The sequence below is a fragment of the Nocardia glycosmidis genome, from assembly GCF_052545115.1.
In genome coordinates this window covers 1-49,759 of the sequence record NZ_JBQWRH010000029.1, presented here as the reverse complement: position 1 = coordinate 49,759, position 49,759 = coordinate 1, and the positions used below count along the sequence as shown (strand labels likewise).

Genomic DNA, 49,759 nt, shown 5'->3' with positions numbered 1-49,759 from the left:
ACCCCCTACACCTACCTGCGCGCGGCCTGAACCATTGGACGGCTCAGACCAGGCGGGCGGAATCGGTGCCGCACGTGAGTATGCGCTGCCTCTCAGACGGCGTGACGGTCCAGATACTCCGAGACGGCACGTCGAATGACCTCGCTTTGAGAAGCATCCTCGCGCTCGGCTTGAACGGCCAGACGCTCTCGCAAGCTGTCTGGCAGCCGTACCGAGTGCCCCGGTGTTTTCCCCTTGCGAATACCGGCTGGCCGGCCCTTGCGGAGGACGGTGATGCCGACCTCTACAGGCCCAACGACTTCTGTCTCCCGAACAGGGTGCGCAGCGTAGTCATCGGACATGCGCTCGTATTCGGCGGCCGTCAGCCGCTTCGGCGTTTCCTTCTTCCTGCTCATAGGTCATCTCTCCTCTCCGGTCGTTGTCGGGCGATGTTGTCGAGATCGAGGTCGTCCACTACAAGCTCGAGCCCAAGGTTCTGAATCGTTGATGCCCGCAGCATCATGGCGTGGAACGCTACCCACTCGTCCGATTCGACGAGGTCTGCGATGACCTCCAGTAGTGGCTCATTCTCGTCATAGCTTCCGATGAAAAGGTATGGGTCAGTACCGTCCTGGCGTGGTGCTATCCGCATGCGGAGCACTGGATACGACAGCGCGGCTCGGATCTCGTCTTCCATGACACCGTGCCGTTTGGCGCACTTCAGGATGGTGATCCGCACGATAAAAGTGTATTACACTTTCTGAAACCCGTCGATAGTACTGACCTGTGACTTCTTCGTCAGGTGGGCTAACTGAGCCTCATCAAAACCGGCCGGACGCCGGGGCCTGACCGCCGGTAACGTCCTTATCGGCGGTCGGGAATAGTACGGATGTTCGAGTATTCTACGCCTCGATCGCGTTTCGGCTTCCGAACATCGCGACCTGTCGGGGGCTGGGCGTATGGTGCCCCACCATGCCCTACTGGCTGCCTCACTGGGCAGAATCGCATTTGCGGGGTGTGACCCGCGAGGAAGTCGACCAGGTCCTCACGGCACCACACCCAACTGGGGTTGCTCGGCGGCCTGGCAGGGTGTCCGCCGTCGTAAGCGCGATGTGGTCGACGCGACCCGCGCCGCGCGTTCGACCGACGGCCGCAAAACTCATGTATTCGACCCGCAGGGCGTCGCGGCCGAGCCGTGCGAGTGGTTCTGGAGCCCCTGCGACTGGGTCCTTGGTGAGGACGGCGGCGCGGGCGTTCGCGCGTGGGTGACCAAGCTCGACGCAGCTCCTCGCAGCCATCGCCGAGGGCCTCACGATCTATCTCGGCGAAGGCGAAAAGGACGCCAAGACAGGCGAATCCGCCGGTCTGCCGGCCACGACCAACGCCGGTGGTGCGATGGTCTGGTCCGCCCGATCACGCAGGCGTTACCTACTGCGCTTCGGTTTCCGCCCCGAGACCACCGAGAGCAGAAAGCCGAGGTCCTCGCGATGATGCGGCGTACCGCTTCGGTGGAGTCGGTGTCGTTCTCGACAGTCGGCCAGAATCTGGGCGACGCGTCCGAAGGCCTGACCCAGGCACTGCATGGCAGCGAAGATCTCGACGCGCTGGAGCGCTACATGCACGATCCGGTCCACTTGGAAGGCGATCCGCGGATCATCCCGTACATAGCGAAGATCGTGATCGGCCCCGACGTCTCCGATCAGCCCGATCCGAGCTACGCGAGAAGATCATGGCGCTGAACGCGGTGAAGCCCGCGAAGTACCCGGACTGGGCTGCGCTCATGGAAACCATCCCGGAGGTGCGAATCGTCTGATGACTCGGCGCCTTCCGCTCCTCACACGTTGCGGCGGTACTGCCCGCCCACGCGGAAGAAGGTGTCGGTGATCTGTTGCAGTGTGCACACACGGGCGGCGTCCATCAACACCGCGAAGATGTTGTCGTCGGTGCGGGCGACTGCCTCCAGGCGGGCGAGCGCGGTGTGGGCGTCGTCGCGGTGGCGCTGCTGGAACTCGCGGACACGTCGCAGCTGGGACTGCTTCTCCGCCTCGGTGCCCCGGGCGAGCTCGAGGACCCGTTGCGGTTCGCCGTGCGAGTTGCGGAAGGTGTTCACCCCGATGATCGGCAGTGAACCGTCGTGTTTGCGCTGCTCGTAGCGCATCGATTCGTCCTGGATCTTGCCGCGCTGGTAGCCGGTCTCCATGGCCCCGAGCACGCCACCGCGTGCACTGATCCGGTCGAACTCGGTCAGCACGGCCTCCTCGACCAGGTCGGTGAGCTCGTCGACGAGAAAGCTGCCCTGCAGCGGGTTCTCGTTCATCGCGACGCCCCACTCGCGGTTGATGATGAGCTGGATGGCCAGCGCGCGGCGCACCGATTCCTCGGTGGGGGTGGTCACGGCCTCGTCGTAGGCGTTGGTGTGCAGGCTGTTGCAGTTGTCGTAGATCGCGATCAGCGCCTGCAGGGTGGTGCGGATGTCGTTGAAATTCATCTCCTGCGCGTGCAGCGACCGGCCGGAAGTCTGCACGTGGTACTTGAGCTTTTGCGACCGTTCGTTAGCGCCGTAGCGATCCCGCATGGCGACGGCCCAGATGCGCCGGGCCACCCGACCGATGACGGAGTACTCCGGGTCCATCCCGTTGGAGAAGAAGAACGACAGATTGGGCGCGAAGGCATCGATGTGCATGCCGCGTGCGAGATACGCCTCCACATAGGTGAATCCGTTGGCCAGGGTGAAGGCCAGCTGGCTGATCGGGTTCGCACCCGCTTCGGCGATGTGGTAGCCGGAGATCGACACCGAATAGAAGTTGCGGACGCCGTTGCGCACGAACCACTCCTGGATGTCGGCCATCATGCGCAGGCTGAACTCGGTGGAGAAAATGCAGGTGTTCTGCCCCTGGTCCTCCTTGAGAATGTCCGCCTGCACCGTGCCGCGCACGGTGGACAGTGCCCGGGCGCGGATGTCGGCCGCCTCGGCGTCGGTCGGTTGGCGTCCCTGCTCGGCCGCGAACCGATCCAGCGCCTGGTCCATGGCCGTGTTGAGGAAGTACGCCAGGATGGTCGGCGCTGGTCCGTTGATGGTCATCGACACCGACGTGGTCGGCGCGGTCAGCTCGAAGCCGTCGTAGAGGACCTTCATATCCTCGAGCGAGGCGATCGATACGCCGGACGTGCCGACCTTGCCGTAGATGTCGGGCCGTTCGGCGGGGTCGTGTCCATACAGGGTCACCGAATCGAACGCTGTGGACAATCTTTTCGCGTCGGAATGCTCGCTCAGTACCTTGAACCGGCGGTTGGTGCGGAACGGGTCGCCCTCGCCCGCGAACATTCGCGCCGGGTCCTCGGTGTCGTGTTTGAACGCGAACACCCCGGCCGTGAAAGGGAATCGGCCGGGCAGGTGCTCGGCCCGCAGGAAGCGCAGTAGCTCACCGTGATCGGTGTAGCGAGGCAGAGCGACCCGCGGCACCGAGTTGCCGGACAGCGTTTCCCGGCGTAGCCGGGTGTGCGTCTCGCGGTCGCGCACGCGCACCACCTGCTCCTCGCCCTGATAGGACTCGAACAGCGCGGGCCATTCGGCCAGCAGTGCGGCATTCGCCGGGGAGAGGTCCGCGCGTGCGCGTTCGGCCAGGTCCGCCACTGCGCTGTCGTCGGGCAGCTCGGCGGCCACCTGTTCCAGGCGTTGCACACGTTGCGCCGCGACGACTTGCGCGGCGGTCTCGGCGTGGTAGGCGCGCACGGTCTCGGCGATCTCGGCCAGGTAGCGGACCCGTGCGGCGGGAATGATCTGCGCGAAGCGGGTGGACACGCGGGCGCCCACTTTCGGCAGCGCGCCGGGCTCCAGCGGTAGACCGTGCTCGGCGAGCAAACCGGTCAGGTGCTGGTAGAGCGCCGTCACGCCGTCGTCGTTGAACGTCGCGGCGCTGGTGCCGAAGACCGGCATATCTTCCGGCGTCGCCTGGAACTGCTCCCGATTGCGGATCAGCTGCCGGGCGACGTCGCGCAACGCGTCCTCGGCGCCGCGGCGTTCGAACTTGTTGATCGCCACCACGTCCGCGAAGTCCAGCATGTCGATCTTCTCCAGCTGGGAGGCTGCGCCGAACTCGGGCGTCATCACGTACAGCGACACGTCGACGTGATCGGTCACCGCCGCGTCGCCCTGGCCGATGCCCGGCGTTTCCACGATGACCAGGTCGTACCCGGCCGCTTTGCAGGCGGTGACGATCAGATCGATGTTGTCCGGCAGTTCCCGTCCGCCGCGAGTAGCCAGCGAGCGGAAGAAGATATGTTCGCCGTCGAGCGCGTTCATGCGGATGCGGTCGCCGAGCAGCGCGCCACCGCCGCGTCGCCTGGTCGGGTCCACCGCGAGGATCGCGACCCGAAGCTTGTCCTGCTGGTCCGAACGCAGCCGACGCACCAATTCGTCGGTGAGCGAGGACTTTCCGGAGCCGCCGGTACCGGTGATGCCCAGCACCGGCACGCCGCGCGCCGCGGCTGCCTCGACCAGCTGCTGCCGATCGCTCGGCGGCAGGGTGTTTCCTTGTAGACAGGTGATGACGCGGGCCAGAGCGGCTCGCTCACCGGCGAGAATCGCGTCCAGCGCGGGCGGCTCGGCCGCCGGATCGACGTCGCAGTCGCGGATCAGCTGATTGATCATCCCCGGCAGGCCGAGCCGCTGCCCGTCCTCCGGGGAGAAGATGGTCACTCCGGCTTCGGCCAGCCGCGCGATCTCCTCGGCGACGATCACGCCGCCACCGCCGCCGAAGATCCGGACGTGCTCGGCGCCGGCCTTTTTCAAGGCGTCCGCGAGGTATTCGAAGTACTCGACGTGGCCGCCCTGGTAGGAGCTGACCGCCACGCCTTGCGCGTCCTCGGTGAGCACCGCGTCGACTACCTCGCTGACCGCGCGGTTGTGCCCGAGGTGGATCACTTCGGCGCCCTGGCTCTGCAGGATCCGGCGCATGATGTTGATCGCCGCGTCGTGCCCGTCGAACAGGGCGGCGGAGGTGACGAAGCGAACGGGATGGATGGGCGTGTAGAGCGCGCTGCTGTCGGCCACGGAAACCCCTCCGGCGAGTCCATTGGCGCCCGATACTAGGACGTCAAACTAATTCTACGGTGATAGTGGTCACATAGCCATAGTCGATCCGGTATCGCCACGACGGAGCCGGCGCTGCCGTATGGGCGTGGGATGAATCACATCGTGGGGTGTAGTGGTCAATACTTGGACATCCAACTATAGGATGCCCGTATACCGCACCGCGGTGTTCCGATCGGCTACGAGAACAGGACTGGCATGGTTCGCGAACTCACCCATTTCATCGGCGGACAGCATGTGCCGGGCACATCCGGCAACTTCGGCGACGTCTTCGACCCCAATCTCGGCCAGGTGCAGGCCCGGGTACCGCTGGCGAGCAAGTCCGAAGTCGAGGCGGTCATCGCGAATGCCGCAGCGGCGCAGCCGGTGTGGGCCGCATTCAACCCGCAGAAGCGCGCGCGTGTGCTGATGAAGTTCCTCACCCTGGTGCAGGACGAGATCGACTCGCTGGCCGCACTGCTGTCCTCCGAACACGGCAAGACCATCCCCGACGCCAAGGGCGACATCCAGCGCGGACTGGAGGTCATCGAGTTCGCCACCGGCATTCCGCACCTGCTCAAAGGTGAATACACCGAAAGCGCGGGCACCGGCATCGACGTCTACTCGATGCGCCAACCGCTCGGTGTCGTCGCGGGCATCACCCCGTTCAACTTCCCGGCCATGATTCCGCTGTGGAAGGCCGGTCCCGCGCTGGCCACCGGCAACGCGTTCGTGCTCAAGCCCTCCGAACGCGACCCCTCGGTGCCGCTGCGGCTGGCCGAACTGTTCCTCGAGGCCGGGCTGCCCGCCGGTGTGTTCAATGTGGTCAACGGGGACAAGGAAGCCGTCGACACGCTGCTGCACGACCCGCGGATCAAGGCCGTCGGCTTCGTCGGCTCCACCCCGATCGCGCAGTACATCTACGAGACCGCGACCGCGAACGGCAAGCGCGCCCAGTGCTTCGGCGGCGCCAAGAACCACGCGATCATCATGCCGGACGCAGACCTGGACGACGTTGCCGACCAGCTGATCGGCGCGGGCTACGGCTCCGCGGGCGAACGCTGCATGGCGATCTCGGTGGCGGTTCCGGTCGGCGAGGAGACCGCCGACCGCTTGCTGGCCAAACTGACCGAGCGGGTGCACAAGCTCAACGTCGGCCGCTCCGACGACCCGGGTGCCGACTTCGGCCCGCTGGTCGGCCAGGACGGGGTGAATCGGGTGAACAGCTACGTCCAGATCGGCATCGACGAGGGGGCCGAGCTGGTGGTGGACGGTCGCGGGCTGGTCGTGGAAGGCGCCGAGGACGGCTACTTCGTCGGCGCGACCCTGTTCGACAAGGTCACCCCGGACATGCGGATCTACCGCGAGGAGATCTTCGGCCCGGTGCTCACCGTGGTCCGTGCCAAGGACTACGAAGAAGGTTTGCGGTTGGCCAACGAGCACGAGTACGGCAACGGCGTCGCGATCTTCACCCGCGACGGCGACACCGCCCGCGATTTCGCCTCGCGCGTGCAGGTCGGGATGGTCGGCGTCAACGTCCCGATCCCGGTGCCGATCGCGTACTACACCTTCGGTGGCTGGAAGCGTTCCGGCTTCGGCGATCTGAACCAGCACGGGCCGGATTCGATCCGCTTCTACACCAAGACCAAGACGGTGACGCAGCGCTGGCCCTCCGGCCTGAAGGAGACCAACGCGTTCGTCATCCCGACGATGGATTGACGCGGATGTTCGATCTGGATGACGACGAAAAGGCGATCCGCGACACCGCGCGCGGCTTCGCCGACGAATACCTCGCGCCGAACGCGCTGGAATGGGATGAGCAGAAGCATTTCCCGGTCGACGTTCTGCGGAAGGCGGGCCCGCTCGGTCTCGGTGGCATCTACGTCAACGAGGATCTGGGCGGTTCGGGCCTGCGCAGGCTGGACGCCGTGCGGATCTTCGAGCAGCTGGCCACCGGCTGCCCGGCCGTTGCCGCCTACATCTCCATCCACAACATGGCGACCTGGATGATCGACTGCTACGGCAACGCCGAACAGCGCGATCGTTGGCTGCCTCGCCTGACCATGATGGAACTGCTGTCCAGCTACGCGCTGACCGAGCCGGGTGTCGGCTCGGACGCCGCGGCCCTGGCCACCAAGGCCGTTCGCGACGGCGACGACTACATCTTCAACGGAGCCAAGCAGTTCATCTCCGGAGCGGGTGCCACCGACGTCTACATTGTCATGGCACGGACAGGAGACACTGGGGCGCAAGGGATCTCGACCTTCATCGTGCCTGCCGACACACCCGGCGTCTCGTTCGGCGCCAATGAGCGGAAGATGGGCTGGAACGCGCAGCCGACCCGGCAGGTGATCTTCTCCGACGCGAGGGTTCCGGCGGCGAACCGCCTCGGCGCGGAGGGCGACGGCTTCCGCATCGCGATGAACGGGCTCAACGGCGGCAGGCTCAATATCGCCGCGTGCTCGGTCGGCGGCGCGCAGGCGGCGCTGGACAAAACGGTGCCGTATCTCGCCGAGCGACACGCGTTCGGCAAGCCACTGTTGAAGAACCAGGCGCTGCAATTCGAACTCGCCGATATGCGTACCGAATTGGAGGCCGCGCGCACCTTGCTGTGGCGAGCGGCGGCGGCACTGGACGCCGACGCGCCGGATAAGGTCGAGCTGTGCGCCATGGCGAAACGATTCGCGACTGATGCCGGATTCGAGGTGGCCAACCGGGCGCTTCAACTGCACGGCGGCTACGGGTACCTGTCCGAGTACGGCTTGGAGAAGATCGTCCGGGATCTGCGGGTGCACCAGATTCTGGAGGGCACCAATGAAATCATGCGGCTGGTCGTCGCCCGCTCGGTGGTAGGAGCGGCATGAGCGCGGAAAGTATGACCGAACCAGAAGTTCTGGTCGAGCGGCGCGACGGACTGGGTCTGATCACACTGAACCGGCCGAAAGCCATCAACGCCCTGAATCACTCGATGGCCCTGGTTATTACCGACACGCTGCGAGCTTGGGCCGAAGACGACGCGGTGCGCACCGTGGCCGTTACCGGCGCGGGTGAGCGCGGACTGTGCGCGGGCGGCGATATCGTCGCCATCCATGCCGATGCGAAAAACGGTGCGAATACCGCAGCTTCGGCAACCGGCCGGTTCTGGCGCGACGAGTACATCCTCAACGCGCTGATCGGCCGCTACCCGAAGCCGTACGTGGTAGTGATGGACGGCATCGTGATGGGCGGTGGCGTGGGCCTTTCCGGGCACGGCAGCCACCGCATCGTCACCGAACGATCCAAGATCGGCATGCCGGAAGTGGGCATCGGCTTCGTTCCCGATGTCGGCGGCACCTATCTGCTCGCACGTACCCCGGGCGAGATCGGCACCCACGTCGCGTTGACCACCGCGCGAATGAGCGCCGGTGACGCCATCGCGGCGGGCTTCGCCGATTACTTCATCGCCTCGCAGGATCTGCCCGCCCTGCTCGAGACGCTGCGCTCGGAGAGCGCTGACATCGCGATCGCCAAGTTCGCCACGGACGCACCGGAATCCGCGCTGCTCGCCGGGCGGGACTGGATCGACGCCTGCTACCGCGCCGACTCGGTCGAGGAGATCGTCGCACGCCTGCAGGCGCACGAAGCACCCGAAGCGCGGGCGGCCGCGGCGGAGATTCTGGCGAAATCCCCGGTCGCGCTGAAGGTGACGCTGCGTTCGCTGCGCACCGCGCGCACCGCGCCGAGCTTGGAGGCAGTGCTGAACGAGGAGTACCGGGTCTCGATCGCATCGCTGTCGTCGCATGATCTGGTCGAGGGCATCCGCGCACAGGTGATCGACAAGGACCGCACGCCCCGGTGGTCGCCCGCGACCCTTGCCGAGGTCACGAATGTGCAGGTAGATACATATTTCGCCGACTTGGTCGACGAAGAGCTGGGCCTGCTGGCCCCGGAGGTGCAGTGATGAGCAAGCGAATCGGATTCCTCGGCCTCGGCCACATGGGTGCGCCGATGGCGGCCAACCTGGTGCGCGCGGGCTACACGGTCCTCGCCTTCGATCCGGTGCCCGCGGCGCGGGAACAGGCCGCGCGCGACGGTGCGACGGTCGTCGACACGGCTGCTGAGACCGCCGCGGCCGACATCGTGATCACCATGCTGCCCAACGGCAAACTGGTCCTCGACGTGTACGCCGAACTGCTCCCGGCCGCTGCGCCGGGCACGCTGTTCATCGACTGCTCCACCATCGACGTCGCCGACGCCAAGACCGCCGCCGAACGGGCCGTCGCCGCCGGACACCGCCCGCTGGACGCGCCCGTTTCGGGTGGCGTGGGCGGTGCCGCGGCGGGGACGCTGACCTTCATGGTCGGCGGCGCCGCCGAGGACTTCGGTGCCGCGCTCGCCGTGCTCGAGGTGATGGGCGGCAAAGTCGTGCACTGTGGCGGTTCCGGCGTGGGGCAGGCGGCGAAGATCTGCAACAACATGCTGCTGGGTGTCTCGATGATCGCGCTGTCGGAGGCATTGGTGCTCGGTGAGAAGCTGGGGCTGAGTCATCAGTCGTTCTTCGATGTGGTGTCCACCGCCTCCGGCCAGAGTTGGGCGCTGACCAGCTACTGCCCGGTTCCGGGCCCGGTGCCGACCAGCCCGGCCAACAACGACTACCAGCCCGGCTTCGCCACCGCGCTGATGACCAAGGACCTGGGTCTGGCGGCGAACGCGTTGCGCGGGAACAACGTCGACGGCCGGCTCGGGTTGCTCGCCAACGAGATCTACACCCGGTTCAACCAGACGGACGCCGGGCGGGACTTCTCCGCTATCGTCACCGATGTCCGTAACCGTTCCGACCACGAGGGTACCGAGTGACACACTTCGAGACGATTCTGCTGGAACGCAAGGGCCGGGTCGGCTGGATCACGCTGAACCGCCCGAAGGCACTGAACGCGCTGAACGCGCAGGTCCTCGACGACATCATCCTGGCGCTCGACGAACTCGAGCGCGACGACGAGATCGGCGCCATCGTGATCACGGGGTCGGAGCGGGCCTTCGCGGCGGGCGCCGACATCAAGGAGATGCAGCCCAAGTCGTACATGGACATGTTCCTCGACGACTACTTCGCCCGCTGGGACCGGCTGGCGCAGTTCCGCAAACCCACCATCGCGGCAGTCGCGGGCTACGCGCTGGGCGGCGGCTGTGAACTGGCCATGATCTGCGACATCCTGCTGGCGGCCGATACCGCGAAGTTCGGGCAGCCGGAGATCAAGCTGGGCGTCATACCGGGTATCGGCGGGTCGCAGCGCCTGACCCGCGCGATCGGCAAGGCGAAGGCGATGGACCTGGTACTCACCGGTCGCAACATGGATGCCGAGGAAGCCGAGCGCGCCGGTCTGGTCTCGCGCGTCGTGCCCGCCGCGGAACTGCTCGACACCGCACTCGAGGTCGCGGAGACCATCGCGTCGATGTCGTTGCCGGTCACGATGATCGCCAAGGAGGCGGTGAACCGCTCGTTCGAAACCACCCTCGCCGAGGGCCTGCGGTTCGAACGCCGAGTCTTCCACTCGCTGTTCGCGATCGAGGACCAGAAGGAAGGCATGAGCGCGTTCGTCGAGAAGCGCTCCGCGAAGTTCACCAACCGCTGACTGTCGGCGGACGGCCAGGTCTCCCGCGCGGATCAGGCCCGTGGTGGTCGATCACGGGCCACGCCGTGCTGTCGGATATCTGCGCTGGCTGGTCATCTGGTGAGAACGCCTGGCCTCGGGCACGGAGTGCGGTCGCCACGTGTCCGGGTCTGTGTCGCGGAGCGCGCCCGCAATGAGGGGCTCGATACCCCGGGCTCCTTGGCATAAATGTTGTCCGGGTCCTTCGGATACGCGGCACTCGGCCGGCCGATGTCGCTGCGGTGGATCATCCGAAGGATCTGGATGTCGGAGCGACGATTTCGGCTGGTCTCGGGTTGCTGCCGTTTTCCGGCCGGGGCGAACCCTTGTCGGTGGCGAGCAGTCCGGCGATGGTGGCGCCGAGGGCTGCGGTCACCGCGACCGCGGCGATGAGTTTGCGTCGGTCCGCTGTGGGTGCGATCGAGGTGGCTCCGGCGCGCAGGCGGGGCATCCGCAGGTCACCGCCGCGCCGTTCGGCGGCCAGCAGGACAGCGCCGCGTGCCGAGACCAGGTCGGGTTCCGGGTCGTAGATGATCGGCAGGTCGATGAGTTCGGCCAGTTCTGCCCGGATGATCGGACTGCGCGTGCAGCCGCCGAGCAGCGCCATGGCCTCGGGTCGCACCCCGGTTTCGTCGATGATCTGCCGCACGAACGACGCGGAGTGGTGGATGCCCGCGGCGCAGAGCTCGGCCAGGTCGCTGCGAGTCAGCACGACCCGGTCGCCGGTGTCGGTGTTGATCGCGGTCACCACCCTGGTGTCGCTCAACTGCTCGCGATGACGCCTGCTGGTCGGCTTGTCGGTGAGCACGCCGCCGCGGGCCAGCCGCCAGCGCAGCAGCGCGTCGTAGCCGTCGCCGCCGAGTACGGTGCTGCGTTTGCTGGACAGAATCGTGTCGGTGCGGCAATCGGCGTGGGTGATGGTCAGCCCGGAACTGCCCAGGTCGTACAGGATCACCGAGCCGTTGTCCGGAAGTTGCCCGGTGAAACGCAGATAGCGCAGCTGGGCGAGCGGTTCCTCGACGATGGTGAGCCTGCGCTCGCCGGCACCGGCGCGGATGGCCTCGGCATGCAGGGGACAGCGGCAGGTGACGGCCGTTCCGGAGACGAGTTCGTCACGCGTGCCAGCGGCGCCCATCATCTGGTGGATCGCCTCGAAGACCGACTCCTCGACACCGCCGCCGGCCCGCCGGGGCACCTCGCAGTGATCGATGGGGGGTAGGTGCGGCTGATCGGAGTGTGTCAGCATCGCGTGTGCGCCGCCAGCGCCCGCCGATACCCCCAAGAGCAGCACCATGGATTCCATGGTGGACCTTTTCGCTGCCGCTGCCAAGACGACGGGCCAGGCATTCGCGGGTTGGATGCCCGTCGGGCACGTACCGCTCGGATCCAGTGATTATGCGACCGACCGGTACGTGTCGCTTACATCGCCGTGCTGGTCGACCAGCGCGCCGTTCCCTCGCTGGTGTCGAAGTCGCCTGCGGCGTGGCGGAATTCGGCCAGCAGTTGCAGCAGGGTGTGCAGCCGCTCCGGTGGGAGCCCGGGCACCGCGAAGACCTTCGCGTTGAGCTCCTTCGTCGCCTTCGCCACCAATTCTCTTCCGGTATCGGTGATTTCGATCAAGGTAGCGCGGCGGTCGCTGGGATGTGGCACGCGCGCTACGAGTTTCGCCGCCTCCAAGCGGTCGACGGTGTTGGTGACGCTGGTGGGGTGCACTTGCAAGCGCGCGCTGGCCTTGGCCATCGGCAGCGCGCCACTCTTGCTGAAATTGAGCAGCATCAGCAGCTCGTACCGCGAGAAAGTCAAACCGGTCGGCTTCAGTGCCTCGTCGACCCGGGCCATGACGATTTGCTGGGCGCGCACCAGCGAGGTCACCGCGGCCATGCCGTCGGCGACGTCGCCCCAGCCGTGACCGACCCACTGACGGTGGGCCTCCTCGATCGGGTCGAGCGGAAGCGGGCGTGGCTGAGACATATTTTGATCATTCCATGACGTCGCCCGCCGCCAGAGCCATCCGACGGAGACATCCGCCAGCCTTCCGATCACCGTGAACGCAACGGTAGGTCCGTTGCCGGATCCGGGGCACTATAGAGCGCGAGGCGGGCGTGGCTGAGTGGTTGAGGCAACGGTCTGCAAAGCCGTTTACGCGGGTTCAATTCCCGCCGCTCGCTCCAAGTGTCCTCGGTGCTCGGCTCGGTGCACGCCATGCCCGAGCCGAGTATTCGAGCGCACTGCCGAGTGGTGTACAGCCATCGCAGTCCTCCCCGTAGTACGGCGCTCGCCGGTGCGGGTCAGGCGGCGACACCCGGCTCGGCATACGCCACCGCGGAGCCGAGCAGGTCGAGACGCACCCGTTGCCCCGCGACCGGGGCATCGACGCTGGCGCGGCGTACTCGAATGGGGGTGGCGGTGCCATCCAGGTCGATCGTCAGGATGACGTCGGCGCCGCGGAACTCGACGGCGCGGATCTGCCCGCTGTCCGGCTCGTCATCCGAAACAGTATGGGCCACAAGCTGTTCCGGTCGAATCATGATGGTCACGGTTCCGGTCGGGGCGTCGCGCTGCACCGGGATCCGCCCGAGCGCGCACTTCGCCACGCCGGCCTCGACCACCGCGTCGAGCAGGACACAGTCGCCGAGGAAGCGGGCGGTGAACAGATCCTTCGGCGTGGCGTAGACCTCTTCCGGTGTGCCCACCTGGGTGAAACGTCCTTCGCGCATCACCGCGACCTGCTCGGCGAAGCTCAACGCCTCTTCCTGGTCGTGGGTCACCAGAATGCTCGTCATCCCCGCCGCACACAGCGTGTCGGCCACAGCCTGCCTGGTCGTCGCGCGCAACCCCGCGTCCAATGCGCTGAACGGCTCGTCCAGCAGCATCACGGAGGGCTTGCGAGCCAGCGCGCGGGCCAGTGCGACGCGCTGCTGCTGGCCGCCGGAGAGTTGGTGCGGTCGCCGGTCGGCGTAGGACGGGGGCAGCGACACCATCTCCAGCAATTCCCGCACCCGATGACGGCTGCGGCGGCACAGACCGGGCAGCCCGTAAGCGATGTTCTGGCCTACGGTCAGGTGTGGGAACAGTGCACCGTCCTGCGCGACGTAGCCGATATTGCGTCGCTGTGGCGGCACCGAGAAGCGTTCGCCGACAACGGTTTCCGAGCCGATCGACACCGAACCCGCGTCCGGCGACTCGAATCCCGCGATGACGCGCAGCAGCGTGGTCTTACCGCACCCGGACGAGCCGACTACAGCGGTCGCGGTGTGGTCGAGTACGTCGAGGGTGATCCCGCCGAGTACCCGGGTATGGCCGAACGTCTTCGATACGTCGGTGACGACAACGCGACTCATAACCCAGCCGCCTTCCGAGAGTTGGTGAACAGCAGATACGTCACCGGCACCGCGGCGGCGATCATGATCAGGGCATACGGCGCGGCGGCCGCGTAATCCAATTCGCCCGACAGCGACCAGAACCGCATCGCCAGCGTGCGAGTTCCATTGGGCGCGAGCAGCAGCGTGGCGGTCAGTTCGGTCGCCACCGCCACGAACACCAGCGCTGCCGCGGCAGCCGCGGCAGGGGCGGTCAGCCGCAGGGTGACCAGGCAGAAGGTGGCCGGCCCCGACTTGCCCAGCGAGCGGGAGGCCTCCTCCAAGCCGACCGGAACCTGGGCGAGCCCAGCCCGCAGGTTGACCAGTGCCCGGGGCAGGAACAACAGGACGTACGCGGCGATCACCATGAACACCGTCTGATAGAGCGGTGGCACCCAGCGGATGGTCACGGTCACCATGGCCAGCGCGATGACGATGCCGGGCAGCGAACTCGTGATGTAGTTGGCCCCCTCGACCATCCGCGCGAACGCCGAGGTGGAGCGCACCGCGATCCACGCGACCGGAAACGCGCACAGTGTGGTGAGTGCGGCGGCGAACGCCGCGAGGCCAACCGTCTGCCCCAGCGCGTTGCCGATCTCGGCGACATCCCACACTGCCGTCCCGCCGATGCTCAACCAGCGCCCGATGGTCCACAACGGCACTCCGAGCGCGCCAACGGTCACCGTGACGAGCACGGCGAGGACCGGTATCGCGCCGGCACCCAGTCGAATCCGGGTCGCGGCGCGCGGCACCCCGGCGCCGATCCGCGCGTAACGGGCCCGGCCGCGCAGCCCGGCCTCGGCCCCGAGCAGCGCCAGGCAGCACAGTGCGAGCACACCGGCCAGCATGCTGCCCGCGGGCCCGGCGAAGCTGGACTGATACTGCTCGAAGATGGCCGTGGTGAATGTGTCGAACCGCACCATGACGAAAGCGCCGTACTCGGCGAGCAGGTGCAGCGCGATGAGCAGCGCGCCGCCGAGGATGGCCAACCGCAGTTGCGGCAGCACGATCCGCACGAACACCGCCACCGCGCCGGAGCCCAGCGCTCGCGCCGACTCCTCCACCGCCGGGTCCAGGCGACGCAGTGTGGCCGCCGCGGGCAGATACGCCAGAGGGAAATAGGACATCGTCGAGATCACCACGCCCGCCCACAGACCGTGCATGGCAGGGAACGCGCTGACCCATGCGTAGCTGTTGACGAACGCGGGCACCGCCAGCGGCGCCACGAAAATCGGCCCCCACCACGACTTCCCGGGTACGTCGGTGCGCTCGACCACCCAGGCCAGCCCGATGCCGAGCGCCACACAGATGGGTACGGTGCACACCACCAACTCGAGCGTGTTGCGCAGCAGTTCACCGACTCTGGGTCGAAACACCAATTCGGCCGCTTGCTGGGGGCCGGTGGTGAAGACCGTCGAGACGATGTACCCGAGCGGCACGAACGTCGCCGCTACCAGCAGCAGCGCGACGCCCGTGACGAGGGGCCCCGGCCGGCCGACCCGGGGCGCGGTGACAGCGGTCCGGACTACCACGGCTACAGCAGACCCGCTTCGGTCATCAGCGCCGTGACCTTCTTGGCGTCGAGTTTGGACGGGTCGATCGCGGGGGCCTGCAAGTCGGCCAGCGGCGGCAGCGCGGGATTGGCGGCGACGCCGCTGGCGACCGGGTACTCCAGCGACGTGCCGTCCCGCAGCACCTCTTGTCCGGCCTTACCGGTGATGAACGCCAGGAACTTCTGTGCCGACTCCTGCTTCTTGCTCGACTTCAGCACACCGCCGCCGGAGATACTGACGAACGCGCCGGGGTCGCCGTTCTTGAAATAGTGCAGCGCGGTACCGGCGCTGCTCTCCTTGGTATTGGCCTGGTCGCGGTACCAGTAGTAGTGGTAGATGACGCCGCCGTCGGGACTACCGGAATTGACCGCCTTCATGGTGGCCACGTTGTTCGGGAAGGGCGTCGCGTTCTCCTTCATGCCCTTCAGCCACGCGCGGGTGACGTCCTCGCCCTTCAGGGCGAGCAGGCCCGCGACGATGGCCTGGAAGTCGGCACCGGACACGCCCGCACCCCAGCGGCCCTTCCACTGCGGCTGCGCCAGATCGAGCAGCGACGTGGGCAGCTGACCGGGCTGGACCGTGCTCTTGTGGTAGACGAACACCGTTGCGCGCGCCGCGATGCCGGTCCACTTGCCGCTGGACGGGCGGAACTGTGCGGGCACCTGCGCCACGGTCCGGGCGTCCACGTCGGCGAACAGGCCCGCGTTCTCCACCAGCGCCACGGCCGGAGAATTCTCGGTCAAGAAGACGTCGGCGGGCGAGGCGGCACCCTCGGCGACGAGTTGGTTGGCCAGCGCGGTGTCACCGCCCTGGCGCAACGTCACCTTGATCCCGGTTTCCTTGGTGAACGCGTCGGCCCATTCTTTGGTGAGGGATTCGTGCTGTGCGTTGTAGACGGTGATCTCGTTCGCGTCGTCCGAGGAATTCGAGCAGGCCGTCATGCCGAGTGCCGTCATCGCGACGGCCAGTCCAGCGGCAATCGTCTTCCATCTGACCGGCTTCATCCTCGTCCTCCCGATCGCGTCCAATGCCTCGCGCATATGTTGAGGCTTACCTAAAAGGAAGATACCGCCTCCAGCGTGCGTGAACGGTTTCGGTCCGGCGGCGGATTCCGGGAAATTCCGCCCGCCCGTCAGGTCGGCCCTGAGAAGTCGCGCAGCACAACATGATTGCGGTCCGCGCAGGTGCTGAACGGGGTAGTCCAACAGCAGTCCGAAATGTTCGCCACGGGTGAGTGCGATCCGGCGTCGCGCACCCGCGGCGCGGGTCTTGTAGCAGTTGATCACATAACAGCCTTCGTGTAGCCCGTGCGACCGGACAGCACACCGCTGGGAGCGTTCACGAGCCGAGTGGCGCCGGTGATGAGCGGCGTCGTGCATCGACCAGGCCCCGCAGGCGGGTCGTCGCCCCGGGCCGTGGCGGCGGCCCTCGCCGCGCGGCACGCCGGCGCGACAGAAAGCCGTGGTCTGTGGTGGCCGTCATTGCCGTCCGATTCGCTGCCGGGTTGCCTGGTGCTTGCAGCATGATGCCAGCTACCATTCGAACATGGGTTCGACAAGCGATGACGTGCCGCGAACCGAGGGCACGGAACCGGAGCTGGTCTACCCGAACAGGACCGGCCACTACTACCGGACGCTGACCTACCCGCCGCGGCCGGTCTGGGTCCGGCTGGACGCGATCCTGGTCCGCGACCCGGGAACCCCGCGGCACGTGAACGGCGCGGGCGTGATCATGCGGGGAGAGCGTCCCGGCACACTGACGCACTGGCTGCCCACCGTTGACGGCGACTGGCTGGGCCGAGTGACGTACAGCATCCAGTTCGCCGACGGGCGCCCGGATCTGCCTGTGCGGGACCAACTGGTCCCCGCCTACGCACTGCGTCCACGCCGGTCCGCGTCCCCTGGCTCCGCCGCCTCCGCGGGTCTCTGAACGGTCGCGACCAGCCAGTAGGGTTGGCGTCATGAGTATGGTTGGGGGAGATGGACGACCATTGATAGCGAACTCCGATGGCATCCGGTAGCGGCGGGCCCATGACTTCGGAATTTTCGGTCGATTTGGATCATCTGGAGCAGGTTGTGGCGCGGCTGGCCGGATTGGTCGCGTATGTGTCCGATCATCTGGATCAGATGGATAGCCGCGTTTCGACGCTGCTGCAGAGCGGCGGCTGGACGGGTGCGGCGGGATCCGCCTACACCCTCGCGCATGAAGAATGGATGAGGGGGGCGCGAGAGTTGCTGGAGGGGGTGGCGCAGATGCAGCAGGCGGCGAAAACCGCCCACGCCGCCTATGCAGATGCGCAAGATATGAACGTGCGGATGGCGAGGGGGTGAACCGGTGATTATCGCGCCGCAGTCGTATTACAGTGCCGCCAACGACTGTTACGCACTGTCCAAGGATTTCCAGGCTGCCTACAATCCGGTGCAGACCGTTCTGCTGGAGACCGGTGGGATGGCGGGGAGTTACCAGGCTGTCAAGGTATGGTCTAAGAGCTACGACGAGCGAGCGGGTGCCTTTGCGCTGGTAGCGACAAATTTTGCGAGGGCGTTACAGCATTTTGGTGATGTTCTGACCGCTGCCGGTTACAACTGGGAATGTTCCAATTACAAGGCGAATCGTAGCCCGAACAAGGGGGCCGCCCCGACCCTTCCGCGTGCTATCCCATCCGAGTTGCCCTACGGGGCCAATGCTGTTGTCGGTGTGGCCTCGTCGCGGACCAACAGCCGGGGACTCGAGTCCGAGTTCCCGGACCTCTATGACAAAGTCACCTCCCGGATCGTCGGCGGTGAGATCCCGGACGGAGACACCGACAAGCTGGAACGCATGGCGACCGCGTGGAAGAATTTCGCTGCCGACAACGCGGTCTTCGGCGCACGAAGTCGGCTCCGATTGATCGCCGAAGGGTTGGAGCGCGGCTACCGGGCCGACACACCGCAGGATATACCGTACCTGGCCGAACATCTCCGCACGCTCGCGGCGAGCGCGGGCGAAATCCAGTTGGCCGCTAACGATCTCGCCACCGTGACCACAGATCACCATGTGGCGCTCGCCGCCATGCGCTCCGACATCAACACCCAGTTCACTACTGTCGTCGTCGGCGCATCTGTCGTGATCGCCGTCTCCGTGGTCTGGATTCGCAACCCGAAGTCAGTGGCCTTGGAGGGGGCAACCCTCGAAACCGCAGCGACCGCCATTGCCGGCTCGATCGGTTCGTTCTTCACCGGACTGAGTGGGATCACCTTCACCACAGCGGCACTCGTGACCGGCGGGCTGGCAACGATCGCCGGGCTGGCGATCCTGATCGCGGCGATCGACGCGGATGACACGCCCTACGAACAGCTCACTCCTGCACCAGAGGTGCCGCTGGGCGGATTGACCGACGCATCGGAAGAGTACATTCGGGCCAAACATGTCGAGGGTGGTGCCCAGGTAACGGACAAGAAGAGCACCTTCAAAGCAGGCACGGACCTTGATGCCCTGGCAGATTCGGCTGAGGAAACCCCTGCACGAGGGCCGAACCAATATGGCAACTACGAGCGGATCGTGGACGCAGGTGAGGTAGTCGGAAATCTTTCGAAAGAAGCCGGCGGCGCAGCGGCAAGCCGATACAAAGTAATCACCGACAAGTACGGCACCGTCATAAATATGTTCCCAGTTGAATAGGAGCGGAATTGGGAATTGATGTCACCATCCAAAATATGGTTCATGGCCAGGTGGAGTCTGTAGATGTGTCCAGCGACGCGATCTCCGCAATTATCGAGCGCGCACCGGCCGGATCTATTATCGATGGAATTCACCTGTATGCCGACACGATGTTCAACACGTACCAGTTGCGATTTCTGGTGAACGAGCTGACGGCGCTGCAACCACGAGACGCCAATGAGCGGAAAGCTGTTCAGGAACTACGCGCGGCTGCCGAGTCCGCCATGGGCCAGCATGGTTATCTGTGGTTCAGCGGGGACTGAAGGTCGCAGCCATAGAACTTGACCTAAGTGCAGGTCGTCGGGGTCCGGTCCCCGTCTATGCGCTGCGTCCGCGCCGGTCCGCCGGTCGTGGCTGTCCGGGGCGATAGGCGCAACCGGTCGGGTGCTGCCCGAAGACCAGGAGAGACGGTGGAGCTGCCGATCCGGTTGTCGCTGTGCGGGGCCGGTGATACGTTGCCGGGCATGGGATTTCAGTTGCCGCATCCCGAGGTCCTGTGGGCGCGCGTGACCGTCTTGGACGTGATCACTGCCGCGACCCACAGCGATGACCATCGAGCTGCGAGCGGAGAGGAAATCGGGCAGACGGCCAGGGTGGCAGGTGGCCGGCTGAGCAACCACGACGGCGAGGGCAATTGGTACTCGCTGGCCAGATATCCCGGCGAGCGCGCCCTCCTATTCGGTAGGGACGAGGACAACGAGGTCACGGGGACCGCCTACGATCCACTGGCTGCCGCGCCCGCCTGGGTGCGTTCGGCGGATCCGGCGGCGAAACTGCCCGGTGGCGTCGACGGTCCGATCACTTTCGTGCGCTGGTGGGAATTCGGTCACTGGCAGCACACGCCGACCGATCTCGACGACGGTCTGGAGATGAGTCTCAGCGCCGCCGCCGAGCGGGAGAGCTTCACCGGAAGTGTCATGAGCGCCGCAATCCACGCGAAATGGGTGGAGATGGACTACGAGGCGGGCAAGCTGATCGCTCTCACTGTCGACCCGACTGCCCTGCACGCGCTCTGTGATGCCACCGAGAACGGCGCCGTCAGCAAAGCCCACCTCTACTTTCTTCAGCCGGGCCTGACCGCGCCCGCATTCGCCTACCTCTCCGCGGCCGGCGTCCTGAGCGCTACCGACAAGCCCACCGAACCCCTACCGTGATCGGCGAGCCATAAGTCGACATCCGACATCCCGACGAAGGGCTTCCGGTTCCCGGGAGCCCTTCTCTCTTACGAGAGCGACACGCGGCCCACGTGCGGCCGATCAGCGTGTGCGCCACTCGAGCTCGGGCCAGGACGGCAGCGGCGCAGCCGCGCCCGCGTCGCGCAACTGCTCGTCGAGGAAGCCGGTGACAACGCTGCGGGTGATCGCCGCGGCTCGTTCGGCGGGCAGCGACCCGCACCGCGCGATCGAGGGCGCAAGCGCGGGGAGATCGGTCGCCGTGTAGTGCCCGGCACCACGAATCGTGCCGAGGGTGAACGCTGGATTGTCCGACGCGAACCGGATCCACGACGCATGCAGCATGTCGCCGGAGGCGAGCATGAGCACGGGCCGATCGACGCCGCCGCGCTCGATGTCGGTGTTGTCGGCCCAACCTGCGGGTCCGTCGAGCACCACGGCCACCCGGACGCGCGGTTCGGCGCGCATCGCGGCCAGCGCGGTCAGTCCGCCGTAGGAGTGCCCCACCACCGCGATCCGGTCGATGTCGACATGCCCGCCGACGACCGGGAGCGCGGCGAGCTCGTCGAGGACCAGGTGCACATCGGCGACGCGGATGTCCAGCGCGCGACGCATGTATTCGGTGTCTTCGTACGCCGGCGCCGTGCCGAGCATCAGTTCGCCGTGCACTTCGACCGCAGGCGTCTCGCCCGGGTGGTCGACACCGATCACGACGTAGCCGCGGGAGGCGAGATCGGCGGCGAGTCCCGATGCGAGCCAGCGCGGCGTGCCGAGACCTGGGGAGTACACTACCACCGGCAAGGGGCCGAGCGTGGTATCCAGTGGCGCGTCCTGTCCAGCTGCGACCGTGGCGGTGAGCATCATCGGCGCGGCGATGGGCTCGCCCAGCCACAGCGCCGCCTCGGTCGAGAGCAGCGCGGCTGCGACCGGGTTGGACGCGGGGACATAGTGCGCTGGGATCGTGGGGGCGGCAGCCGGATACCAGACCGACACCGGCAACTCTCGACCACCGGCCGAGACGGTGGTGTCGGTGCGACCGACGAGATGTTCGCCCGCAGGCGCGGGTACCTCGGCGTGCGCGAGCCCGGCGAAGTAGGCGGCGCCGATGAAGACCGCGACCGCGGCAGCGAGCCCGGCGACCGCGCGAGCGGCAGCGGGACCGGCGACCGCGCGAGCGGTCATCGCCACTCACCACCCGGCACCATCCGTCGCGCTCGCAAGTCCGTACTCGATCGGCTGGACTCGATCTCGGGCCGCCCGAATTCGCGGACGCACGCCGCCGAGGTGGCGGTGCCGCGATGCTGTTGTCGCGGGCGGGCGAGGATGCCGCTCGCGGCACTGCGCCGGCCCGTCTCAGGATGTTCCAGGGCGCGGTTCGTGCGCATCGTCCGACCTGCCCGGCCGCGCGGGAGGACGATCTCGTCTACCAGCCACTGGGGATTGTCGATGAGGGATTTATACCCGACGGTATGCGCTCTGAGCTGCATCTGATCCGCGCGTTCGGCCGCCCATGCTGGAATCGGGCCGCCAGGCGCAAGCGGGCGCCCAAGACTTTCCGCGAGACGGTCATCGACGCGGGCTGAGGTCGGGTATAAGAATGGCCCCTGACCAGGAGAGCCTGGTCAGGGGCCATTCTGTGCGTGCCCTCGGCAGGATTCGAACCTGCGGCCTTCTGCTCCGGAGGCAGACGCTCTATCCCCTGAGCTACGAGGGCGGGATAGGGCTCGGTCGGGGCCTGGTGGCGGCCCGATCGGGCTGGGTCAGCCTATCGTATCGGTCGCCGTCCGCCAAAACGGGTCGGGCGGCGGGGTTTCGGGTCAGTTCATGGGGAGCGGAGCGGCGCCGCGCGCCGTGAGCATTGTGGTTATCAGGTCGGATTCACCGCGCTGGGTTTTGGCCATGGTGTCGGCGAGGGTGCGCACCGCGGTGGTATCGGCATGCTGGGCGGCGTAGTCGATCATCGGGAGCCCGCCCCCATGGTGGCGCAGCATCAGTTGCAGGAACTGGGTGTCGAGTGCGGGTCCGGTGGCCTGACGCAGCGCGGCGAGTTCGGTGGGCGTGGCCATGCCGGGCATAGTCGACATAAGGCCGGAATGGTTCATCCCCGAATGGTTCATCCCGGAGTGGCCGCCGCTGCTCATCGGCTCCGTCATCCAGCCCATGTACCCGTCGACACTCTGCGCGGGTGCACTCCACAGTTGCAGCCAGCCCTGCATGCGGCCGATCTGGCTCTGCTGGGTGGTCAGGATGTCGTAGGCGAGCCTGCGCACTTCGATGTCGGTGGAACGAACCAGCACCACACCCGCCATCTCCACGGCCTGGGCATGATGCGCCGACATGTCCTGACTGAAGCCCACGTCGACGGGTCCGGGGTCCGGCTCGGCGGCGCTGTCCAAGGGAATTCGCGCCAGTACACCGATCGCGAAGCCGATCAGGATGGCGCCGATAGTGCCGAGGATCACCAATGTGGTGCGCTGGCGCCGGAACCGTCCGCCGAGACCGGATTCGGTCTCGGCAGCACGCCCCGACGCGGTCTCGGTGTCGTCCGAGGTGTCGGCGGGCACTTCCCCGGCCGCACGTCCCGGTCCGGTCGCAGTGTTGTCCGAGACCTCGTCGACGGTCTCTTCGCCGGCGCGCATTACTGTCCCTCACCCGGTACGGGCCGCCCCGGCGCGGGAACACCGGGAAGAGCGGGCACGCCCGGCACTCCCGGCAGACCGCCGGGCAGGCCGGCCGGCGGCATGCCGCCCGCCTCGGACGGGTCCGGTTGCAGGCCCTTGCCGTCCATCGGCACCGCGCCGGGTCCGGGTGGCGTCGGGTCGAACGGCGGCGGGTTGTCGGTGTCGAAGACGATGGTCGAGCAGTCCGCGCCGACTTCGGGGTAGGTGTAGGAGTTCAACCGCAACGCGGTGATGAACTGGCCGACGCGTTTGTCGTCGGGGCTGTCCAGCTTCAACTGATGCCCCCAGGACTGCAGCGACACCGCCGTATCCTGGCCCGGGTAGGGCGACATCAAGGTGTACGGCTTGCCCTGGACCTTCGCTTTCAGCGTCTCGATCCCGTCGGCGTTCACCTTGTCGGGGTTGTAGGTGATCCACACCGCGCCGTGTTCGAGCGAGTGCACCGCGTTCTCCACCCGGATCGGTTTGCTGTAGACCACACCGGTGCAGGTCGCCCAGGACTGGTCGTGTGGCCCGCCGAACGGCGGCGCCTGGTCGTAGGCCACCCGCTGGTTCCCGCTGATGTGCAGGCCCGCGGGGTATTCCTTCTTCACCACGCCCGCGATCTCGTCGGAGGGATCTTTGCGCTGGGCGCTCGGCGTGTACTTCTCCAGTTCGGCCTTCTCCCGGTACTTGGGGACCAGGCTGTAGGCCAGGGCGCCGATCAATGCGATGATGACTACGGCCGCACCGATGGCCGGCCAGGGGATCTGGCGATTCTTCTTCGGAAGTTGCCCTCGCTTGCCCCGCTTGCGGGGAGCCGACAACTTCGCCGCAGCCTTGGCGGCGCTGGCCGATTTGGCGCTGGGACTGTTCGGCATCGCTCGTTGTGCTCTTTCGACGTGGTGGATCCGCTGACCGCGCAGTGCCCACCTCGTGGTGTACACCCGCCAAGACCATAGGATAGAGACTCGTGACTCCAGCTGACCTTGCAGATCTCCTTCGCGCCACTGCCGCGAAGGTGCTTGTCGAACGTGGACTGGACCCTGCGGTCCTGCCCGACGAGGTCACCGTGGAGCGTCCCCGGAACCCGGAACACGGCGACTATGCCACGAATGTCGCGATGCAGGTGGCCAAGCGCGCCGGAACCAACCCCCGCGAACTGGCGACCTGGCTCGCCGACGCGTTGAACGCCGCGGACGGCATCGCCGCCGCCGAGGTCGCCGGACCCGGCTTCCTGAACATCCGCCTCGCCGCCTCCGCGCAGGGCGCGATCCTCGAGCGGGTGCTCGCCGCCGGCGCCGCATACGGCGCCGCGGACACCCTGCAGGGCACCCGGATCAACCTCGAGTTCGTCTCGGCCAACCCGACCGGCCCCGTGCATCTCGGCGGCACCCGCTGGGCCGCGGTCGGCGACGCACTGGGCCGCATCCTGGCCGCGCAGGGCGCCGATGTGGTGCGCGAGTACTACTTCAACGACCACGGGGCGCAGATCGATCGGTACGCCGCCTCGCTGGCCGCCGCCGCGACGGGGGCCCCGACCCCGGACAACGGATACGCGGGCGCCTACATTGCCGAAATCGCCGACCAGATCGTGGCCGCGCACCCGGATGTGCTGAGCAAGCCGCAGGCGCAGCGCCTCGAACTGTTCCGCGCCGAGGGCGTCGAGCTGATGTTCGCGCACATCAAAGAGTCGCTGCACGAGTTCGGCACCGACTTCGACGTCTACTTCAACGAGAGTTCGCTGTTCGCCTCCGGCGCGGTCGAGCAGGCGGTGGAGAAGCTGAAGAACTCCGGCGACCTGTACGAGAAAGACGGCGCCTGGTGGATCGCCAGCTCCGGGTACGGCGACGATCAGGACCGGGTGGTCATCAAGAGCGACGGCAACGCCGCCTACATCGCCGGTGACATCGCCTACTTCCAGAACAAGCGTGCGCGCGGCTTCGATCTGTGCATCTACATGCTCGGCGCCGACCATCACGGTTACATCGGCAGGCTGAAGGCCGCCGCGGCCGCCTTCGGCGACGACCCGGCCACCGTCGAGGTGCTGATCGGGCAGATGGTGAACCTGCTGCGCGACGGCGTAGCGGTCCGGATGAGCAAACGCGCGGGCACGGTGGTGACGCTCGACGATCTGGTCGAGGCGATCGGCGTGGACGCGGCGCGCTACTCGCTGGTGCGCTCGTCGGTGAACTCGAGTATCGACATCGACTTGAACCTGTGGGCCAGCCAGAGCAATGAGAACCCGGTCTACTACGTGCAATACGCGCACGCGCGCACCGCGTCCATCGCGCGAAATGCCGCCGAGTTCGAGTACGACTCCGTCACCCCGGATCTCGCGTTACTGTCGGCCGACGAGGAAGGCGAGCTGATCCGCACCCTGGGCGAGTACCCCCGCGTCGTGGCCGGCGCCGCGAGCCTGCGCGAACCGCACCGGGTGGCCCGCTATCTGGAGGAGCTGGCCGGCACCTACCACCGTTTCCAGACCAACAAGAACCTACGCGTTCTGCCGCTGGGCGACGAGCCCGTCTCGCCGACGAACGCCGCCCGGCTGGCCCTGGTCAACGCTACGCGTCAGGTCCTGGCCAACGGACTCGGCCTGCTCGGTGTCAGTGCGCCGGAGCGTATGTGACCGGGTACCGGACCAGAGCAGCGAGGAAGGAAGCTTCACCAGTGAGCGAGCGGAGCGAGCGAACCATCGACACAGCCGCTGAAGCGGTGATGCCGGAGCCGAGCGTCAGCGAGGCGCAGGCATGACCGCGCACCCCGCCGGTCCCCGGCACGCCGAGATTCCGCATGCGCCGAATCTGCCAGAGCGTCCGAGCGGCCCGGAAAAGATGATCGATCTACCTGCGAACGTGTGGCCGCGCAACGCCGTTCGCGACTCCGACGGCGTGGTCCGGCTGGCGGGCGTGCCGGTGCACGAGCTGGCCGCTCGGTTCGGCACCCCGCTGTTCGTGGTCGACGAGGACGACTTCCGTTCCCGCTGCCGCGACATGGTCCGCGCCTTCGGCGTGAACGCGCGAGTCCACTACGCCTCCAAGGCTTTCCTGTGCGGCGAGATCGCGCGCTGGATCCGGGACGAGGGCCTGTCGCTGGACGTATGCTCCGGCGGCGAACTCGCCGTGGCGTTGCACGCGGGCTTTCCGGCGGAACGAATCGCGTTGCACGGCAACAACAAATCGGTAGCCGAGCTGGAGGCGGCGGTGTCCGCCGGAGTCGGCCACATCGTGGTCGATTCGCTGATCGAGATCGAGCGCCTGGAAGCCGTCGCCGGCCGTGCGGGCGTGCTGCAGGATGTGCTGGTCCGGGTTACGGTCGGCGTGGAAGCCCATACCCACGAATACATCTCGACCGCGCACGAGGACCAGAAGTTCGGATTCTCGATCGCGGGCGGCGACGCCATGGAGGCGCTCGCGCGCGTCTTCGACGCCGACAATCTGCGTCTGGTCGGCCTGCACAGCCACATCGGCTCGCAGATCTTCGAGATCGACGGTTTCGAGATCGCCGCACGGCGCATGCTCGGTCTGCTGCGCGAGGCCATCGACAAGTTCGGCATCGAGCGTACCGCCCAGATCGCTACGCTGGATCTCGGTGGCGGACTTGGTATTTCGTATCTGCCGTCGGACGACCCGCCGCCGCTGGACGAGTTCGCGGCGAACCTGCGCAAGCTGGTCGCCGCCGAGGCCGAACGCGCGGGTCTGCCGGTGCCCGTGATCGCGGTGGAACCGGGCCGTGCCATCGCGGGGCCCGGCACGGTGACGCTGTACGAGGTGGGCACGATCAAGGATGTCTCGTTGGACGGCGGCCTGCGCAGGCGCTACGTCAGCGTCGACGGCGGCATGAGCGACAACATCCGGCCCGCGCTCTATCAGGCCGATTACGATTGCCGCCTGGTCTCGCGCTCGTCGCAGGCCGGGCCGGTGGTCGCGCGAGTGGTCGGAAAGCACTGCGAGAGTGGCGATATCGTCATTCGCGATACGTGGTTGCCGGCTGACGTCGGCCCCGGTGACCTGGTCGCTGTGGCCGCCACCGGCGCGTACTGCTATTCGATGTCCAGCCGGTACAACCAGTTGACCCGCCCCGCGGTCGTCGCGGTGCGTGACGGACAGCCGCGCCTGATCCTGCGCCGGGAGACGGTGGCGGACCTGCTCAGCCTGGAGGTGGAAGCGTGACGGTGAACACGAAGAACGGTGTCTGGGGGACCGATCGCCCGATCGGGGTCGCGGTCCTGGGTATGGGCAATGTCGGCACCGAGGTCGTGCGCATCCTGCGCGAGCACACCGAGGACCTACAAGCCCGCGTCGGCGCCCCGGTGGTACTGCGCGGTGTGGCCGTGCGCAACCTGGACACCGATCGCGGCATCCCGGCCGACCTGCTGACCACCGACGCCGATGCTCTCGTCGCCCGCGCGGACGTCGATCTGGTCGTCGAGGTGATCGGCGGCATCGATCCGCCGCGGCGGCTGATCCTGGCCGCGCTGAACGCGGGCAAATCCGTGGTGACCGCGAACAAGGCGCTGCTGGCCGAATACACCGGCGAGCTCGCCGCGGCCGCCGAGCGCAGCCGCGCCGATCTGTACTTCGAAGCCGCCGTCGCGGGCGCCATCCCGGTGGTGCGCCCGCTGATCCAGTCCCTGGCCGGGGACCGGGTGAACCGGGTCGTCGGCATCGTCAACGGCACCACCAACTTCATCCTCTCCGCGATGGACGAGACCGGCGCCGACTATGCGGCCACGCTGGCCGAGGCCACCCGGCTCGGGTACGCGGAGGCCGACCCGACCGCCGATGTGGAGGGCTACGACGCCGCGGCCAAGGCCGCGATTCTCGCCTCGCTGGCATTCCACACCAGGGTGACCGCCGCCGACGTGTATCGCGAGGGCATCTCGCGGATCACCGCGGAGGATCTGGAGACCGCCTCGGCGCTGGACTGCACGGTCAAGCTGCTGGCCATCTGCGAACGGGCGGACGCCGGTCCCGGCGAGCCGGGGCCGGACGAGGGCGGTAAGGAGCGCGTCTCGGTGCGCGTCTACCCGGCGCTCATTCCGCGCAAGCATCCGCTGGCCACGGTGAACGGGGCCTTCAACGCGGTCGTCGTCGAGGCGGACAACGCCGGGCGGTTGATGTTCTACGGGCAGGGCGCGGGTGGCGCTCCCACCGCCTCCGCGGTGCTCGGCGATTTGGTGATGGCGGCGCGGAACAAGTTCTATGGGGGTCGTGCTCCGGGCGAATCGGTTTATGCTGAGCTGCCGATCGCACCGATCGGCGATATGCCCACCCGCTATCACGTGAACCTGCAGGTCGAAGACCGCCCTGGGGTCTTGGCCAAAGTGGCGGGCGAATTCGCCAAGCACGGGGTGAGCATTTCGACCGTCCGTCAGGAAGGGCACGGCTCGGGTGCGCGCCTGGTCGTGGTGACCCACCACGCCCTGGAGTCGGCGCTCGCGGACACCGTCGCCGCACTGGCGGAAATGATATCCGTCACATCCGTGACCAGCGTTCTCAGATTGGAAGGCACCGAAGAATGAGCACAGTGTCGCCTAGCGACGCCCTGCGGGGTGGTGGCCCGCAGCCGGGTGGGCGTACCACGGGCGTCGCGCCCCAGGCCGGGGTGCACTCCCGCTGGCCGGGCCTGATCGCGGCGTACCGCGACCGGCTCGCGGGCGCAGCCGACTGGGAGCCGGTCACGCTGTACGAGGGCGGGACCCCGCTGGTGCCCGCGCCGCACCTGTCCGAGCTGACCGGGTGCGAGGTGTACCTGAAGGTCGAGGGCCTGAACCCGACCGGCTCGTTCAAGGACCGCGGTATGACCATGGCGATGACCGACGCCAAGTATCGCGGCCAGAAAGCGGTGCTGTGCGCGTCCACCGGCAACACCTCGGCATCCGCCGCGGCGTACGCCACCCGGGCGGGCATGAGCTGTGCGGTGCTGATCCCGGAGGGCAAGATCGCGATGGGCAAGTTGGCCCAGGCCGTCATGCTCGGCGCGAAGATCATCCAGGTGCAGGGCAACTTCGACGACTGCCTGGAACTCGCCCGCAAGGTCACCGCCGACTTCCCCAGCGTCGGCCTGGTGAACTCGGTGAACCCGGCCCGCATCGAAGGGCAGAAGACCGCGGCCTTCGAGATCTGCGACGTCCTGGGCAAGGCGCCCGACGTGCACGCGCTTCCGGTCGGCAACGCCGGCAACATCACCGCCTACTGGCGCGGCTACCGCGAGTACTACGCCGATGGCATCACCGGCGGGCTGCCGCGCATGCTCGGTGTGCAGGCCGCGGGCGCGGCGCCGCTGGTCAACGGTGCGCCGGTGAAGGACCCGGAGACCATCGCGACCGCCATCCGGATCGGCGCGCCGGCTTCCTGGAACGGTGCGGTGCAGGCCAAGGAGCAGTCCGGTGGAGCATTCCGGGCCGCCACCGACGAGGCGATTCTCGAGGCGTATCGCCTGGTCGCGGCGGCCGAAGGGGTATTCGTCGAGCCCGCGTCGGCGGCCAGTGTCGCCGGTGTGCTGGCCGCCCACAAGGAGGGTTGGCTGGATCCCGGGCTCACCGTGGTGTGCACCGTGACCGGCAACGGTCTCAAGGACCCCGATACGGCCCTGTCGGGGATGCCGCGGGTGCAGGCGATCGCGGTCGACCCGGTCGCGGTCGCTGCCGAACTCGAGCTGGCCTGAGTTGACCTCGCACGATAGCCAGCTCATGAGTGCGACGCTGCCCGCTGGTCTCACAGTGACCGCGCGGGTACCCGCGTCGAGCGCGAATCTCGGCCCCGGGTTCGACTCGCTCGGCATGGCACTCGGCATCTACGACGAGATCGAGGTTCGCACTACCGATTCCGGGCTCACCATCCGCGTCGAGGGTGAGGGCGCCGACGACGTTCCTTGGGGCCCTTCGCATCTCGTGGTCCGCGCGATCGAGCGCGGGCTGGAGGCGGCGGGTGTGTGGGCCGACGGCCTCGATGTGGTGTGCCGCAACGTGATTCCCCATGCCCGTGGGCTCGGCTCGTCGGCGTCCGCGGTGGTCGGGGGGTTGGCCGCGGGCTGTGCCCTCGCGGCGAAACTGGACCCGGCGCTGGCCACGCCGGTCGATCAATTGATCCAGCTGGCCGCCGAATTCGAAGGTCACCCGGACAACGCGGCGGCCAGCGTGCTCGGCGGAATCGTGGTCTCGTGGACCGAGGCAGCGGCCGAGCTCGCCGCCGACGCGGGGCTCGACGTCGCGCCCGCGGCGGAGTACCACGGCCGGATCTACCGCGCGGTACGGCTGCAGGCGCATCCCGCGCTGCGACCGTTCGTGCTGATTCCCGCGGAGCGCTCGTCCACCGCGCACACCCGCGGCCTGCTTCCCGAGGTCGTGCCGCACGGTGACGCGGCCTTCAATGTCAGCCGCGCGGCGCTCGCGGTGGTCGCGCTGACCGAGCGCCCCGACCTGCTGATACCCGCGACCCTGGACCGGCTGCACCAGACCCAGCGTGCCCCCGCGCTACCGCTGACCACGGCCTGGATCGCCCGCCTGCGCACGGCGGGAATCGCGGCCACCGTCTCCGGCGCCGGGCCGACCATCCTGGCCCTGGGTACCAGTGAATTCCCTGCGGAACTCCACGAACTCGCGGCCGCCGACGGCCTGCGCGTGGTGGAGCCGGGACTCGCCGAAGGCGTCCGGACCGACTGACGGCGAGTCTGCCTTGCCGAGATTCGCAATAGCCAGCTATCCTGGGCAAGTCCGTACATCGTGCGCATCAGACGCCGGTGCTTCATCAGGGCAATCGCTCCAGCAGGCTCCAGGCTCGAGCCTCCAGGCCATGGGGGTGCTGCGTAGCTGCGCAACTGGAATGATCACTCCCCACCTTTCGCCAATGGTGGAGAAGCCGCCGGTCCGGCGGGGCAGGTGATACGGCACATAGCGCCCGGACGGACGCATCCCAGTCCGGCAGAATGCCCGGGCTGCGGGACGAACCCTCGAAACAGCACACGGCGATCGAGGGAAGGAAAGGATTTCCGTGACAGATACGGACCTGCTCGCGACACCCGGCGTGGAATCGAACCCGACGGGCAGCCGCGAAAGTGAATCCGGACAGATTTCGAAGATGAGCGAACACACCGACGTCGCACGATCGGGGCTGACTGGAATGTTGTTGCCGCAGTTGCGCGCTCTCGCGGGGGAGCTCGGTATCCGAGGCACCTCTGGAATGCGCAAGGGCGATTTGATCGCCGCCATCAAGGAAAATCAGGCCGCCGGGAAACCAGTGAAGGTGGAAAAGCCCGCCAAAGGCGAGGCGAAGTCCGCGGTGACCGGCAGAGCTGACGTCCCGGCGAAGGCCGATACCCCCGCCGTCGCCGATCCGGCGCCGGCGAAGGCCGAGCAGGCGACCCTCGACGTGACGCCTGCGGCTTCGGCCACGGTCACGGTCACGGAGGCTGCCGCCCCGGCGAAATCAGCGCCCGCCGAGACCGCTCCCGCGGCCGATGCGGCGTCGGCTCCGGCGACCGAAACCACCGAGGAGTCCGGCCGCGAGGCCGGCCAGCGTGGCCGCGGTCGGCAGCGGCGCGGTCGTGACCAGGCGCGAACCGGTGGCGACACCGCGCCCGCCGAAGCGCGTGGTGACGAGGCGAAACAGGACGCCGAACAGGGCGGCGAGCGTCGTCGGGACCGTGGCCAGAGCGAACGTGGCCAGGGTGAGCGTGGCCAGGGTGAGCGCGGCCAGAGCGAACGTGGCCAGGGTGAGCGTGGCCAGGGTGAGCGCGGCCAGAGCGAGCGCGGCCAGAGCGAACGTGGCCAGGGTGAGCGCGGCCAGAGCGAACGTGGCCAGGGCGAGCGCGGCCAGAGCGAACGTGGCCAGGGCGAGCGTGGCCAGAGTCAGAACGGCAGCGCGCCGGGCCGTGGTGGTGACGACGAAGAAGGCGGTCGCGGTCGGCGCGGACGCCGCTTCCGCGAGCGTCGTCGTGGCCGCGACCGTGATGGCGGTGGCGGCGAGACGCGCGACGTCGAGATCCGCGAGGACGACGTGCTGCAGCCGGTCGCGGGCATCCTCGACGTGCTGGACAACTACGCTTTCGTCCGCACCTCGGGCTACCTGGCCGGGCCCAACGACGTCTACGTGTCGATGAACCTGGTCCGCAAGAACGGCCTGCGTCGTGGTGACGCGATCACCGGTGCGGTGCGCGCCCCGCGGGACGGCGAACAGAGCAGCCAGCGCCAGAAGTTCGATCCGCTGGTGCGGCTGGACACCGTCAACGGTGGTGATATCGAGGCCGCCAAGCGCCGCCCCGAGTTCGGCAAGCTCACTCCGCTGTACCCGAATCAGCGGCTGCGGCTGGAGACCGCGCAGAACAAGCTGACCACCCGGGTCATCGACCTGATCATGCCGATCGGCAAGGGGCAGCGCGCGCTGATCGTGTCGCCGCCGAAGGCCGGTAAGACCACGATCCTGCAGGACATCGCGAACGCGATCGCGATCAACAACCCCGAGTGCTACCTCATGGTGGTGCTGGTCGACGAGCGTCCGGAAGAGGTCACCGACATGCAGCGCTCGGTGCGCGGCGAGGTCATCTCCTCGACCTTCGACCGTCCGCCGTCGGACCACACCTCGGTCGCCGAGCTCGCCATCGAGCGGGCCAAGCGCCTGGTGGAAATGGGCAAGGACGTCGTGGTGCTGCTGGACTCGATCACCCGGCTCGGCCGCGCGTACAACAACTCCTCACCCGCCTCGGGGCGAATCCTTTCCGGTGGTGTCGATTCCACCGCGCTGTATCCGCCCAAGCGGTTCCTCGGCGCGGCGCGCAACATCGAGAACGGCGGATCGCTGACCATCATCGCGACCGCGATGGTGGAGACCGGTTCGACCGGTGACACGGTGATCTTCGAGGAGTTCAAGGGCACCGGTAACGCCGAGCTCAAGCTGGACCGCAAGATCGCGGAGCGGCGGGTGTTCCCAGCGGTGGACGTCAACCCGTCCGGCACCCGCAAGGACGAGCTACTGCTCAACCCCGACGAGGCGGGGGTGCTGCACAAGCTGCGGCGCGTACTGTCCGGCCTGGACTCGCACCAGGCGATCGATCTGCTGATCGACCGTCTGAAGAAGTCCAAGAACAACCTCGAGTTCCTGATGCAGGTGAGCAAGACCGCGCCGGGCGCGCTCGACGAGTAGTTCGCAAAGTGGAGTTGCCGTCCTGGCAACGGCCGAAAGGGTCCCGCCCCGGCGGGACCCTTTCGGCGTTTGCGGGGCGTAGAAGGCGAGTCCGATCGCGGCCGCGCCACAGATCACGAAGCCGAGAATGAGCGCACAGGCCGCGTCCCCGGGCTCTGACGTGGCGGTCCGGACATACACCGCGTTGGCGGGTGCCGAATAGTGCGTGGTTTCGGGGAGCGCACACCAGCCGATTGCGACAACGAGGATCAGGAGAACGAAAATCGCGGACGCCATTCGGATGGCCACGCCGGGCTCCTTCCTGCCGCGCAACGGCGATGTGCGCAGGTCTGCCACTCTATGAACGGATCTGTTCGCATTCCTGAGTAGCGGACTACCCGACTTCATTGTCGGCGAATGCGGCGAGGATAAGCGCGCCCGAACTTCCAGGGCCGCAAACGATCGGGGCTCGGTGGGGCGGGAACAAACCGATCATCAGGGGCGTTTTGGGAGGGTAGCGGCGGTTCTGGCATACTGAACGGTCGTTGCGTCTGCTCACGTGAGCAGACCTCCCGCCTAGTCGGTTCCGGTTCACGCTCGTCGCGAATTCGCGTCGGCGACCCGGCGGCCACATTTCGAGAGGACATCCATGAAGGCAGGAATTCACCCGACGTATGTCGACACCACGGTCGTCTGTGGTTGCGGCAACACCTTCCAGACTCGCAGCACCAAGGAGTCGGGACACATCACCGTCGAGGTCTGCTCGCAGTGCCACCCGTTCTACACCGGCAAGCAGAAGATCCTCGACACCGGTGGCCGCGTGGCCCGCTTCGAGGCCCGCTACGGCAAGCGTGCCGGCAAGAAAGCCGACGCCAAGTAGCTTCCTCGCCGACGCCCGGTCCTGCAGTGCAGGCCGGGCGTCGGTGTTTTGTATGGACCGGTACCCAGGAGAGGGAAGCACCGTGACGCAACCGTCCGCCATCGACGACATTCTGGCCGAGTACGCCGGGTTGGAGACGCAGCTGGCCGATCCGTCGCTGCACAACGATGCGGGCGCCGCGCGCCGGGTCGGCAAGCGGTTCGCTGAGCTGGCGCCGGTCATGGCTACTTACCGCAAGCTCGCGACGGCGCGCGATGATCTGTCCGCCGCCGAGGAACTCTCCGCCGACGATGCGGCCTTCGCCGCCGAGGTCCCGAGCCTGGAACGACAGGTCGAGGAACTGGAACAGACTCTGGCGGATCTGCTGGCACCGCGCGACCCGCACGACGGCGACGACGTCGTGCTCGAGGTGAAATCCGGGGAGGGCGGTGCGGAGTCCGCGCTGTTCGCTTCGGACCTGGCCCGGATGTACGTGCGCTACGCCGAGCGCCACGGGTGGAAGGTCGAGATTCTCGACGCGACGCCGTCGGATCTCGGCGGTTACAAAGAGGCGACGCTGTCGATCAAGAGTCGCGATGCCACGCGCGACGGAGTCTGGTCGCGATTCAAATTCGAAGGTGGCGTGCACCGTGTGCAGCGCGTCCCGGTGACCGAATCGCAGGGGCGCATCCACACCTCGGCGGCGGGCGTGCTGATCTACCCGGAGCCCGACGAAATCGAAGAGGTGCAGATCGACGAATCCGATCTGCGCATCGACGTCTATCGCTCCTCTGGTAAAGGCGGTCAGGGTGTCAACACCACCGACTCCGCGGTTCGCATCACTCATCTGCCCTCCGGCATCGTGGTGACCTGCCAGAACGAGCGGTCCCAATTGCAGAACAAGGCCCGCGCCATGCAGGTGCTCGCGGCCCGGCTGCAAGCGCTGGCCGAGGAGCAGGCCGACCAGGAGGCGGCCGCGGGCCGGGCGAGCCAGATCCGCACCGTGGACCGCTCCGAGCGGATTCGCACCTACAACTTCCCGGAGAACCGGATCACCGATCACCGCATCGGGTTCAAGGCGCACAATCTCGACGCCGTGCTCGACGGCGACCTCGACGGGCTGCTCGATGCCCTGGGTAAGGCGGATCGCGAAGCGCGTATGGCCGCGGAATGACTACCCGAGTCGCGCTGCGCCCCGCTATCAACGAGGCCGTCCGGACATTGCGGATCGCCGGGGTACCCAGTCCGCAGGCCGACGCCGAGAACTTGGCCGCGCACGTTCTCGGCGTGGAACGGACCAGGCTCGCGCTGACCCCGCTCGTGCCGCCGGGCACGCTGGCCGCGTATCGCGAGCTGGTCGATCGCCGTGCGCAGCGGATTCCGTTGCAGCACTTGACCGGAACAGCGGTGATGGGCGCGCTCGATCTCGCGGTGGGGCCCGGCGTTTTCGTGCCGCGCCCGGAGACCGAGCTGCTGTTCGCCTGGGCGCTGGCACAACTGGAGGCGCTGCCGCATGATCACCCTCCGATCGTCGTGGACCTGTGCACCGGATCCGGTGCGCTCGCGCTGGCGATCGCGCACGCCCGCCCCGACGCCGACGTCCACGCGATCGAGCTCGATCCCGCCGCACTGCTCTGGGCCCGTCGCAACGCCGACGACCGCATCGTCGCGGGCGACCACCCGATCACGCTGTACGCCGACGACGCCACGGACCCCGCGCTGCTGTCCGACCTCGACGGCCGCGTGGACATCGTGGTCTCCAACCCGCCCTACATCCCGGCAGGCGCTCGCCTCGACCCCGAGGTCGCCGAACACGATCCACCGATCGCCCTGTTCGGCGGCCCGGACGGCCTATCGGTCATCCGCGGCATGATCCCGAACATCGCCCGCCTGCTACGCCCCGCCGGCGGCGTCGCGATCGAACACGACGACACCAACGGCTCGGCCCTCGCCGCCCTCCTGGCCGAGCATGGGCAGTTCACCGACATCGTCGAACACCCAGACCTAGCCGGTAAGCCCCGCTTCGTAGCCGCCACCCGCACCTGACCCGACAACCAACTCCGAGCCCGCCCCCAGGCGGTCCTCATGGCGACGACCGAGTGTCGGAACCAAGGCCTGCCAAACACCACCGCTCAGCTAGCCGCGGCCAGAAGCGAGTTCGCTTCAGTTTGCCCTGCCGCATCGGTACGAACCTGTACGCAATGCCAGGCGCAGCTATCGGTGCCCGAGACTCGACAGCCCGCTTCGATGCCAGGCAAACACAACACCGCAGTACCGCAGTCGAGAACGTCACAACTGATTTCGTGACTACATGGGTAACTCGTCGGGCACGCCCAAGACCGGGGTAGCGCGGAACGCATGACCTGATCGCAAGTCCAGCGGCACTGACTGGTACGGCCTGAATACTCGGAGAGGCGGGATAGATAGCATGGTCGCCGTGAGTACCGTCTACGACTGCGCGGATCCTGACTCGCGTGCTGCCGGGCTGTCCGCGGCCACCAGCGCCCTGAAATCCGGACGGCTGGTCGTGTTGCCCACCGACACGCTGTACGGCCTGGCCGCCGACGCGTTCGATGCCACCGCGGTGAGCTCGCTGCTCGCGGCCAAGCGCAGGGGCAGGGACATGCCGGTGCCGGTGCTCGTCGGGTCCTGGCACACCATCGACGGCCTGGTGTTCTCGGTGCGGCCGCAGGCGCGCGAACTGATCCGGGCGTTCTGGCCCGGTGGGCTGAGTCTGGTTGTGCAGCAAGCGCCTTCGCTGGCCTGGGACCTCGGTGACACGCGCGGGACAGTGATGTTGCGGATGCCGCTGCATCCGGTCGCGCTGGAGCTGCTGCGCGAGGTCGGCCCGCTGGCGGTGTCGAGCGCGAACGTGTCCGGGCAGCCGCCGGCCAAGACCGCTGCCGAGGCAACCGATCAGCTCGGCGAGCTGGTCGGCGTCTATCTGGACGGCGGTCGCGCCGAGCATGCGGTCGCCTCCACCATCGTCGACCTGACCGCCGACCAACCGCGCATCCTGCGGGCCGGCGCGGTGCCCGCCGCCGACATCGCCGAGGTGCTCGGTATGTCGTCGGAGGCGCTCACCGGCGCCGCGCAGCGGCTCGGATGATGGGTTCCAGCGCCGTAGTCCCGCTGCGCGAGCTGCTCGTCGTGCTGCTCATTTCCGCGGTGGTGACGTTTCTGGCCACCGGTGGAGTCCGGGTGCTGGCGATCGGTTTCGGCGCGGTCGCCGTGCCCCGCGAACGTGACGTGCACGTCAGACCGATCCCGCGGATGGGCGGTGTCGGCATGTATACCGGGGTGGTGGCCGCGGTGCTGTTCGCCCACCAGCTCCCCGCGCTGCGCAGCGGTTTCGACTACAAACCGAATATCCCGATCGCCGTGCTGGTGGCGAGCACGCTCATTGTCGCGGTCGGCATCGTCGATGACCGGTGGGGACTCGATGCGCTCACCAAATTCGCCGGACAGGTGACGGCGGCGGGGGTGATGGCCGCCATGGGGTTGGGCTGGTACGTCGTCTACAACCCGTTCAGCAACACCACGGTGGTGTTGGACGGACTGCAAGGGGGGTTGGTCACGGTCGCGGTCACCGTCACCCTGATCAACGCCATGAATTTCGTCGACGGTCTGGACGGTCTCGCGGCCGGCCTCGGCCTGATCGCGGCGATCGCCGTTTTCGTGTTCTGCCTGGGATTGATGAACGAGCAGGGTGGCTCGGTCGACACGTATCCGCCCGCGCTGCTCGCCGCCGCGCTCGCGGGCGCGTGTCTCGGATTTCTGCCGCACAATTTCCAACCGGCGCGGATATTCATGGGCGACTCCGGCTCGATGCTCATCGGATTGATGCTGGCCGCGGTCTCGACCGGCGCCTCCGGCCGAATCCCGCTGCAAGGATACGGGCCGCGCGACATCGTCGGTCTGCTTTCCCCGCTGCTGCTGGTCGGCGCGGTGATGTTCATTCCGGTACTCGATCTGCTGCTCGCCATTGTGCGCCGGGTTCGCGCCGGTGTGAGTTTCTCTACGCCGGACAAAATGCACCTGCACCATCGCTTGCTGCAGATCGGGCATTCGCAGCGGCGCGTCGTGCTCTTGATCTATTTGTGGGTCGGGGTGCTCGCGTTCGGTGCGGTGGGCACCTCGCTGATGGACCGCAGGCTGGTCGTTCTGCTGATGGCGGGCGGTCTGGTTTTCGCATTGGTGATCACCGCTATTCCGGGGCTGCGACGTGGGGACCCGGCGGGCGACCGATCGGCGTCCGGGTAAAGTCGGCGGCTGTGAGCGAGCTTGCGAGCGAACCATCAATACAGCGCCACGTGTGTGTCGGCGAGGTGACGCTGTGAGTTTCACCCCCGATCCGATCCCAGGCCCGGACGCGCCGCTGCGTTCCGCGTTGCGCTACGGCTTGATCGGCCTGGGTGGGCTCGTGGTCGCGGCCGTCGGGCTCGGCGCCGCGTTCGCGGGGATGCCGGGAGTGTGGGGAGCGCTGCTCGGCGCCGCGATCGGCGGCGGCTTCATTCTCACCACCGCGGCCGCCGTGCTGTTCGGCGCGAAATTGCCGCCGACCACTGCCGGTCTGGTCATGCTGGTCAGCTGGGTGGGCAAAATGCTGGTGGCCTTGGTGGTCGTCGGCATCCTCAACCAGTTCGAGTTCTACGACCGGGTCGTACTGTTCCTCACCGTCATCGCAGCGCTGGTCATCGTGCTCGGTGCGGAGACGTATGGCGTGCTGCGTACGAAGGTCCCCTACGTGACCACAACCGACACCGACGCGACCGACACTCGCGAGTAGGCGAAAACGCGCACCCCCTACACGCTGTCGTAGATCACTTGGTAAAGTGTTGGTAAGCAAGCTACCAAGTGAGGGGTCACCCGCTGATCCCCCACAAGGGCCGCTATGCTTACTGCCGTACCGGGCTCCGAGGATGTTCCGGTTCTGCATGTCGACGATGTCGCCGACACACGTACAGACGCCAGGTGGAATTCAAACCGCCGCACAGCTGCTGACGAACTTCGAGCCGACCTGAGTCGACCCAAATTGATCGTCAATGTCCGATCGAACCGCGGGGAATGACCGTACCCGCGGCCCGAACACGGGAGAGAACGCTGAGCGTCACCACTCTGGCGGCCGAGTTCCATGCGCCGTCGCTTACCGACTTCTTCCCTCCAGCTGTGCTGTTCGAGGGAACGCCGTTCGAACTCGATCGATTGATGCTGATCCGCATCCTGATGACCGCCGTTCTCGTCGCCGTGATGGTGCTGGCGTTCCGTTCGCCGAGAATCGTTCCGCGTGGTCTGCAGAATGTCGCCGAAATCGGCCTGGTCTTCGTCAAGGAACAGATCTGCGAAGAGGTGCTCGGTAAGGAATCGGGGCGCAAGTTCTTCCCCCTGATCGCGACGATCTTCTTCACGGTCCTGTTCCTGAACTTCTCCGGCGTCATTCCGGGGTTGAACATCTCGTCGAATGCTCGAATCGGCATGCCGCTGGTGCTGGCCGTCATCGCGTACCTGGCGTTCAACTACGTCGGTATCAAGAAGTACGGATTCCTCACCTACATGCGCAGCAGCATCGTCGTTCCGAATGTTCCCCCGGCACTGCACGTGCTGCTGATTCCGATCGAGTTCGTCTCCACCTTCGTCCTGCGTCCGTTCACGCTGACCGTCCGACTCATGGCCAACATGCTGGCCGGTCACATCATGTTGGTGCTGTTCTTCAGCGCGACGTGGTTCTTCTTGTTCGACGCCACCGCCTGGATGAAGGTGTTCTCGCCGTTCTCGCTGCTCGCGGGATTCGGATTCACGCTGTTCGAGATGTTGGTCATCTTTTTGCAGGCCTACGTGTTTGCGCTGCTGACCGCCGTTTACATCTCGCTCGCGCAGCACGCGGCCGATCACTAGACCTGACCGGACACAACTACCGCCAAACCTGCTACACCGCGCCGACCGGCCGGTGAGCAACAGAAAGGGAATGGAAGACTCATGAGCCTCGCTTACCTGGCCCAGGAAGCCGCGACCTCTCAGAGCACCTTCAAGGGTCTCGGCGCCGTCGGCTACGGTCTCGCCGCGATCGGCCCCGGCATCGGCGTCGGCATCGTCGTCGGTAAGGCCATCGAGGGCATCGCGCGTCAGCCTGAGCTGCAGGGCACGATCCGCACCAACATGTTCCTCGGTATCGCGTTCACCGAGGCGCTCGCCCTCATCGGGCTCGTCGCCGGCTTCATTTTCTGATTCCGATGTACGAGTCAGTTTTGCTCGCAGCGGCGGGAGGAGAGGAAGTGAATCCTCTCGTTCCCGAAACGTATGACATCGTCTGGTCGATCGTCTGCGTCGTCATTATCGCGGCCCTGTTCTACAAGTACGTGGTGCCGCGCCTGATGAAGACGCTCGACGAGCGCTCCGACAAGATCGAAGGCGGCATCGCTCGCGCCGAAGCCGCGCAGGCGGAGGCGCAGCTCACCCTCCAGCAGTACCAGCAGCAGCTGGCGGAGGCCCGGCTCGAAGCCGCCCGCATCCGGGACGACGCGCGCACCCAGGGCCAGGAGATCCTCGCCCAGATGCGCGCCGAGGCCCAAGCCGAAAGCGACCGCATCGTCGCGGCCGGCCACACCCAGCTGGAAGCCCAGCGCCAGCAGATCCTGACCGAGCTCCGTTCCGAAGTCGGCCGCACGGCCGTCGACCTGGCCGAGAAGATCATCGGACAGTCGGTGTCGGACGAGGCCAAGCAGGCGGCGTCGATCGAGCGGTTCCTCGACGAGCTCGACAAGACGGACGCAGGCATCGGGGTCGGAAGGTAACGACGCGAAAGTGAGAAGCATGTACGCAGCGAGCCGCGAGGCAAGCGCCCGGTCCCGGGAGGCGCTTCGGGCCGCTCTGACCGGAAGCGATACGGCTGCGGCCACGACGGGTTCGGAACTGTTCGCCGTTGTCGCCGTGCTGGACGACCAGCGTTCGCTGCGTGTGGCGCTCGCGGACGTGTCGGTGCCGGGTTCCGTGCGCGCGGAACTGTGCGAGCGGGTCTTCAGCGGCAAGGTCAGCGCTGCCACCCTGGCGGTGCTGACCACCGCGGTGGCCCAGGACTGGTCGCGCACCGCGGACCTGGTCGACACTCTGGTGCTGCTGGGCCAGGAAGCGTTGCTGGAGTCCGCGGCCCAGCGCGGCCGGCTCGACGCGGTCGAGGACGGGCTGTTCCGGCTCGGCCGGATCATCAGCGACAACCCGGAGCTGGAGCAGGCTCTGTCGGATCGGGCGAAGCCGGTTTCGGCCAAGCGCGACCTGGTCGCCCGCCTGCTCGCGGACAAGACCGAGCCGATCACCCTGACTCTGGCGGAGCAGGTGGTGACCAGGCAGCGGTCGAGCATCGGCGCTGCCTTCGACGAGCTGTCGGACCTGGCAGCGGGTCGCCGCGATCAGATCGTCGCGCACGTGCGTGCCGCGATCGCGCTGACCGATCAGCAGCGCGACCGGCTGGCCACCTCGCTGCGCCGCATCTACGGCAAGGCGATCACGGTGCACGTCGAGGTCGACCCGAGTTTGCTGAGCGGACTCGTCGTGCGCGTCGGTGACGACGTGATCGACGGCAGCGCCATCGGCCGACTGGAAAAGCTGCGCCGAGCGCTGACCTAGCGCGCACCACCATCCCCGACATTCCAGACCCAGACAGCGAGAGCAGGAAAGACATGGCGGAGCTGACGATCTCCTCCGACGAGATCCGTAGCGCGATCGAGAGCTACACCCAGAGCTACACCCCCCAGACCTCCATCGAAGAAGTCGGTGTCGTCACCGACGCCAGCGACGGCATCGCGCACGTCAGCGGCCTTCCTTCGGCGATGGCCAACGAGCTGCTCGAGTTCCCTGGCGGAGTGCTCGGCGTGGCGCTGAACCTCGAGGACCGTGAGATCGGTGCGGTCATCCTCGGCGAGTTCGCCAAAATCGAGGAGGGCCACGAGGTCCGCCGGACCGGTGACGTGCTCTCGGTTCCGGTCGGCGACAAGTTCCTCGGCCGCGTGGTGAACCCGCTCGGTCAGCCGATCGACGGTCTCGGCGAGATCGAGGCCGAGGAGCAGCGCGTGCTGGAACTGCAGGCCGCGACCGTGCTGCAGCGGCAGCCGGTCGAGGAGCCGCTGGCCACCGGCATCACCGCCATCGACGCGCTGACCGCGATCGGCCGTGGCCAGCGTCAGCTGATCATCGGCGACCGCAAAACCGGCAAGACCGCGGTCTGCATCGACGCGATCCTCAACCAGAAGGCCAACTGGGAGACCGGCGACCCCACGAAGCAGGTGCGCTGCATCTACGTCGCCATCGGCCAGAAGGGTTCCACCATCGCGGGCGTGAAGGCCGCGCTGGAGCAGCACGGCGCGCTGGAGTACACCACCATCGTCGCGGCCCCGGCATCGGACTCCGCCGGCTTCAAGTGGCTGGCCCCGTACACCGGTTCGGCCATCGGCCAGCACTGGATGTACCAGGGCAAGCACGTGCTGATCGTGTTCGACGACCTGACCAAGCAGGCCGAGGCATACCGCGCGATCTCGCTGCTGCTGCGTCGCCCGCCGGGCCGTGAGGCGTACCCGGGTGACGTGTTCTACCTGCACTCCCGGCTGCTGGAGCGTTGCGCGAAGCTGTCCGACGAGATGGGCGCGGGCTCGATGACCGGTCTGCCGATCATCGAGACCAAGGCCAACGACATCTCGGCGTTCATCCCGACCAACGTCATCTCCATCACCGACGGCCAGGTCTTCCTCGAGTCCGACCTGTTCAACAAGGGTGTCCGTCCGGCGATCAACGTCGGTACCTCGGTCTCCCGTGTCGGTGGCGCCGCCCAGACCAAGGGCATGAAGAAGGTCGCCGGTTCGCTGCGTCTGGAAATGGCGCAGTACCGCGAGCTGGAGGCGTTCTCCGCCTTCGCCTCCGACCTCGACGCCGCGTCGCTGGCGCAGCTCGAGCGTGGCGCCCGCTGGGTCGAGCTGCTCAAGCAGGACCAGTACTCGCCGGTGCCGGTCGAGGACCAGATCGTCTCGATCTACCTGGTCGACGGCGGTTACTACGATTCGGTTCCGGTCGGCGACATCCGGCGCTTCAGCGCCGAGCTGCTGGAGGACCTGCACCGCACCGCAGCGGACGCGTTCAAGGCCATCGCGGGCGGCAAGGTGCTCGACGGCGACGCGGCCGAGGCGATCAAGGCGGCCACTGAGAAGTTCAAGCAGGGCTTCCTCGCCTCCGACGGCAGCCGTGTGGTGAACGAGGCCGAAGCCGGCCAGCTCGACCACGAAGAGGTCGAGTCGCTGTCGGTCACCCGCAAGCACGTCGAGAAGTAGACCCGGGCCTGTGATGCGCCAATCCAACGCAGCGAATGAAGGGAGTGTGAACCGCTGATGGCAAGCTTGCGTGAATTGCGCTCCCGCATTCGTGGTGTGAATTCGATCAAGAAGATCACCAAGGCTCAAGAGCTGATCGCGACTTCGCGTATCTCCAAGGCCCAGGCCAGGGTCGCGGCGGCGAAGCCGTACGCGGAGGAGATCACCAAGGTCCTCAGTGAGCTGGCGAGTGCGTCGAAGAATCTGTCGCACCCGCTGCTGACCGCCCGCCCCGATCCGCGTCGTGCGGCGGTGCTGGTGATCACCAGTGACAGCGGTATGTGCGGTGGCTACAACTCCAACGTGCTCAAGCGCGCCGAAGAGCTGATGACCACCCTGCGTGGCGAGGGCAAAGAACCGGTGCTCTACGTCATGGGCAACAAGGGCCTGACGTACTACACCTTCCGCAGTCGGCCATTCGTGTCCGCGTGGACCGGGTTCTCGCAGCAGCCGAAGTACACCGATGCTTCGGCCGCCTGCCACCACCTGGTGGATGCGTTCATGGCCGGGTCCGACGGCGAGGTCGCGCACCCGCACGGGACGGGCGACATCGCCGGTGTAGACGAACTGCACATCGTCTACACCCGCTTCGTGTCGATGCTGACCCAGACCCCGGAGGTGCGCCGGTTGGCGCCCATCCAGGTGAGCTTCGTCGACGAGAACTTCGACCTGGGCGAGGACATCGTGTCGGATTCGCCGACCGCGGAGGTCCACGCACAGTACGAATTCGAGCCCGACGCCGATGTGCTGCTGGCAGCGCTACTGCCGAAGTACATCAACACGCGTATCTACGCGTCGTTGCTCGAGGCAGCGGCATCCGAGTCCGCGGCTCGGCGCACCGCAATGAAGGCCGCCACCGACAACGCCAACGAACTCGCGAGCGTGCTTCAGCGCGAGGCGAACTCGGTGCGGCAGGCCCAGATCACGCAGGAAATCAGCGAAATCGTCGGCGGCGTGAACGCGCTGGCGGCGAGCTCGGACCGCGACTGAGTGCCGCGGCCTGAGCGACGGGCCCGGAGGAGGAAGCGTGCGTAGCCACGAAGGGCCCCACGAAGGCCGCCAAATGACGCAGCCCCCGAGGGCCGCCCATCGACACGGAGAGAACCAACACCAATGACCGCAGCTGTCACCCGAGAAGACACGAGCCGGACCGGCGCCGCCACGGGCCGCGTCGTCCGGGTCATCGGCCCCGTCGTGGACGTCGAATTCCCGCGCGGAGCCATCCCTGAACTGTTCAACGCACTGCACGCCGAGATCGCCCTGACCTCGGTGGCCAAGACTCTGACCCTCGAGGTCGCCCAGCACCTCGGCGACAACATTGTGCGCACCATCTCGATGCAGCCGACCGACGGCCTGGTCCGCGGCGCCACCGTCACCGACACCGGCAAGCCGATCTCGGTGCCGGTCGGCGACGTGGTCAAGGGCCACGTGTTCAACGCGCTCGGCGACTGCTTGGACGCGCCGGGCACCGGCCGCGACGGTGAGCAGTGGGGCATCCACCGCAAGCCGCCGTCGTTCGACCAGCTCGAGGGCAAGACCGAGCTGCTCGAGACCGGTATCAAGGTCATCGACCTGCTGACCCCCTACGTGAAGGGCGGCAAGATCGGTCTGTTCGGTGGTGCCGGTGTCGGCAAGACCGTTCTGATCCAGGAGATGATCACCCGTATCGCGCGGGAGTTCTCCGGTACCTCCGTGTTCGCCGGCGTCGGTGAGCGCACCCGTGAGGGCACCGACCTGCACCTGGAGATGGAAGAGATGGGCGTCCTGCAGGACACCGCCCTCGTCTTCGGCCAGATGGACGAGCCGCCGGGCACCCGTATGCGCGTCGCTCTCTCGGCCCTGACCATGGCCGAGTACTTCCGCGACGTGCAGCACCAGGACGTGCTGCTGTTCATCGACAACATCTTCCGGTTCACCCAGGCCGGTTCCGAGGTCTCCACCCTGCTCGGCCGCATGCCTTCGGCTGTCGGTTACCAGCCGACCCTGGCCGACGAGATGGGTGAGCTGCAGGAGCGCATCACCTCGACCCGCGGTCGGTCCATCACCTCGCTGCAGGCCATCTACGTGCCCGCCGACGACTACACCGACCCGGCGCCGGCCACCACCTTCGCCCACTTGGACGCGACGACCGAGCTGTCGCGCCCGATCTCGCAGAAGGGCATCTACCCGGCCGTCGATCCGCTGACCTCGACCTCCCGCATCCTGGAGGCCTCGATCGTCGGTGACCGGCACTTCGCGGTGGCCAACGAAGTGAAGCGGATCCTGCAGAAGTACAAGGAACTGCAGGACATCATCGCCATCCTCGGTATGGACGAGCTCTCCGAAGAGGACAAGGTGCTCGTCGGCCGTGCCCGCCGGCTGGAGAAGTTCCTCGGCCAGAACTTCATCGTGGCCGAGAAGTTCACCGGCCAGGTGGGTTCGGTCGTGCCGCTGGAGCAGACCATCGACGACTTCGACCGGGTCTGCAAGGGCGAGTTCGACCACTTCCCGGAGCAGGCGTTCAACAGCTGCGGTGGTCTCGACGACGTCGAGGCGGCCGCGAAGAAGATCGCCGGAAAGTAGTTCTTCATGGCGACTGAATCCATTAACAACATGTCAGTCGATCTCGTCGCGGTCGAGCGGCTCCTCTGGTCCGGCCAGGCGTCCTTCGTGAGCGCGCAGACCACCGAGGGCCAGATCGGTATCATGCCGGGGCACGAGCCGCTGCTCGGCCAGTTGGTCGAAGGCGGCACAGTCGCCATTGTGGACACCGATGGTGAGCGCATCGTGGCCGCGGTGCACGGCGGCTTCTTCTCGGTGACCGCGAACACGGTTCGGGTACTGGCCGAGTCGGCGGAATTCGCCGACGAGGTGGACGTCGAGGCGGCGCGCCGGGTGCTGGCCGACTCGCAGGCCAGCGAAGAGCAGCAGAAGGCAGCTCAGGCGCGGGTGCGAGCGGTCGAGCAGACTTCGAACGCGTAAGCAACACCTCGTTATCGAGGCACGACTACTGTCGGCGGTGAAGATGTTCTTCACCGCCGACAGCGTCTTTCCAGGCGAGTCGGATACGGCCGGACCATTTGTAAACTCGGGGCCATGGTTGAATGACCGCACGCGGTGTGCGTGTCAGCCCAGCCGGGCAGAAGTCCTTCGTAACCACGAAGGATTTGCGAACACCGCCAATCGAATATCGTGTCGATGACACAGCGGCGCAGCGAAGGGACGAACGGCATTGCAAACCGGGATGGTTCTGCTGATCATTCTGGTGTTCCTGCTGGTGTTCCTCGCGCTGGCCTCCACCTATCGCCTGATCATGTTGCGCCGCGGCGGAACCGCCGCGATTCTGCGCGTCCTGCCTGCCCGTGGTGGTCAGGGCTGGCGGCACGGGTTGCTCCGTTACGACGAGGACCGGCTCGTATTCTTCAAGCTCACCAGCCTCAAACTGGGCCCGGATTCCACGATCCGGCGTCAAGGAATCCAGATCGGTGATCGCCGCCGCCCCCGCGGCGACGAATTCGACATCATGACCGACGATATCGCCGTGATCGCGGTGGCGGACCGGGCCGGCCGCTTCGAACTGGCCCTTGATCGCGATGCCTTGACCGCTCTGCTTTCCTGGGTGGAATCCCGTCCTTCCGACCGCACCCGACGCATGCCGGGTCGGTAGTACCCGCGGGCGGCTGCCTGACCTCCGTTCGTCCGGCGCAGGCTGACGGCCGGTTCGAGTCGCGGTGCTTTCTGCGCGGCTGCTTCAGCCCAGGCCGGCCCGGTGATCGGCTGTCTGTGGACGGATTAGGTCTGGCGATGTCTGTGCGCCGCTGCCTCAGCCGCCGCTCGGCAACGCACAGTTGTCCGTGCGTAATCGGTCCGGCCAGCTGTGCCACTTCGCGTGGCCGCGTTCGCCGTCGCCCGGATCAGCTCGGGCTGTGCACCGACTTCGTCGCCCTGCGCCCATTAGTGTTGTGCTGTGAGTGTGCACTTGACGCGGATCTACACCCGGACCGGCGATGACGGGACCACTGGGCTGAGTGACTTTTCCAGGGTCGCCAAGAACGACCCGCGCTTGGTCGCCTACGCCGACTGCGACGAGACGAATGCCGCGATCGGCGTCGCGATCGCGCTGGGGCAGCCGGAGCAGATGCTGCTCGCGGTGCTGCGGCAGATCCAGAACGATCTGTTCGACGCCGGCGCAGATCTCTCCACACCCGTGGTTGCGGAGCCGAAGTACCCGCCGTTGCGCGTCACCCAGGCCTACGTGGACCGGGTCGAGGCGTGGTGCGACGAATTCAATGCGGAACTGCCCGCGCTGAATTCCTTCATCCTGCCCGGTGGCACCCCGCTGGCCGCCCTGTTGCACACCGCGCGCACCGTTGCCCGCCGCGCGGAACGCTCTGCGTGGGCCGCGATCGAGCTATATCCCGACGACACCAACGTACTGCCGGCGAAGTACCTCAATCGCCTCTCGGACCTGCTGTTCATCCTGAGCCGGGTGGCCAATCCAGGCGGCGATATCCTGTGGAAGCCCGGCGGGGACCGGCCGGATGCCTGATCGCGTGGGCGAGGACCTGCGAATACGAGAGTAGCCACCGGGTATGTCGGGAGCGCGACGCCGACCACGTCGTCGGCTGCGCAACGCCCGCCCCGCGGCACTCACTCGGACGGCAATGCGGCCAGCCGCGAGGGGAGTCGTGGAGAGGCGGCGCCGTAGTGGGCCGCCGCAACTATCCTTGCACCAACAGTGCGCCGAAGACGCGGAGAGGCGGCATGGAACGGTTTTTGGTTACCGGCGGAAATAGACTCGTCGGTGAGGTCACGGTGGGGGGCGCGAAGAACAGCGTCCTCAAGTTGATGGCCGCTGCGTTGCTGGCCGAGGGCACCACCACGATCACGAACTGCCCGGACATTCTCGACGTGCCGTTGATGGCCGACGTGCTGCGCGGCCTCGGCTGCGACGTGACGATCGACGGCGCGGCGGTCGCTATCACCACGCCCGCCGAGCCGAAGTACCACGCGGACTTCCCCGCCGTCACCCAGTTCCGCGCGTCGGTATGCGTGCTCGGCCCGCTGATGGCTCGGTGCAGGCGGGCGGTCGTCGCCCTGCCCGGCGGTGACGCGATCGGCTCGCGTCCGCTCGATATGCATCAGGCCGGCCTGCGTCTGCTCGGTGCGACCAGCGAGATCGAGCACGGCTGTGTGGTGGCGAGGGCGGACGAATTGCAAGGCGCCCGGATCCGGCTCGACTTCCCTTCCGTCGGCGCGACCGAGAACATCCTCATGGCGGCAGTGCTCGCCGAGGGCGAGACCGTGATCGACAACGCCGCGCGCGAGCCGGACATCGTCGACCTGTGCAACATGCTCGTCCAGATGGGCGCGCGGATCAGTGGCGCCGGCACCTCGGTGCTCACCATTCAGGGCGTCGAACAGCTCTCGCCTACCACCCATCGCGTCATCGGCGACCGCATCGTGGCCGCGACCTGGGGGATTGCCGCGGCGATGACCCTGGGGGACATTCGCGTCACCGGGGTGAACCCCAAACACCTGTCCCTGGTGCTGGACAAGCTGCGTTCCGCGGGTGCGCGGATCTCGTTCGAGCGGGAGGGCTTCCGAGTGGTCCAGGCCGAGCGCCCGCGTGCGGTGAACTTCTCGACCCTGCCGTTCCCTGGCTTCCCGACCGACCTGCAGCCGATGGCCATCGGGCTGGCGTCCATCGCCGACGGGACCTCGATGATCACCGAGAACATCTTCGAAGCGCGCTTCCGCTTCGTAGAGGAGATGATCCGGCTCGGAGCCGACGCGCGCACCGATGGGCATCATGCGGTGGTGCGCGGCATTCCGAGGTTGTCGAGTGCTCCGGTGTGGTCGTCGGATATCCGGGCGGGCGCGGGATTGGTGCTCGCCGGCTTGGTTGCCGACGGGACCACCGAAGTGCACGACGTCTTCCATATCGACCGGGGCTACCCGAATTTCGTAGAGCAGTTGCAGGCACTGGGGGGCGATGTCGCCCGTGTCGGCGCGGCAGATTGACGGCCGATTCGATCGGCGTTGATCGCAGCTTTCTGTGTTTCCTCGAAAACGCTTTCTGACCAGGCGATTTGACATCGTGCACGGTGACAAGTAACTTTATCCAAGTCAGAGCGACACGGACACCGACCCGGAGCCGAGAAGCTGAGCGGAAACGCTGAGCGGGAGGCGAGGGAAACGAGGTAGGACGAGGAGCGCCTGACAGTCACACTAGCTTGAACGAGAGCCCTGTTTGCAATTGGGTTCGAGACTGAGCTAAGCTGGAAAAGTTGCTTCACCGATCAAACAGTTTCGACTGCGAGATGG

Annotated in this window: 46 protein-coding genes and 2 tRNA genes; 36 read left to right on the top strand and 12 right to left on the bottom strand. The window is 67.0% G+C overall.

Annotated elements, in window-relative coordinates; translation table 11 throughout:
* Nucleotides 1-92 precede the first annotated feature (92 nt).
* Together ACT86A_RS26045 and ACT86A_RS26040 are read right to left on the bottom strand one after the other, a co-directional pair.
* Entirely contained in the window at nt 93-395 is a 303-nt protein-coding gene (locus ACT86A_RS26045) for a CopG family ribbon-helix-helix protein (RefSeq protein WP_445094854.1), read from the bottom strand.
* On the bottom strand, nt 392-718 hold the full coding sequence (locus tag ACT86A_RS26040) for a hypothetical protein (RefSeq protein ID WP_445094853.1): 327 nt from the start codon (nt 716-718) through the stop codon (nt 392-394). Before ACT86A_RS26040 ends, ACT86A_RS26045 begins: the two co-directional genes overlap by 4 nt.
* Before the next feature lie 373 nt (nt 719-1,091).
* On the opposite strand from ACT86A_RS26040, the gene ACT86A_RS26035 reads away from it, so the two are divergent.
* Nucleotides 1,092-1,718, top strand: a complete 627-nt coding sequence (locus ACT86A_RS26035; RefSeq protein WP_445094852.1) for a Dabb family protein — start codon at nt 1,092-1,094, stop codon at nt 1,716-1,718.
* 95 nt (nt 1,719-1,813) lie between these two features.
* Here the strand turns inward: ACT86A_RS26035 and icmF are convergent, their stop codons facing one another.
* Nucleotides 1,814-5,032: a fused isobutyryl-CoA mutase/GTPase IcmF gene (gene icmF / locus ACT86A_RS26030; protein ID WP_445094851.1), complete on the bottom strand. Its 3,219-nt coding sequence runs from the start codon at nt 5,030-5,032 to the stop codon at nt 1,814-1,816.
* 237 nt (nt 5,033-5,269) lie between these two features.
* Between icmF and ACT86A_RS26025 the strand changes: the two genes are divergently transcribed.
* From ACT86A_RS26025 to ACT86A_RS26005, 5 genes are read left to right on the top strand one after another with little or no spacing between them, the layout of a single operon-like run.
* Nucleotides 5,270-6,769 (top strand): CoA-acylating methylmalonate-semialdehyde dehydrogenase, encoded by a 1,500-nt coding sequence (locus ACT86A_RS26025; protein ID WP_445094850.1) that lies wholly within the window; start codon nt 5,270-5,272, stop codon nt 6,767-6,769.
* Nucleotides 6,770-6,774: 5 nt separating this feature from the next.
* Nucleotides 6,775-7,914, top strand: coding sequence for an acyl-CoA dehydrogenase family protein (locus ACT86A_RS26020; protein ID WP_445094849.1), 1,140 nt, complete (start codon nt 6,775-6,777; stop codon nt 7,912-7,914).
* 11 nt (nt 7,915-7,925) lie between these two features.
* Complete coding sequence (locus tag ACT86A_RS26015) at nt 7,926-8,990, top strand: enoyl-CoA hydratase/isomerase family protein (protein ID WP_445094859.1); 1,065 nt, start codon at nt 7,926-7,928, stop codon at nt 8,988-8,990.
* Complete coding sequence (gene mmsB / locus ACT86A_RS26010; RefSeq protein ID WP_445094848.1) at nt 8,990-9,886, top strand: 3-hydroxyisobutyrate dehydrogenase; 897 nt, start codon at nt 8,990-8,992, stop codon at nt 9,884-9,886. Before ACT86A_RS26015 ends, mmsB begins: the two co-directional genes overlap by 1 nt.
* A complete protein-coding gene (locus ACT86A_RS26005) occupies nt 9,883-10,659 on the top strand; it encodes an enoyl-CoA hydratase (RefSeq protein WP_445094847.1) in 777 nt (258 codons plus the stop codon). Before mmsB ends, ACT86A_RS26005 begins: the two co-directional genes overlap by 4 nt.
* A gap of 265 nt (nt 10,660-10,924) precedes the next feature.
* Here ACT86A_RS26005 and ACT86A_RS26000 read toward each other — a convergent pair whose 3' ends face one another.
* The gene (locus ACT86A_RS26000; RefSeq protein ID WP_445094846.1) at nt 10,925-11,980 is read right to left on the bottom strand and encodes an Hsp70 family protein; all 1,056 of its coding nucleotides are present in this window, start codon (nt 11,978-11,980) and stop codon (nt 10,925-10,927) included.
* Between the two features lie 116 nt (nt 11,981-12,096).
* Nucleotides 12,097-12,648: a MarR family winged helix-turn-helix transcriptional regulator gene (locus ACT86A_RS25995; RefSeq protein WP_445094845.1), complete on the bottom strand. Its 552-nt coding sequence runs from the start codon at nt 12,646-12,648 to the stop codon at nt 12,097-12,099.
* A gap of 125 nt (nt 12,649-12,773) precedes the next feature.
* Between ACT86A_RS25995 and ACT86A_RS25990 the strand changes: the two genes are divergently transcribed.
* Nucleotides 12,774-12,848 (top strand) — tRNA-Cys (locus ACT86A_RS25990).
* 117 nt (nt 12,849-12,965) lie between these two features.
* On the opposite strand, the gene ACT86A_RS25985 is transcribed toward ACT86A_RS25990, so the two are convergent.
* The 3 genes from ACT86A_RS25985 to ACT86A_RS25975 are packed head-to-tail and all read right to left on the bottom strand — an operon-like array spanning nt 12,966 to nt 16,593.
* Nucleotides 12,966-14,018: an ABC transporter ATP-binding protein gene (locus tag ACT86A_RS25985; RefSeq protein ID WP_445094844.1), complete on the bottom strand. Its 1,053-nt coding sequence runs from the start codon at nt 14,016-14,018 to the stop codon at nt 12,966-12,968.
* Nucleotides 14,015-15,568, bottom strand: coding sequence for an ABC transporter permease (locus ACT86A_RS25980; protein WP_445094843.1), 1,554 nt, complete (start codon nt 15,566-15,568; stop codon nt 14,015-14,017). The genes ACT86A_RS25985 and ACT86A_RS25980 overlap by 4 nt, the downstream gene beginning before the upstream one ends.
* A gap of 2 nt (nt 15,569-15,570) precedes the next feature.
* A complete protein-coding gene (locus ACT86A_RS25975; protein ID WP_445094842.1) occupies nt 15,571-16,593 on the bottom strand; it encodes an iron ABC transporter substrate-binding protein in 1,023 nt (340 codons plus the stop codon).
* A 541-nt stretch (nt 16,594-17,134) separates the two neighbouring features.
* Here ACT86A_RS25975 and ACT86A_RS25970 point away from each other — a divergent pair.
* The 5 genes from ACT86A_RS25970 (at nt 17,135) to ACT86A_RS25950 (ending at nt 20,442) form a co-directional block, all read left to right on the top strand.
* Nucleotides 17,135-17,518, top strand: coding sequence for a hypothetical protein (locus tag ACT86A_RS25970; RefSeq protein WP_445094841.1), 384 nt, complete (start codon nt 17,135-17,137; stop codon nt 17,516-17,518).
* 101 nt (nt 17,519-17,619) lie between these two features.
* Nucleotides 17,620-17,919 carry a WXG100 family type VII secretion target gene (locus ACT86A_RS25965; protein WP_445094840.1) on the top strand — a complete coding sequence of 100 codons (300 nt, stop codon included), beginning with the start codon at nt 17,620-17,622 and terminating at the stop codon, nt 17,917-17,919.
* Between the two features lie 4 nt (nt 17,920-17,923).
* Entirely contained in the window at nt 17,924-19,249 is a 1,326-nt protein-coding gene (locus tag ACT86A_RS25960; protein WP_445094839.1) for a polymorphic toxin type 37 domain-containing protein, read from the top strand.
* An 8-nt stretch (nt 19,250-19,257) separates the two neighbouring features.
* Nucleotides 19,258-19,551 (top strand): hypothetical protein, encoded by a 294-nt coding sequence (locus ACT86A_RS25955; protein WP_445094838.1) that lies wholly within the window; start codon nt 19,258-19,260, stop codon nt 19,549-19,551.
* Between the two features lie 147 nt (nt 19,552-19,698).
* A complete protein-coding gene (locus tag ACT86A_RS25950) occupies nt 19,699-20,442 on the top strand; it encodes a hypothetical protein (RefSeq protein ID WP_445094837.1) in 744 nt (247 codons plus the stop codon).
* Nucleotides 20,443-20,544: 102 nt separating this feature from the next.
* Here ACT86A_RS25950 and ACT86A_RS25945 read toward each other — a convergent pair whose 3' ends face one another.
* Nucleotides 20,545-21,642 (bottom strand): alpha/beta hydrolase family protein, encoded by a 1,098-nt coding sequence (locus ACT86A_RS25945; protein WP_445094836.1) that lies wholly within the window; start codon nt 21,640-21,642, stop codon nt 20,545-20,547.
* Between the two features lie 116 nt (nt 21,643-21,758).
* Between ACT86A_RS25945 and ACT86A_RS25940 the strand changes: the two genes are divergently transcribed.
* On the top strand, nt 21,759-22,043 hold the full coding sequence (locus ACT86A_RS25940) for a hypothetical protein (RefSeq protein ID WP_445094835.1): 285 nt from the start codon (nt 21,759-21,761) through the stop codon (nt 22,041-22,043).
* A 58-nt stretch (nt 22,044-22,101) separates the two neighbouring features.
* On the opposite strand, the gene ACT86A_RS25935 is transcribed toward ACT86A_RS25940, so the two are convergent.
* The 3 genes from ACT86A_RS25935 to ACT86A_RS25925 form a co-directional block, all read right to left on the bottom strand.
* Nucleotides 22,102-22,174 (bottom strand) — tRNA-Arg (locus ACT86A_RS25935).
* A 103-nt stretch (nt 22,175-22,277) separates the two neighbouring features.
* Nucleotides 22,278-23,099 carry a DUF305 domain-containing protein gene (locus ACT86A_RS25930; protein ID WP_445094834.1) on the bottom strand — a complete coding sequence of 274 codons (822 nt, stop codon included), beginning with the start codon at nt 23,097-23,099 and terminating at the stop codon, nt 22,278-22,280.
* Nucleotides 23,099-24,001, bottom strand: coding sequence for a thioredoxin-like domain-containing protein (locus ACT86A_RS25925; RefSeq protein WP_445094858.1), 903 nt, complete (start codon nt 23,999-24,001; stop codon nt 23,099-23,101). The genes ACT86A_RS25930 and ACT86A_RS25925 overlap by 1 nt, the downstream gene beginning before the upstream one ends.
* A gap of 92 nt (nt 24,002-24,093) precedes the next feature.
* Between ACT86A_RS25925 and argS the strand changes: the two genes are divergently transcribed.
* From argS to murA, 23 genes are all read left to right on the top strand, one after another.
* Entirely contained in the window at nt 24,094-25,752 is a 1,659-nt protein-coding gene (gene argS, locus ACT86A_RS25920) for an arginine--tRNA ligase (RefSeq protein ID WP_445094833.1), read from the top strand.
* Between the two features lie 121 nt (nt 25,753-25,873).
* On the top strand, nt 25,874-27,295 hold the full coding sequence (lysA, locus tag ACT86A_RS25915; protein WP_445094832.1) for a diaminopimelate decarboxylase: 1,422 nt from the start codon (nt 25,874-25,876) through the stop codon (nt 27,293-27,295).
* 2 nt (nt 27,296-27,297) lie between these two features.
* Nucleotides 27,298-28,647: a homoserine dehydrogenase gene (locus ACT86A_RS25910; protein WP_445094857.1), complete on the top strand. Its 1,350-nt coding sequence runs from the start codon at nt 27,298-27,300 to the stop codon at nt 28,645-28,647.
* An 83-nt stretch (nt 28,648-28,730) separates the two neighbouring features.
* The gene (thrC, locus tag ACT86A_RS25905) at nt 28,731-29,792 is read left to right on the top strand and encodes a threonine synthase (RefSeq protein ID WP_445094856.1); all 1,062 of its coding nucleotides are present in this window, start codon (nt 28,731-28,733) and stop codon (nt 29,790-29,792) included.
* A 25-nt stretch (nt 29,793-29,817) separates the two neighbouring features.
* Entirely contained in the window at nt 29,818-30,789 is a 972-nt protein-coding gene (gene thrB / locus ACT86A_RS25900; RefSeq protein ID WP_445094831.1) for a homoserine kinase, read from the top strand.
* Nucleotides 30,790-31,117: 328 nt separating this feature from the next.
* Nucleotides 31,118-33,265, top strand: coding sequence for a transcription termination factor Rho (gene rho / locus ACT86A_RS25895; RefSeq protein ID WP_445094830.1), 2,148 nt, complete (start codon nt 31,118-31,120; stop codon nt 33,263-33,265).
* Between the two features lie 628 nt (nt 33,266-33,893).
* Nucleotides 33,894-34,124: a 50S ribosomal protein L31 gene (rpmE, locus tag ACT86A_RS25890; protein ID WP_039796334.1), complete on the top strand. Its 231-nt coding sequence runs from the start codon at nt 33,894-33,896 to the stop codon at nt 34,122-34,124.
* Between the two features lie 52 nt (nt 34,125-34,176).
* Nucleotides 34,177-35,277 (top strand): peptide chain release factor 1, encoded by a 1,101-nt coding sequence (gene prfA / locus ACT86A_RS25885; protein ID WP_445094829.1) that lies wholly within the window; start codon nt 34,177-34,179, stop codon nt 35,275-35,277.
* Nucleotides 35,274-36,149 carry a peptide chain release factor N(5)-glutamine methyltransferase gene (gene prmC, locus ACT86A_RS25880; RefSeq protein ID WP_445094828.1) on the top strand — a complete coding sequence of 292 codons (876 nt, stop codon included), beginning with the start codon at nt 35,274-35,276 and terminating at the stop codon, nt 36,147-36,149. Before prfA ends, prmC begins: the two co-directional genes overlap by 4 nt.
* A gap of 391 nt (nt 36,150-36,540) precedes the next feature.
* Entirely contained in the window at nt 36,541-37,212 is a 672-nt protein-coding gene (locus ACT86A_RS25875; RefSeq protein WP_445094827.1) for an L-threonylcarbamoyladenylate synthase, read from the top strand.
* Nucleotides 37,209-38,366 carry a glycosyltransferase family 4 protein gene (locus ACT86A_RS25870; protein ID WP_445094826.1) on the top strand — a complete coding sequence of 386 codons (1,158 nt, stop codon included), beginning with the start codon at nt 37,209-37,211 and terminating at the stop codon, nt 38,364-38,366. The genes ACT86A_RS25875 and ACT86A_RS25870 overlap by 4 nt, the downstream gene beginning before the upstream one ends.
* Before the next feature lie 73 nt (nt 38,367-38,439).
* A complete protein-coding gene (locus ACT86A_RS25865; RefSeq protein WP_445094825.1) occupies nt 38,440-38,892 on the top strand; it encodes a Cg1360 family ATP-synthase-associated protein in 453 nt (150 codons plus the stop codon).
* 278 nt (nt 38,893-39,170) lie between these two features.
* Nucleotides 39,171-39,998 (top strand): F0F1 ATP synthase subunit A, encoded by an 828-nt coding sequence (gene atpB, locus ACT86A_RS25860; RefSeq protein WP_445094824.1) that lies wholly within the window; start codon nt 39,171-39,173, stop codon nt 39,996-39,998.
* An 81-nt stretch (nt 39,999-40,079) separates the two neighbouring features.
* Entirely contained in the window at nt 40,080-40,328 is a 249-nt protein-coding gene (locus tag ACT86A_RS25855) for an ATP synthase F0 subunit C (protein WP_445094823.1), read from the top strand.
* Nucleotides 40,329-40,333: 5 nt separating this feature from the next.
* On the top strand, nt 40,334-40,894 hold the full coding sequence (locus tag ACT86A_RS25850) for a F0F1 ATP synthase subunit B (RefSeq protein ID WP_445094822.1): 561 nt from the start codon (nt 40,334-40,336) through the stop codon (nt 40,892-40,894).
* Nucleotides 40,895-40,913: 19 nt separating this feature from the next.
* On the top strand, nt 40,914-41,723 hold the full coding sequence (locus ACT86A_RS25845) for a F0F1 ATP synthase subunit delta (RefSeq protein WP_445094821.1): 810 nt from the start codon (nt 40,914-40,916) through the stop codon (nt 41,721-41,723).
* A gap of 53 nt (nt 41,724-41,776) precedes the next feature.
* The gene (gene atpA / locus ACT86A_RS25840; protein WP_445094820.1) at nt 41,777-43,414 is read left to right on the top strand and encodes a F0F1 ATP synthase subunit alpha; all 1,638 of its coding nucleotides are present in this window, start codon (nt 41,777-41,779) and stop codon (nt 43,412-43,414) included.
* Nucleotides 43,415-43,471: 57 nt separating this feature from the next.
* Nucleotides 43,472-44,443, top strand: coding sequence for a F0F1 ATP synthase subunit gamma (locus ACT86A_RS25835; protein WP_445094819.1), 972 nt, complete (start codon nt 43,472-43,474; stop codon nt 44,441-44,443).
* A 123-nt stretch (nt 44,444-44,566) separates the two neighbouring features.
* Nucleotides 44,567-46,015, top strand: coding sequence for a F0F1 ATP synthase subunit beta (gene atpD / locus ACT86A_RS25830; RefSeq protein ID WP_445094818.1), 1,449 nt, complete (start codon nt 44,567-44,569; stop codon nt 46,013-46,015).
* Between the two features lie 30 nt (nt 46,016-46,045).
* On the top strand, nt 46,046-46,414 hold the full coding sequence (locus ACT86A_RS25825) for a F0F1 ATP synthase subunit epsilon (protein WP_445094855.1): 369 nt from the start codon (nt 46,046-46,048) through the stop codon (nt 46,412-46,414).
* Between the two features lie 262 nt (nt 46,415-46,676).
* Nucleotides 46,677-47,099, top strand: coding sequence for a DUF2550 domain-containing protein (locus tag ACT86A_RS25820; RefSeq protein WP_445094817.1), 423 nt, complete (start codon nt 46,677-46,679; stop codon nt 47,097-47,099).
* A gap of 300 nt (nt 47,100-47,399) precedes the next feature.
* Entirely contained in the window at nt 47,400-47,981 is a 582-nt protein-coding gene (locus ACT86A_RS25815; RefSeq protein WP_445094816.1) for a cob(I)yrinic acid a,c-diamide adenosyltransferase, read from the top strand.
* A gap of 215 nt (nt 47,982-48,196) precedes the next feature.
* Entirely contained in the window at nt 48,197-49,456 is a 1,260-nt protein-coding gene (murA, locus tag ACT86A_RS25810; RefSeq protein WP_445094815.1) for a UDP-N-acetylglucosamine 1-carboxyvinyltransferase, read from the top strand.
* Nucleotides 49,457-49,759: the final 303 nt, after the last annotated feature.

What these genes read in the sequence shown, in the direction of transcription:
- ACT86A_RS26045 (WP_445094854.1), bottom strand. Translation starts at nt 395, where the DNA reads ATGAGCAGGAAGAAGGAAACGCCGAAGCGGCTGACGGCCGCCGAATAC.
- ACT86A_RS26025 (WP_445094850.1), top strand. Translation starts at nt 5,270, where the DNA reads ATGGTTCGCGAACTCACCCATTTCATCGGCGGACAGCATGTGCCGGGC.
- ACT86A_RS26020 (WP_445094849.1), top strand. Translation starts at nt 6,775, where the DNA reads ATGTTCGATCTGGATGACGACGAAAAGGCGATCCGCGACACCGCGCGC.
- ACT86A_RS26015 (WP_445094859.1), top strand. Translation starts at nt 7,926, where the DNA reads ATGACCGAACCAGAAGTTCTGGTCGAGCGGCGCGACGGACTGGGTCTG.
- mmsB (WP_445094848.1), top strand. Translation starts at nt 8,990, where the DNA reads ATGAGCAAGCGAATCGGATTCCTCGGCCTCGGCCACATGGGTGCGCCG.
- ACT86A_RS26000 (WP_445094846.1), bottom strand. Translation starts at nt 11,980, where the DNA reads ATGGAATCCATGGTGCTGCTCTTGGGGGTATCGGCGGGCGCTGGCGGC.
- ACT86A_RS25995 (WP_445094845.1), bottom strand. Translation starts at nt 12,648, where the DNA reads ATGTCTCAGCCACGCCCGCTTCCGCTCGACCCGATCGAGGAGGCCCAC.
- ACT86A_RS25985 (WP_445094844.1), bottom strand. Translation starts at nt 14,018, where the DNA reads ATGAGTCGCGTTGTCGTCACCGACGTATCGAAGACGTTCGGCCATACC.
- ACT86A_RS25975 (WP_445094842.1), bottom strand. Translation starts at nt 16,593, where the DNA reads ATGAAGCCGGTCAGATGGAAGACGATTGCCGCTGGACTGGCCGTCGCG.
- ACT86A_RS25970 (WP_445094841.1), top strand. Translation starts at nt 17,135, where the DNA reads ATGGGTTCGACAAGCGATGACGTGCCGCGAACCGAGGGCACGGAACCG.
- ACT86A_RS25965 (WP_445094840.1), top strand. Translation starts at nt 17,620, where the DNA reads ATGACTTCGGAATTTTCGGTCGATTTGGATCATCTGGAGCAGGTTGTG.
- ACT86A_RS25945 (WP_445094836.1), bottom strand. Translation starts at nt 21,642, where the DNA reads ATGACCGCTCGCGCGGTCGCCGGTCCCGCTGCCGCTCGCGCGGTCGCC.
- ACT86A_RS25940 (WP_445094835.1), top strand. Translation starts at nt 21,759, where the DNA reads ATGCTGTTGTCGCGGGCGGGCGAGGATGCCGCTCGCGGCACTGCGCCG.
- ACT86A_RS25930 (WP_445094834.1), bottom strand. Translation starts at nt 23,099, where the DNA reads ATGCGCGCCGGCGAAGAGACCGTCGACGAGGTCTCGGACAACACTGCG.
- ACT86A_RS25925 (WP_445094858.1), bottom strand. Translation starts at nt 24,001, where the DNA reads ATGCCGAACAGTCCCAGCGCCAAATCGGCCAGCGCCGCCAAGGCTGCG.
- lysA (WP_445094832.1), top strand. Translation starts at nt 25,874, where the DNA reads ATGACCGCGCACCCCGCCGGTCCCCGGCACGCCGAGATTCCGCATGCG.
- thrB (WP_445094831.1), top strand. Translation starts at nt 29,818, where the DNA reads ATGAGTGCGACGCTGCCCGCTGGTCTCACAGTGACCGCGCGGGTACCC.
- rpmE (WP_039796334.1), top strand. Translation starts at nt 33,894, where the DNA reads ATGAAGGCAGGAATTCACCCGACGTATGTCGACACCACGGTCGTCTGT.
- prfA (WP_445094829.1), top strand. Translation starts at nt 34,177, where the DNA reads ATGGACCGGTACCCAGGAGAGGGAAGCACCGTGACGCAACCGTCCGCC.
- prmC (WP_445094828.1), top strand. Translation starts at nt 35,274, where the DNA reads ATGACTACCCGAGTCGCGCTGCGCCCCGCTATCAACGAGGCCGTCCGG.
- ACT86A_RS25870 (WP_445094826.1), top strand. Translation starts at nt 37,209, where the DNA reads ATGATGGGTTCCAGCGCCGTAGTCCCGCTGCGCGAGCTGCTCGTCGTG.
- atpB (WP_445094824.1), top strand. Translation starts at nt 39,171, where the DNA reads ATGACCGTACCCGCGGCCCGAACACGGGAGAGAACGCTGAGCGTCACC.
- ACT86A_RS25855 (WP_445094823.1), top strand. Translation starts at nt 40,080, where the DNA reads ATGAGCCTCGCTTACCTGGCCCAGGAAGCCGCGACCTCTCAGAGCACC.
- ACT86A_RS25850 (WP_445094822.1), top strand. Translation starts at nt 40,334, where the DNA reads ATGTACGAGTCAGTTTTGCTCGCAGCGGCGGGAGGAGAGGAAGTGAAT.
- ACT86A_RS25845 (WP_445094821.1), top strand. Translation starts at nt 40,914, where the DNA reads ATGTACGCAGCGAGCCGCGAGGCAAGCGCCCGGTCCCGGGAGGCGCTT.
- atpA (WP_445094820.1), top strand. Translation starts at nt 41,777, where the DNA reads ATGGCGGAGCTGACGATCTCCTCCGACGAGATCCGTAGCGCGATCGAG.
- ACT86A_RS25835 (WP_445094819.1), top strand. Translation starts at nt 43,472, where the DNA reads ATGGCAAGCTTGCGTGAATTGCGCTCCCGCATTCGTGGTGTGAATTCG.
- atpD (WP_445094818.1), top strand. Translation starts at nt 44,567, where the DNA reads ATGACCGCAGCTGTCACCCGAGAAGACACGAGCCGGACCGGCGCCGCC.
- ACT86A_RS25825 (WP_445094855.1), top strand. Translation starts at nt 46,046, where the DNA reads ATGTCAGTCGATCTCGTCGCGGTCGAGCGGCTCCTCTGGTCCGGCCAG.
- ACT86A_RS25820 (WP_445094817.1), top strand. Translation starts at nt 46,677, where the DNA reads ATGGTTCTGCTGATCATTCTGGTGTTCCTGCTGGTGTTCCTCGCGCTG.
- murA (WP_445094815.1), top strand. Translation starts at nt 48,197, where the DNA reads ATGGAACGGTTTTTGGTTACCGGCGGAAATAGACTCGTCGGTGAGGTC.